Below are 42,387 nucleotides of genomic sequence, written 5' to 3'. Positions count from 1 at the left end.
TCGTTTTTTTTTTTGCTTTGATTCGAAACTTCTTATAAAATTCATTAAAATAAACTGGGGAGGGAGCACATAATGACTTCTTGATCACATAATTTCCCTATAGCAATTTATCAAAAGTGGTAAATTAGGCTATGTTTTTATTCATACTTAATATTTAGGTAACTAATCAGTATAATAGAAAAATTAACACATTTCAGGCCTTCTTTACCCCTCCCTAAAGGGTGAAAGGCTTGAAATGTCCTTGACTCCCTTAGATCCTATGTAAAACAAGAGTGTCTCAAGCCATTACTGATTAGTTATATATTTAGTTCTCGTAAGTATTCAGAAATAAAACTGGCGACTAACGCTGTAATTAAATCTTCCATGTCCAATATCTTCAGCCATGTTCATTAAGTAGCTGACAATGGTTTCTATAACCATTCCTTTTTTTGAGAAATATCTTACCTCTTGACCATTGTTGTTTTACACTGAATATTGGTTAATATTCTGTTAAAATGCCTCGTTATTTAATGTAAGGGTTTTTATATCTATTTTCCATTAAAAAGAATGAATTAGTAATTATATGGAGAAAACTCCTACTGAAATCCTTTCTGTATATCTAATTATGTAAATTTTATGCCATTAAAACAGAAATATTGTTAAGTTTACACCCGTTAATTTTATGTTAAATTATGTCAAAACTAACTTTAAAGGCGAATCTTATTCTCGTACTTATTGTCATACTGAGTTGTTTCAGTTGTAAAGAAGAAAGCAAGGAAAAAGAAGAAAATAAGGAAACCAATTTCTTATTCAATAAACTTTCTGTTGAGCGCACCAATATCTCTTTTCAAAATACCATTACCGAAGACGTCAATCATAGTATAATCAACTATATCTACTATTATAATGGAGGTGGTGTTGCTGCTGGAGATATAAATAATGACGGCCTTCCTGATTTATATTTTGTATCCAATATGGGAGAAAACAAATTATATCTCAATAAAGGGAATATGGAATTTGAAGATATAACTGCTACTGCCAATGTTTCCAGCAAATCAAGCTGGAATACAGGAGTCACAATGGTTGATATCAATAATGATGGATTTTTGGACATTTACCTGTGCTCTGTTTCTGGTCTTTTGGATTTTGAAGGACACAATGAACTTTTTATTAACAATGGTGACGGAACTTTTACGGAAATGTCAAAAGAATATGGCTTGGATTTTAAAGGATACTCCACACAAGCTTATTTTTTTGATTATGATAAGGACGGTGATCTTGACGTTTATATAGTTAATCATGCAGTTCATACAACGCTATCCCATGGACCTTCACATGTTAGAAACCAACGTGTCCCACTTGTTGGAGACGTGCTCTTAAACAATGATAACGGAAAATTTGTAGATGTAAGCGCTAAAGCAAATATTTACGGTGGTATCAACGGGTATGGACTTAGTGCAACCATAGCAGATTTCAACAATGACGGTTGGGATGATATTTATGTATGTAACGATTTTCATGAAGATGATTATTACTATATCAATAATCAAGATGGGACGTTCTCAGATCAAATAAAGAATGCGTTCTCAACAATCAGTAGATTTTCAATGGGAAGTGATGCGGCTGATATCAATGGTAATGGTTACCAGGACTTGATTACTTTAGATATGTTGCCAAAAGATGAAAGAATTATAAAAGAGACCGAAGGAGATGACGCTATGTTCAATATGCAGGAGCGTATGAGAGAATTGGGCTATAAGGATCAATATGCCCGAAACATGCTTCAAATCAACAATAATGGCGCCTATTTTACGGAGACTGCCTTATATAATAATATAGCCGATACTGACTGGAGCTGGGGACCGCTCATTGCTGATTTCAATAATGACGGCCATCAGGATCTATTTGTTTCTAATGGTATCTTAAGAAGGCCAAATAGTTTAGATTTTAGAAAATATGTTGCTAATGCCTTTAGGGGTAGAAGTCCTGAGAGTGCTTTAAATTGGCTATATAATTCAATAAATGAAATGCCAAGTGGTAGGGTTACAAATGAAATATTTGAGGGCAATTCCAATAAGTTCGAAAATAGAACAGGTGAGTGGATTGAAAATATGCCCTCTCTCTCCAATGGTGCCATATATATCGATTTGGATAATGATGGCGATTTGGATTTGGTAATAAATAACTTAAATGGTTATGCAAATGTGTATGAAAACACGACCAACAGTGCCAAAAATTATTTGTCGGTACAATTAGATTACAAAGATCAAAACAAGGAGGGTATTGGCGCAAAAGTGATTGTATTTAGCGGTGGCAAATCCCAATTAAAACAACTTTTCAAATCGAGAGGGTTTCTGTCCGCGACAGATAGCACCTTACATTTTGGATTGGGTGATGATAATAAGATCGATTCACTACAGGTGATATGGCCAAATCAAAAATTTCAGATACTAAAGGATCCTAAAATCAATCAAAGGATAATAGTTTCCTATGCTGAAGACTCAATTGAAGATTACAAGTATCAAAACAAACTGATTAACGAGGATTATTTTAAGGAAAGCAAATTGATCAGTTTCGAGCATATTGAGGATGATTATAACGATTTTGTCCAAGAAAAATTAATTCCATATAAGGTTTCAACTTTAGGCCCGGCGATAGATATTGCTGACATAGATAATAATGGGTTTGACGATATTTTTATTGGAAACTCATCTGGAAAACCTGCTAAACTATATTTGAACAATGGCATCAGTTTTAGAGAAATGAATATTGAGGCCATTGAAAATGATAGTTTATATGAGGATAATGATGCCGTATTTTTTGATGCTAATAATAACAATAGTTTGGACCTATATGTAGCTTCAGGAATCAACAGGACAAGGGATAGAGCCTATGAAGCTGACCGATTATATCTTAACATCAACGGATCGTTTGTTAAATCAGAAGGCAAAATACCTATAAATTCTTTAGTGACGTCATGTGTTGCTGCTTATGATTTTGATAATGATGGTGATATGGACTTGTTTGTTGGTAATTTGTCAGATCCAGATGATTTTGGCCTTCCAGTATCGTCCTATATTTTGGTGAATGATGGCCAGGGCACATTCCATAAACACAAGGGTTTTTCGTTGACTTCAAAAGTCACCTCGGCTGTATGGGCAGATATTGACAATGATGGTGTAAAGGATTTATTGGTTTCTACAGAATGGGATGGACCAAAAATTTACCTAAATAAAAACGGAAAACTAACTTTGGTTGAGCTCCCTGAAGGAATGAATGGACTATGGCAGTCAATCGCAAGTTATGATATTGACGGCGATGGCGATCAGGACATTCTCCTCGGGAATTGGGGGCTAAATACTAGATTCAATCCAACGGCAGAGACCCCACTTCTAATGTATTATTCTGATTTCGATCAAAATGGAAAGAACGAAACAGTCTTAGCCTATGGAAAAAACGGCAACTATTATCCAGTCAATTCTAAAGATGAACTTGCAAGTCAAATGAATGTCATTAGTAAGAGGTTTGTAACTTACAAGGATTTCGCTCTAAAAACGATAGAGGAGGTATTGACCACTGAAGCGGTAAATAAAGCAGTTAAGTATGAAGTCCATACATTCGCATCGGGATATTTAAGGAATGATAATGGTTCTTTTCATGAGTTTGTAGAGTTTCCAAAAGAGCTTCAATTAGGACCCATCAATTCGTTCAAAAATATCACGATAGATGATGCAGAGCAATTATTAGTTAGTGGAAACACGCTCAAGGTAAACACCTATCATAGTACTTATACCTCATTAAAAGGGCTGTTTCTAAAGGATTTATCTGATATGAACGCTGTGTCTGAATTTGGTATTCAGCCCTTTCATGGACAAGTCAAAGAAACGGTGACCTTAAAGATGAAAGATAAAAACCTACTCATCATCATTACAAACAATGAAGGCTTAAAAGCCTATACCTACAAAAAATAAACCATGTATTTAACGAAACAGCTAGTCATATTATGTCTTGTAATATTCTGTCTGGGATGCACTTCAGAGAAGAAAAGAATTGGAATACATCCTGATGATTATCACAGTTTAGTGGACATGGTAACGGAAATTATGGTCCATGACGTGTATTCACCACCTGTAGCGAGTAGAATTTATACCTATCCAAACATAGCATCTTATGAAGTTTTAAACCAAAATAGTAAAACTTATAAATCATTGGTTGGTCAAGTCAACGGTTTGGCCACTTTGGATGTTCCAGCAATTGATGATCATCTAAATTTAAAATTGGCAGCAATTATAGCTTATATAGATGTCGCCAAAGAACTGGTCTTCTCAAAGGACATACTTGTTTCTTACAGGGATAGTTTATATGCTAATTGGAACACTCATAATTCAAAAGATTTTTCAGCTGCAAAAGATTATGGATTGAATATATCAAAACAGATACTACAATGGATGGATCAGGATAAGTACAAGGAAACACGTTCGATGCCTAATTTTAATGTTTACGAAAAAGATCCTTCACGCTGGAAGCCAACACCTCCGGCTTATATGAATGGGATTGAACCGCATTGGGACAAAATCAGAACCTTTGTGCTAGATTCTGCATCACAGTTTAAACCATTGCCACCTCCTGAGTTTTCAATGAAACCCAAAACGGACTTTCATATTGAAGTGATGGCTGTATATAATGTGGTTAATGAGATCAGGGCATTGGGAAATACTTCTGAAGAGATCGAAATTGCACGATTTTGGGATTGTAATCCGTTTGTAACAGTCAATAAAGGACATTTTATGTTTGCGGAAAAGAAAATAACTCCTGGTGCACATTGGATGGGGATCTGTCAAATTGTAAGTAAAGATGTAAATTCTGATTTCGAAAAAACGGTATTTGCCTACACAAAGACTTCGATGGGCATAGCTGATGCATTTATAAGCTGTTGGGATGAAAAATATAGAAGTAATTTGATCAGGCCTGAAACTCTGATTAATGAATATATTGACGATAGTTGGTTCCCTTTATTGCAAACCCCACCATTTCCAGAATATTCAAGTGGTCATTCTGTAGTTTCAGGATCAGCGGCCGAAGTTTTGACCGCTATTTTCGGTGATAATGTTAGCTTTGATGACACCACTGAAGTCCCTTATGGATTACCAGTAAGGACTTTTAGCTCGTTTCGAGCTGCCGCAAAAGAAGCAGCAATAAGCAGACTCTATGGCGGCATACACTATCCTTCAGCAATTAACGAAGGCTTGTCTCAAGGCGTGCGGGTTGGCGCACTGGTGAATTCAGAAATTAAATTCTTGAAAAATCAGTAAGAAATAGGAGATGAACTACAAATTATAATCAGAAAGCGGTTTTGTAAACTTTTCCGGATCTGCCGCCAAATGATAACGAGGGTCGTCAATGGCATCAATAATGACTTCCTTAAATTTAGGACTCGCTTTATACATCAAGGTCTTACAATCTTCGCTTAAATGTTTGAGTTTAATTGTTTTGCCTTCCGCTTCGTATTTGTTCACCAAATTAAATATGGCTTCCATTGCCGAATGATCACTCACACGTGATTCTACAAAATCAATTTCCACATTTTGAGGATCGTTTTTAATATCAAACTTATTGTTGAAATTTTGAACAGAACCGAAAAATAAAGGACCCCATATCTCATATATTTTTGTACCGTCTTCTTTTATACGTTTACGAGCTCTAATCATGGTTGCGTTTTTCCATGCAAATACCAGGGCTGATAAAATAACACCGATAAACACCGCAATTGCAAGATCATAAATGACCGTTACTGCAGATACAGTGACAAGTACAAATGCATCTGCAACAGGAATTTTTCTAATAATCCTGAAACTGGACCAGGCAAATGTTTCAATGACCATCATAAACATGACGCCTACTAAAGCGGCAATTGGCACTTGTTCAATATATTGCGCTGTAAATAAAATAAAGGTCAATAGCGTTAATGCCATGGCAATTCCGGATAAACGTCCTCTACCGCCCGCATTAATATTAATAACGGTTTGACCAATCATACCACAGCCTCCAGTACCTCCAAATAAACCACTGACCATATTTCCAGCCCCTTGTGCCACACACTCTCTGTTTCCATTACCACGAGTATCCGTTAACTCATCCACCAAGTTCATGGTCATTAAAGATTCGATCAGACCTACAGAAGCAGCTAAAAATGCATAAGGTAGAATGAACTTAAGCGTTTCTAAATTAATAGGTAGATTTTGCCAAAGCTCCGTATTGGGAGTTGGGAATTCGCCTTTTAGACCATCTCCACCACCTTCTATGATATACGAGCCAACGGTGCTCACATCAAGTCCTCCAAAAATGACAACGCCACTTGTAACAATAATTGCAATTAAGGCTGATGGAATCTTAGTGGTTAATTTAGGAAGTAACCAAATGATGGCCATGGTAAGTCCGACGAGTCCAAGCATGGTATATAGCTCAGAACCTTCCATCGGAATGTTTATATATTTCTTTAATCCGTCCGCTCCTATTTCTAATTCTTTGTGAGAGAACATACGCACTTGCGCCAGGAAAATTACAATGGCCAATCCGTTGACGAATCCCATCATCACTGAATGCGGGATCAATCGCACAAATCGCCCTAATTTTAAAACGCCAGCGCCAATTTGGATGAGTCCCATCAATATGACTGCTGCCAACAAATAAAAGTAGCCCATATTTTCAACAGGGGTGTCAAATAACATCCCTCGTTCATGGCCTTCAGAAATTAGATTTACAAAAATAACGGCTACAGCACCGGCAGCACCAGAGATTAGTCCAGGTCGACCTCCAAAAACTGCGGCAATTAATCCAACTATAAATGCACCTGATAATGCTACCAAAGGATCTATTTGTGCCACAAACGCAAAAGCGACAACCTCGGGAATCATGGCTAATGACACGGTAATACCGGCAAGGATATCATTCTTAGGGTTTTGGGTGAAGTTTTTTCTTGTTTGGCTGAACATCATAATTTTTGCACTTAAAAGGGGGCAAATATAGGGTTTTAGAATGGAAGGCTAGTTTTGCTCGATATTTTTATGCATAAAAAAAGCATCAATAATTAAAATTGATGCTTATGAAATTCATTCCCAGCAGTGGGTTTTGATATCACGAGGCTTGCCTCGATCGAAAAAATAATTCCTTGTTCATGCCTCGTGGGCTCGCCAGAGGGTATTGATTTGAGCTTAGATTATTTTTGCACCCCCGGAGGATATTTCTCCATAATATTGGCTACAAATTCCTTGATGCGTTCTTCTTTTTTATCCATGCGTTGTGATATATAGCCAACGCCCATGCCTTGCCATACTAATTCTTTTTTATTGGCGTCAATCAGATCGACATAAAGTGTGCCTTCGGTAGAGGTAGATACAGAGTTATATCCTGAGTTCCAATAATACGGACTCCATCCCCAGCCATAACCGTAAGGTCCGTAGCCGTAAGCGTTGTTGTAGACATTGACTTTGTCTCGTGATTTGGTAAAAATACTGACCAGCAAATCTGGATTTTCAGATTTTGTAAAGCCTTTGGCCATTAATTCACTTTCAATCGCTCTTAAAATACGACGTTTGTCAAGATCACTTATTTCTGCCTTATCAATACCTGTTTTAAAAAAAGCAAAGGTTTTGTACTCGTTAAAATTTGCATTCTTATCATAGTCTGCTGCAACTTTTACAGAGCTACAGGAGCTTGCTACCACTAAGAGCAGAGCCATTGTTACTGTTGTTAATATTTTGTTCATAGCATTTTTATTTAAGGTTATAAAGAATTTAATAAATCAGTGTCCACTATATTTGGCAGCGTTACTTTTAAATTAGGTTCAGCTTCCATGGCACGTTTTATGGCGAAAATAGCCTCATCATTTCTTGCCCAACTGCGTCTTGAAATACCATTGTTGACATCCCAGAAAAGCATTGACTTTAGCCGTCTTTCGGCATCTTTACTACCATCAAGAACCATACCAAATCCACCGTTGATAACTTCGCCCCAACCAACACCACCACCGTTATGTATACTCACCCAGGTGGCTCCTCTAAAGCTATCACCGATCACATTTTGGATGGCCATGTCTGCGGTAAAGCGAGAGCCATCATAAATATTTGAGGTTTCCCGATATGGCGAATCTGTGCCTGAAACATCATGATGATCGCGTCCTAAGACCACATAGCCAATTTCACCTTGTGCAATGGCATCATTAAAGGCTTTGGCTATTTTTGTGCGGCCTTCAGCATCGGCGTATAAAATTCTGGCTTGAGAACCAACCACCAATTTGTTTGCTTGTGCGCCTTTTATCCATTGGATATTGTCAGCCATTTGCTGCTGAATTTCTTCAGGAGAATTGGTCTTTAATTCCTCTAAAACCTTACAGGCAATTTGATCTGTTTTTGCTAAATCTTCTGGTTTTCCTGAGGTGCAAACCCAGCGGAATGGCCCAAAGCCGTAATCAAAACACATGGGTCCCATAATATCTTGTACATAACTTGGGAATTTGAATTCGCGTCCTAAAGTCGGATTGTCGGCCATCACATCTGCACCTGCACGTGAAGCTTCCAATAGAAAGGCATTGCCATAATCGAAGAAATAAGTGCCTTTCTCAGTATGTTTATTAATTGCTTTAGCATGACGACGTAAGGTCTCCTGCACTTTTTCCTTGAAGAGCTCTGGGTTATTCGCCATCATATCATTGGCATCTTCAAAAGAAATATCAACAGGATAATAGCCTCCCGCCCAAGGGTTATGGAGTGAGGTTTGGTCACTTCCCAAATCGATATGAATGTTCTCTTGATCAAATTTTTCCCAAACATCTACTATGTTTCCTAAGTAGGCAATAGAAACTGTTTCCTGATCGGCTTTGGCTTTTTTTACTCTATTCACCAATTCATCCAAATCTGAAATCTTTTCATCAATCCAACCTTGATCCAAGCGCACTTGTGTGATTTTTGGGTTGACTTCAGCACAAACGGTAATACAACCCGCAATAGTTCCCGCTTTTGGTTGTGCTCCCGACATACCTCCTAATCCTGAAGTGACAAATAAGTTTCCTTTAGGCGATTTATTTATTTTCCGAAATCCGTTGAGAACCGTAATGGTGGTGCCGTGAACAATGCCCTGAGGTCCGATATACATATAGCTTCCCGCGGTCATTTGTCCGTATTGTGTAACGCCCAAAGCGTTGAATTTCTCCCAATCGTCAGGTTTCGAATAATTAGGGATCATCATGCCATTGGTTACGACAACTCTCGGCGCTTCTTTATGGCTTGGAAACAAACCCATAGGATGTCCGGAGTACATGGTCAGGGTTTGTTCGTCATTCATTTCGGCCAAATACTTCATGGTCAGTCGGTATTGCGCCCAATTGGAGAATACAGCCCCATTACCGCCATAAGTAATCAGCTCATGGGGATGTTGCGCCACGGCATAGTCGAGGTTATTTTGAATCATCAACATGATGGCCGCTGCTTGTTTTGATTTTGCAGGATATTCATCCAAAGGTCTAGCGTACATCTTATAATCTGGACGCAAACGGTACATATAAATTCTACCGTAGGTTTTTAATTCATTTTTAAACTCTGGAAGTAATTCCGCATGCTGGCTTGGATCAAAATACCGGAGCGCATTTTGTAAAGCCAACTTTTTTTCTTCATCAGATAGAATGTCTTTGCGTTTTGGTGCATGATTGATCGCGTCATCATAAGGTTTTGCTGGTGGTAAAACACTTGGGATGCCTTCTAATATCTGATCTTTAAAAGAAATGGAAGTACTTTGCATTAGTTTGTATTTAATTTTTTCTTGTCAAAACCATAAGGACAATGTCTGCAGCCACTTTCGCAACAATAGCCACGCTTGAGTAGATATTGAGCAGTAAAGCAGCGGTAACCTTCTGGTGTTAAATAATAATCGCCTTCTTCAAGAGGCACAATTTTTTTCATAGTATTACAAAGATAGTGTAAATTCGAGAAAATATTCATCGACCTCAGTCCAAGGTTTTTAGGCTTGAGCATATCGGGAATCTAAAGTTTTTTTAAGTGTGCAACATATAATATTAGTCTCAAAATATATCGTTCCAAAAGGTTATACAGGTATTGCCCTGTTTCCTTTTGTATTTGTAAAGCACGCCTACCTCAAACTTAATAAAGTTTTTGTCAATCATGAACGTATTCACTTAAGACAGCAAATGGAGCTGTTGATCCTTCCTTTTTTCATTTGGTACGGATTGGAGTTTTTAGTGCGCTATGTTCGCTATAAGAATTGGCATCAGGCCTATCGGAATATCTCATTTGAGCGCGAAGCCTATCAGAATGAACATCACTTAGAATATCTTAAAAAACGTTCATTTTGGAACTTTTTGAAATATCTTTGAGACCATGAATTTTAAAGTACATCTTTCAGAAAACCAAAGCTTAAACTTAGGCCCTAATTCCAAGTGTTTTGTTAGTGTCAAAAGGGAAGATCTCATCCATCCCTATATTTCTGGAAATAAATACCGGAAATTAAAATACAATTTGGCGCATGCAAATGTGGAAGCAAAAGACACCTTGTTGACTTTTGGAGGTGCATTTTCCAATCATATTGCTGCTGTTGCTGCCGTGGGAAACGAGTTCGGTTTTAAAACGATTGGCGTAATAAGAGGTGAGGAGTTGGTGGATAAAATAGATGGTAATCCCACGTTGAAATTTGCGAAAAGTTGTGGCATGCAGTTCAAATTTGTGACCCGAGAGGAATTTAGAAATAAAATTTCTGAAGAATATATTCATAACTTAAAAAGTGAATTTGGCGACTTCTATTTAATTCCAGAAGGAGGAACCAATGATTTGGCCGTTAAAGGTTGTGAAGAAATTTTGTTAGAAGAGGATTCCAAATTTGATTATATCTGTTGTTCTGTGGGCACGGGTGGAACAATTTCTGGGATCATCAATGCCTCCAAACCAAATCAGCAGATCTTAGGGTTTCCTGCCTTAAAAGGTGACTTTTTGCGAGAAGAAATTAGTAAGTTTGCCAAAAATCCAAACTGGCAACTCATCACTGATTATCATTTTGGCGGCTATGCTAAAATAAATCCTGAATTAATCGGTTTTATGAATCAGTTCAAAAGAGATTATAACATTCCGCTAGATCCTGTCTATACTGGGAAGTTGATGTTTGGCGTTATGGATTTAATGAGGAAAGGGTATTTTCCTGAGACTTCAAAAATATTGGTCATTCATACCGGTGGTTTACAGGGAGTTTCTGGAATGAATGAATTATTGAAAAAAAAGCAATGGCCTTTAATAAGTTAAGTTATCTATGAAATTTAGTCTGAGATTATTAATGATTTTGATTGTGGCGTTGACGCTTGCAAGTTGTGGAGGGAAGAAGCGCATTGTCACTAAAAAGAAAAATGCTAAAACAAAAACCGAACGTGTTGTAAGAGATCATCGTACTTCCATTCCTACGGATGATGGTGCTCCTGCCGTTACTACTCCGAAGCCGTCAGGAAATTTAAGTGTCAACGAAATTTATATTGCGACATACGGGGAGATAGCTAAAAATAACATGCGTACCCATAAAATTCCAGCGAGCATCACTTTAGCACAAGGCATTTTAGAATCAGGCTCTGGAAGAGGAAGATTGGCTGTGGAAGGCAATAATCATTTTGGAATTAAATGTCATGGGTGGACAGGAGATAAAATCCACCACGACGATGATGCTTCTCAAGAATGCTTTAGAAAATACAAACATGCCGACCAATCTTTTGAAGATCACTCTCAGTTCTTGACCTCACGCGGACGTTATTCGAAATTGTTTCAATTGGATATAGATGATTATAAGGGTTGGGCAAAAGGCTTAAGAGCGGCTGGTTATGCCACAGATAGAAAATATCCCGAGAAACTGATCGGTCTAATTGAGCGTTTTCACCTCTATCAATTTGACCAGGAAGTTTTAGGGACACAGTTAAGACCGAGAAGAACGGAAGTTGCTTCTCAAATTACCCATAAAGTTGTTAAAGGAGACACAATGTATTCCATTTCAAAACGCTATAATCTTTCCGTTAACGAATTACAAAAGCTGAACGGAATGAACAACAACAATTTACAAATAGGTCAAATTCTCATTATAAAAGATAATTAGTTCATGTTATATCAACGCAGTAGTAGTTTATTTAAAGAAGCAGAAAAAGTGATTCCGGGTGGCGTCAATTCGCCAGTAAGAGCATTCGGTGCTGTTGGTGGCACACCTATTTTCGCTAAATCAGCTAAAGGGGCCTATGTTCATGATGAAGATGGAAATAGGTATATTGATTATATCAACTCATGGGGGCCGATGATTCTTGGCCATGCATTTGACCCCGTAGTGGATGCCGTTATTGAAAAGGCGAAACAAGGTACTTCGTTTGGAATGCCAACAGCTATTGAAACAGAGATTGCGGAATTGGCGATTTCTATGGTGCCCAACATCGATAAAATAAGGTTTGTCAATTCTGGAACCGAAGCGTGTATGAGTGCGGTACGATTGGCACGTGGGTTTACGAAAAAGGATAAAATTATTAAATTCGCAGGATGCTATCATGGGCATAGTGATGCGTTTTTGATCGCCGCAGGTTCTGGCGCAATAACGTTTGGAACGCCTAATAGTCCAGGTGTGACCCAAGGTACGGCGAAAGATACGCTTTTAGCGAAGTTCAATGATATTGCGAATGTCACACAATTAGTGGAAGCGAATAAGGGTGAGATTGCCTGTATCATCATTGAACCCGTTGCAGGAAATATGGGTTGTATTCCTCCAAAGGATAATTTTTTGCAAAAGTTAAGAGCTTTATGTGATCAACATGATATCCTATTGATTTTTGATGAGGTCATGACTGGATTTAGATTGGCTGCAGGCGGGGCTCAAGAATTATATAATGTCAATGCCGATATTGTTTGCTTTGGAAAAGTAATCGGCGGTGGCTTACCTGTTGGAGCCTTTGCTGCAAGAAATGAAATCATGAATTATCTGGCACCACTTGGTCCTGTTTATCAGGCAGGGACTTTAAGTGGAAATCCATTGGCCATGGCGGCAGGGTTGGCCATGTTGCAACATTTGAATAATGATAGAACGGTTTTTAGCCGATTAGCAGAAAAAACAGAATATTTGCATCATGGAATTGCGAAAGCACTTCAAGACCATAAGGTGAAACATACTATCAATAGAATGGGGTCAATGATTTCCATCCATTTTGAGGGTCACGAGGTGCATGATTTTGAAACTGCAGCAAAAGCTAATAACGAGACCTTTAAAAAGTTCTTTCACGGCATGCTTAAAGAAGGAGTTTATATTGCGCCGAGCGCTTTTGAAACTTGGTTTTTATGTGATGCCTTGAGTTATGATGATCTGGATGCAACTATAAAAGCAGTAGAAATTGTCAGCAAGGATCTTTAAGCCTTATTAGATCAGAGTATTAAAAAAGGGAATTTCTAATTAGAAATTCCCTTTTCACTTTGTTTAATTTTAATATTAAATACTTACTGTTTTGCTTTTTGCTGAGGCATCCCCTCTTTTCTGTTTTTGGAACGCATGCCGTGTCTTTTGCCTTTATGGCTGCGTCTTTCACTCATTTTGTCCCATTTTTCATATTGCTCTGTAGATAAAATGCCTTTCATTTTTTTCTTCATTTCAATTTGCTGGTCCAATCTGGCATTTGCCATTTTGAAGCGCTCCTCTTTGGAAACAGTCTTATTTTCTTCTTTCGCTTTAGATTGTAAATACGCTTCTTTTTTGCTTTGTCTCAATTTAGCTTGTTCCAAATATAAAGCAGATACTTCTTTTTGTTGTTTGGTATCTAAATCGAGTTTTAAAGTCAATTTCTTAGACTTTAGTTGCGCTGTTTCTTCAGGGGAATAATCCATTTTGGAGGTCATGCGCTGTTTTTTCATGTCTCTTTTTTGGTCCTGTGCTGAAACTTGTAGTGTAGCAACTGCAATCAAAATCATTATTAGTTTTTTCATGTCTCTATTTTTTAAAGGTTTGTAGTGTTATGACTGACAATGAGATGAAAGGTTTAAAGTATAGAAAATCTAAAGTAGGTTTATGTAGGAGTTTAACACGTTTTTAATATTTTGATAGGTTCAAAGCCTTCGTGAACTATTATTTCTAATAAATATAAAACGTTGAACTCGAAACTTGGAACTTGGAGAAAACGGAAGAAACCTAAAGTCTTTTTTATATCTTGTATCTCAAATATCGTTTCACATGGCCTATTGGTTATCAGCCTTAGTTTTTGTAGTCATCGTTTATATTATCGTAAGCGTTGCATTATATTATCTACAAGACTATATGTTGTTCAAACCAGAAAAACTCCCCAAAGGCTTTCAATTCAATTATGATAATCAAATATTTGAAGAACACAATCTTGAAACACGGGATGGTGCTATTATCAATGCCATCCGATTTTTTCCAGAAGGCCAAAGTAAAGGCATTGTGTTGTACCTTAAAGGAAATTCCAAAAGTATAAAGGGCTGGGGCAAGTTTGCCGTCGATTTCACCCGTCTTGGATACAATGTGCTGATGGTTGACTACAGAGGCTTTGGGAAAAGCACGGGAAGACGTTCTCAGAAAGCCATTAAACGCGATTTGCAGGAGGTTTACAATAAGATTAAGGAATTGACTCCTGAAGATCGCATCATTCTTTACGGGCGCTCATTGGGGTCTGGTTTTGCTGCGAAGTTGGCCTCAATGAATCATCCTAAGATGCTAATTTTGGAATCGCCTTATTACAGTTTAACCAAAGTTACCAAGCGTTATTTGCCGTTCATGCCATTATCCTTGTTGATAAAATACCCGCTGCCAACGTACAAGTGGTTAAAATATGTACAATGCCCAATTCATATCATTCATGGTACTGATGATAAATTAATTCCTTATAAAACGGGCGTTAAGCTCTCGCATATCAATCCGAAGTTGACCCGTTTGCATACGGTAATTGGTGGAGGGCATAAAAACTTGAACAACTTTGAATCCTATCATGGCATGCTTGAGGATATTATCAACACATCGCCAAAAACCATTGATCTCAACACCACAAGCATCCATGTCAAACATTCCAAGAACAAAAAATAAACTTAAAAAAGTGCTGCTATTTTTAGTGGCTTTATATCTTATGATCGGAGCATCCTTATATTTATTGCAAGAGAAAATTCTTTTTTTGCCAACGGTTTTACCACAGGATTATCAATATGAATTTAATCATCCATTCGAGGAAGTGTTTTTAAAAACAGAGGCTGATGCAGTAATTAATGCCATTCATTTTAAAATAGAGAATCCCAAAGGGGTCATTCTATATTTTCATGGGAATGCGGGTGATTTATCCCGATGGGGGACCATTGCTGAGGTCTTTGTCAATATGGACTACGATGTATTGATTATGGATTACCGAACCTATGGGAAAAGCACGGGCAAGTTAAGTGAGGCCGCTTTTTACAAAGACGCGCAACATTGCTACGATTACTTAAAAGCAAGCTATTCTGATTCGAAAATCACGCTATACGGACGATCCTTGGGAACAGGAATTGCAACCTATCTCGCCTCTAAAAATAAAGCCAAACAATTGATTTTGGAAACGCCTTACTATAGTATGGTTGACGTGGCTAAGTCCCGTTTTCCCTTTCTTCCGGTTGAAAAGTTACTGCAATATAAATTCCCTACCAATGAATTTATTACTTCCGTCGAGTGTCCCATAGTTGTTTTTCATGGTACTGACGATGGAGTTGTGCCTTTTGAATCGGGTAAAAAACTTTTTGATATAGCACCGAAATTGCAAGCAACATTTGTAGAGATTGAAGGGGGAGGCCATAATGACCTTATTAATTTTAAAGTCTACAGAAACGGTATTGAAGAGGCTTTAAAATAAAAAATGCTTCAAGAATTTCCTGAAGCACTTTCTTATAAATTACTAATAAAGTGTTTAACTTTTAGGATTCAATATTGCATCAATCCGTTGTAGAGCGTCCGTTAAATGGATTCTGCTCATGGTGTCATTAGTTCTTGACAACCCAGATCTGATGGTGCCTTCTAAAGTTTTCAATTCGGCTCTTGCGATGGCCCTGATGTCTGATTGACTCACATCGACATTTGTTCTTGAGACAAAGCGTCTGAACTGTGCTGGAACAGGGGTCTGATCTTTAGTCATTAAGTAGTTCATACGATCAATATAGGCACGTTGAAGATTTCTTCTGTAAGCATCTATCGTTCTTCCTCTACTCAGCTCACTGAAAATACCTTTGCGTAAATCTTGCATCATGGCCAATAAGCCATAAGCATCATTTCCGTTGATGGTTTCATTCTCACTCATACGCTGCATTCTACCGAAATCGAGAATATTATCCAGTGTTCGAGTCTGAGTGGTGCGGATGCGCTCTAAGCTGCCATCAAACTCAATTCTATTGAAAATATCATTTTCCAAAAGCCATTCTGGAGTGGCGAACAATTCCTTTTGTAGAAACTGTAGGGCTTCTTTTTGTTTGGCTTTACCAACGGGCGTATAGACGGCACCTTCTTGGTCATAAGTTTTGTATATCTCATAAACTCCACCAATGTTCGCAGTAACGTGGCCCATATAACGGTTGTATTGGCCTAATACTTCGCCATACATGGTTCCTAAGTCGCTATAATCCTTTCCATCTTCGGCAGTCCATTTGATAAGGTTTGGAACGATGCGTTTTAAGTTGGCAATTCCATAAGCACTTGCTTTCATGGCATCATCCCCTAAATCTTCTGTTTGAGAACTTGGGTCAATGACTCCACCACTTTGCTGTTTTCCGAAGCGATACATTGGGTCTCCGGCATGCTTTAAAATCCAGCTATCCAAAGTTTTCTTCTCGTCTTCTGGTGTTTCTGCATCTAAAATTGGACGGTAACCCCATTCGATAGCGTATTTATCATAAATACCAATGTTTGGCATTAATGCAACACCTTCATCACCTGGTTGTGCTATATAGTTAAAACGTGCATAATCCATGATGGATGGTGCAGTTCCATATTTTTTAGTGAATTCTGGGTCGCGTAAGTCGTCAACTTTGTAAGCTGAACTACTTCCCATATTATGAGGCAAGCCTATGGTATGTCCAACTTCGTGTGAGGACACAAAACGAATCAGTCTTCCCATAATTTCATCTTTAAATCTCACGCTCTGTGCTTCAGGATTGATGGCTGCTGTCTGTACAAAGAACCAGTTGCGCAATAAGGTCATCACGTTATGATACCAGTTGATATCGCTTTCTAAAATCTCACCACTTCTTGGATCACTTACGTGAGGGCCATTGGCGTTTGGGATAGGTGATGCCAAGTAGCGCACTACAGAATAGCGAATATCCTCAGGACTCCAGTCTGGATCCTCTTCAACTGTTGGTGGATCCTTTGCGATAATTGCATTTTTAAATCCTGCGGCTTCAAAAGCTACTTGCCAATCTTCAATACCTTGTTTGATGTATTCGCGCCATTGTTCAGGAGTCGCTCTGTCTATATAGTAGACAATTTGTTTTTTAGGCTCAACCAATTCGCCACGTTTGAACTTCTCAATGTCTTCATCCTTGACCTCAAGACGCCATCTGTCTAAATAGGTGACTCTTTTGCTTTCGTGGGCATCCAAACCATAATCTATTTGCCCGCTTGTAAACCAGCCGACGCGTTGATCAAATATTCTGCGTTTCATTGGTTCTTTTGGTAAGAGCACCATAGAGTTGCTCATTTCTATTGAAATAGCACCACTGGTTGCATTGGAAGGGGGTTCACCTGCATTGTAAGTTTTTACATGCCGTGTTTCAATATTCAATGGGTAACTTTTTATACTTTCAATATAAGAGAGGTCCGAATCTAAACGTGTTACCTTATATTGCTTTCTGCTTCTGTCAGGTAAACCTAAAGGTTTTACATCTTTATTATACAAGTCAGTGACATCAATTACAGTAGTCAACGAATCTTTGCCGAAAGCTTTTATAGGAAAGCTGAATAAAACAGGTTCGAAATTTGAATTCACAACCGCTTCGTGCACAGGGAGGGTGTCATTGGCAACTACGCTGTGCGAAACCATTCGAAGTAATACTCTTTTATCCTTTTTCTGCCAACGCAATACTTGCTCACCTTGCTTGCCACCACCAAAACCTAGGCCACTGGCTGTTTTTGCAATACGGGTAACCATGAGCATTTCACGTTCAAATAAAGAATCGGGAATTTCATATAGGTATGCCTCGTCTATTTTGTGTACGGTAAACAATCCTGGATCACTTACAGCGTCTTTGGTAATGACTTTGTTATAAGGCTGGATGTCATTTTTTCCAGGTTTTTTAGCTGCATCAGAAGAGGCGCTAGCGGGAGATGGTGATTTGGATGCTTTTTTGGTAGTTGAACAAGAAACAACTAAAAAAAGGGACGCCAAAAATAGCACACTTAAGGAGATTTTTTTCAAAATGTTAGGAGTTTAGAAATTTAAAAAAGTGAAAATACGGAATACCTAACATTCATAGGGTGTTGCAAAATATTTTAATATTTATTTAACTATTGATCGTATGGTTTTTTGTAGTCAAAAAAAAGATATATAATATAGCGCCCATAAGCTATTGATTGCTATCTCTATGTGGTAACTGTTGAAGTGAAAAGAAAGCCGTCCAAGAATAAGGTTGCACATTTAAAAGTATGCCTGTCGAGTCTTTATCTTCATATTCAATAGATATTCGGAAGACCTATTAACACGTGTTGCAAGAGTATTATTTAAAATATCCAACCAGCATGGCATGATCAGAAACATTATAATGATGTTTTTGAAGAAGTAGAGGGGGTAGCGACTTAGACGAATAAATTTGGTCAATCTCAAGTAGAGGAATTCCGAAGGGCCAAGTCGCAGTAAATCCTTGTCCATAGTCTCGAAAGCTAATGTAGTCAATGTCAAAAGTTCTAAAATGAATGCTTTCATACGGCGTGTTGAAATCACCAACAATAAGATCTGCATTTCTTTCAGAAACTAACTGTAATATGGTTTCGAACGTTTTTCGTTTATCCATTGTTGGACTTTGAAAAGTGTCTGTAAGAGCAACTAATAATGAACTTTTATTTAGTTGTATCTCCACAAAATTGATGTGATAACAATATTCTTCAGCTTCATAGGTGATGTTTATGATATGGCCTTTAATACCAATCATCATATTGCCTTCAAGTATGCTAAATTCATAAACAGGAAACTCTTTTGAGAGCTGTAGAATGTCTGCTTCGGTCGCGTGTTCTGTTTCGACGAGAGCGATGATGTCAGGCTGTATTTTTTTGATGGTTTTTGAGAGGATTTCTATCGGGATTGTCACTCTGTCGGCAGCATTCCAAAATATGACTGACGTTGCATCTTGGGGAATTGTGACAGTCCTTGGGAAAATATAAGAATTGTTGAACCAAACTCCAGTTAGACCTATAGTCAGGCAGATTAAAAAGATGAAATATGCTTTTTGCCTATAAAATAAAATGGTAATAATGCTTCCAATAAAAATTAAAATAGGCAGGGGAAAAGCATAGAAAATAATTTGAAGAAATTGGAAGTGATCTTTTAAGATGAAATGTGTAAGTAATAAAAGAGCATATGCAAATAATGCACATGCTCTAAGTATTACAAAAGTTTTCATCATAATATTATATGATATCCACGAATAAACCAGCTTCAGTTTTTTCCACTTTGGCGAGTTTATTTTTTGTCAGGCCTTTTATTGTTAAATCCCATTTTTTGTTGCTCAATCCTGATTGGGCTTTTAAGGTATTTAAATCAACAGGAGCGTTAGATTTTAGAAGGGTCAGCACAGCTTTTTCTTCATCAGTCATTGCTACGGCTTTCTTTTCCGGCTTCATTTGCGGGAAGAACAATACTTCTTGTATGGATTGGTTATTGGTCAAGTACATGATCAGACGATCCATACCGATCCCCATTCCTGATGTTGGAGGCATTCCGTATTCTAAGGCCCGTAAGAAATCGTAATCAATCATCTCAGTAGCTTCATCATCCCCTTTTTGAGCCAATTCCATTTGGTGTTCAAAACGTTCGCGTTGGTCAATAGGATCGTTCAATTCAGAATATGCATTCGCTATTTCCTTACCACAGACCATCAGTTCAAAACGCTCGGTGAGTTCCGGATTGTTGCGATGTTCTTTACACAACGGACTCATTTCCTTTGGATAATCGGTAATGAATGTGGGTTGGATATAATTGCCTTCACACTTTTCACCAAAAATTTCATCGATCAATTTACCTTTACCCATCGTTTCATCCACAGCAATGCCCATATCTTGAGCCGCTTTTCTGATCTCATCTTCAGATTTTCCTGTAATGTCAAAACCAGTAAAATGCTTAATGGAATCCGTCATGGTGACACGAGCGTAAGGTGCTTTAAAGTCGATTTTGTGCTCACCAAAAGTCGCTTCGGTTGTACCGTTTACGGCAATAGCACAATGCTCTAACAGCTCCTCACAAAAGTGCATCATCCAATTGTAATCTTTGTAGGACACGTAAATTTCCATCGCTGTAAACTCCGGATTGTGCGTTCGGTCCATGCCTTCGTTTCTGAAGTTTTTTGAAAACTCATAAACGCCGTCAAAGCCACCAACAATGAGGCGTTTTAGGTAAAGCTCGTTGGCAATCCGCATGTACAACGGAATGTCCAAACTGTTGTGGTGCGTTACAAACGGACGTGCCGCTGCGCCTCCAGGAATGGGTTGCAAAACAGGAGTTTCTACCTCAAAGTAGCCAGCATCATTAAAAAATTGACGCATGGCAGTATATAACTTGGTACGTTTGATAAATACTTTTTTAACGTTCGGGTTGACTACCAAATCGGCATAACGTTGTCTATAGCGTTGCTCAGGATCTGTAAATGCATCATAGATCACACCATCTTTTTCCTTAGGTAGTGGCAAGGGTTTTAAAGATTTGCTTAGTAAAGTGAAGTTTTTAACTTTTACTGTTTTCTCGCCAACTTGAGTTGTGAATAGTTCGCCTTCAATCCCGATGAAATCCCCAAAATCCAACAGCTTTTTAAATACTTCGTTGTATAAGGATTTATCATCTCCAGGACAGATTTCATCCCGGTTAAAATACGCTTGGATTCTCCCTTCAGAGTCTTGTATCTGGGCAAAACTTGCCTTTCCTTGGACTCTTACGGACATCAATCGGCCAGCAATAACAACCTTCTTGCCTTCTTCAAATTGCTCTTTCACCTGTTTGGAGGTATGGTCCACAGGATATAAATCGGCTGGATAGGGATTAATACCCATCTCACGTAATGTGACTAATTTTTCTCTTCGAATGAGTTCTTGTTCTGAAAGTTGCATGCTGTTAAATTTTAATGTGCAAAATTACACTTTTTTTGAAAATTAAACATCTTACTTACAAGGATAGATTGGCTTTTTGGCGGATTAATGAAGGAAAGTTTTTCATTAGTGGTGAAATTATTTGTTTTTGGGTGTGTATTTCGATTTTTTAATGATTTTTGCAGTGTCTTCAGTTTTTAAGGCGACTGTTTTTTAGGGATGTTCCCGTAACATATTGGACGTTTATGCGTCTTATTAGCACACCAACTTAAACAGGAGGTCTATCAATCATCAAAAATCATTAAAATCATGAGTATTTGGAGGGTCATTCTTTCTATTTTTTGTCCACCTTTAGCGGTTCTTGACCGGGGGTGTGGCTCTATCGTTATTGTCTTTTTATTATGGCTTTGTGGATGGGTCCCTGGAGTTATTGCGGCACTGGTGATATTGAACAATCCGAAGCGATAGGGTGTTTCAGTTCGCAGCCTGCCCGTACCGATAAGGCACGTTCGGGGCGGGTCTTCAGTTGGCAGACTTCAGTCTCGGTCTCAGTCAACGAATATCGTTCGTTTTTGAGATACTTCGGGCTTGGTAAGCTTTTCCATCCTTGCTATCTGAAAAAAGTCTGATGGACCTTATAATTCAAAGTTCATATCCATACATCATCCATACACTATCCATGGAGTATCCATACACTATCCATGGAGTATCTATTGAGTGTCTTGATGCGAATTTGACACGAAATAGGTAGACACGAAGGAGACACGAACTTGATACGGAGGTGACCCATCCTTAAATAGCTATACAGGTTAAAGAATAAATCCTGATATAATTATACAATTAAATTTCTTTTAATAGACAAACACCGTAAACTATTTAAACACGAATTTTGAGAACGATCTGGTTTTCTTTGAAGAATGCCGTGACGCTCCATGAGACTCATTAAAACCATTCGTCACATCTTTTTTTTTGACGTCACTCTGTACATCTTCCATCTAAAATAGTTTAATTTTGTAACTATGAATAAAATAGTCGAAGTTCAAGATTTAGGCCATAATGATTATAAAACGACTTGGGATTACCAAGAAAGTTTATTCAAGTCTGTTATAGATGCCAAAATCAAGAATAAAAGAGAAGACGCCAACTTAGAAACACAAAACTACTTCCTATTTGTCGAGCATCCACATGTGTATACATTGGGGAAAAGTGGAGATTTCTCACATCTGTTGTTGAATGAAGAGCAGCTTACCCAAAAAGGTGCTACTTTTTATAAAATAAATAGGGGAGGAGATATAACTTATCACGGTCCAGGGCAAATTGTAGGTTATCCGATTCTGGACTTGGAGAACTTTTTTACTGATATTCATAAATACTTGCGATTACTGGAGGAAATGATCATTTTGACATTAATGGAGTACGGACTTAAAGCAGAGCGAAGTCCGGGAGAAACAGGTGTTTGGTTAGGTGTAGGGACGCCTTTTGCACGGAAGATCTGTGCCATGGGTGTCAGAGCAAGCAGATGGGTTACGATGCACGGTTTTGCATTGAACGTAAATGCCGATTTGGGCTATTTTGACAATATCATTCCGTGTGGCATTCGTGGTAAAGCTGTTACAACTTTGAATGTTGAATTAGGTGTGGATAAGGTGAACGAATCCGAATTGAAGGCTAAACTTTTAAAGCACTTTATGGATTTGTTTGAAGCCGTGCCTCATCATAAAAAGAGTGTGTTTTAAATATGGGACACCTTCAAAAAATTATTTTGTTGGTTTTAGTCGTGCCCTTAGCACTGTTTCCTGGAGGTCTGATTTCTTATATCCTAGTGTTTGAAGAACTGAAATTTGAAGCGTCGATGTGGATCCCGATTGGGATGACAGCTTTGGGGATTGGCAGTTTTATTTTTCATTTTAAAACCAAAAGCTTCTATAGATTACTCAAAAATGAGGAGAATTTACCAAAAGTAAATCCGTTGTTTTGGATTTTAGATATTGCTTTTGGATGTGCTTATATTCTATTCTCCTTTTTTATAATCCATCTCATATACAAGTTTCCAGCAGAGAAAAACACAATGGTTTTACTGGTAGTTATCATACCCATGTTCATTGCAGGTGCATGGACAGTTTTTGAAGCTATCTATCTCAATAAGTTAATCGGTATTCACAAATATGCACATCGTCATTCTGAGATTGAAGATATCAGAGGAAATATCTCGGAATAGGATCAGTCTCCAGTTGGCAGTCGGCAGTCTTCAGTCTGTCAATTGTAAATCAATCTTAAATCTTAGATCGTCAATCAAAAATCGTCAATCAAAAATCGAAAATCCCATTAGCTTTCCTCATTAAAAAACACCTTGTAATAATGCATTTTCTTAATGTCATCATAGCCGCGTTCTAAATATTCGGCTGAAGCGTCAGGTGCGTCTACATCTAATTTAATCTGGATGTTGGTGTCTAGTTTAATTTCCGTTTTAATCTTCTGTCTTTGTTTTTTCAGGACATTCTCAGAAACATCAAACTGGTTGCGGATGATTAAGGCATGATCGGTTTCAAAGCCTTTTTTATAATCGTCAAAAAGCTCTTTATACTTGTCATCATCAAAGACATCATCTTTAAAGTTCTCAACGTTGATCACTTCGTTTTCCTTGAAAAAATCAATGGTCTTAGCCAAGAACGTGCTTTTTTCCTGAAGGCCTAAACTCGGTTTTAAAACGTCTTCGGAAAAATCCCTACAGAGTTCAATGTAGTTTTTTGTGTGTTGGTTATGGTCATCTGGATACTTTATGTTGAGAAAATGCTTGATCCAGTATTGGGTGTCGTAAGAGTTATTGTCAACGCTCAGGATGATATTGCCTTCTGTGTCTGAAGTGTTTAAGATGAGACAGCCCTTGTCTACTTTTTTGGTTGGAATTCCTTTTTGGGTGATCAGGTCATAACTGTTGTTTTCCAAGTAAGTTTGGAAGAATTCTGCTCTGTTTTCAATTTTGAAGATCCCGATTGCTTTGACGAACATATCGTCATATTGAATGTCCTCAAAAACACATACCAACACATCTCCCGTTTTTATTTGTGCAGAATTACTTTGCTCGAACAAATGCGTGACCACGTGTTTTGAGATTTCTATAAAGTTGCTTTCGTCAGCAAACAACTGTGTTGCGTACGTGTTGATTTCATTGAGATTGATGTTAGAATGGTGATTAAACCGATAACTCTCTACCAAACTACCAAACGGGCGTAGCAAATAACCTAACATCAAGTCATAGCTGACTTCATCAAACTCCAATTCCTGTTCGGAAAAGGCATTTTTAGTACTATTAAACTTATTGCCAACTTTATGGAGTATCGCTTTTGAGATGGAGGATTTGGTACGTTTGATCATGACAGAATGTTTGCATTTTTGAAGTCTGCAATACTACATAAATTTGTGTGAAATCAAAGAGAAAACGCCAAAGAAAAATCCCTGGCGTTTTAGAAAACATGAGGATTTACCTGATCCTAAATTTTTATAAATTCGACGCGTCTGTTTTGCGCCTTTCCATCGGCGGAGGTGTTGTCGGCTACTGGGACGCTTGCACCTTTGCCATCCGTTTGGAGTCTGCTCGCAGGAATGTTGTAAAGATTGACCAAAGCGTTTTTAACGGACTCGGCACGTTGTTTTGAAAGGGTCATATTGGTGCCACTATTGCCATCAGCATCTGTATGGCCAACAATATTGAGTTTCATGTTTTCATCTTGCAGCAATACTTGAGAAATCTGTAATACGATCCCCAAAGATTGGGGTTTTATATTGGCTGAACCAGAGTCGAAGAGAATTCCGTTGGTAGAAATTTTCCCTTCAGACAATAGTTTTCTGCGCAAGTCTTCGCCACCATCGGCAACTCTAAGATTACTTATGAATATGCGCTCTTCGCCCTCTTTAAGACCAACCAGATTGAACTTGATATGTTTTAATACGTTCAGTTCTTCAACCATCCTCGGGATGTCTAAATATTTTGTTTCATTGACCCAAAGTCGATATCTGTTTTTGGTTACTGCAATGGCTATATGAGGTTGGTTGAGTAATTCTTCTCTGATGTCTGCGGCAACTTTACTGTCAATGCCGCCTCTCTTGCCATTGAAATGATTGGAGGAATGAATGCCATAGGAGTTATATTGGCATAATGATATAGAGCTTTGAATGTAATTATCTGAGTGCCTTTTTAGAGCGTCTGAATCAGTCAATGAAAACTGTAGATAAGAGCTGGAGCTGGTTTTATTACTAAAACCTTGGGTCACGACGTCAAACTCAATAGTATAATCTTCAGGTAGGTCTTTTAAATCGGGAATGTATATGACAGAATGACCTGGCTTGATCTCAAACCAATTACCTTCCACGTTATTTATTTTAACCACTTCGCCAGATCCATTGGTATTCCATTTAGAAGGAAAATCCCCTATGAAATCTTGTGAAAAGTCGTCATAGAACAGCACCTTGTCCCCAGGAACAAAATCGAACTTGCTGTAGACTTCTAAATTGTCTGAAACATTTTTTCTTTCAGTTGCATTATTGGTTTTGGAATTGTTGATAGGTGTTTGAGTTTGATGGTCAACGGTGTTTTCCGATTCATTTGAAGGCGTTTTTTTTGTCGACGACTTTTGGCTTGGGTCTAAAATGGAGTCCATCATTTTGCCGGTCTCTTTTTCCGTTTTTCGCTCTAATTTTCGCTCGACGGTCCGTTCGGCGCTTTTTTGTAATTTCTTCCAGATTTGGGCATTTGCCGAAGGCATCATAAAAAGCCCAATAAGAGCAGCGCCAAGGATATTTTTAAAGGGTAGAATCGTTTTCATTTCTATACAGTATTTGTTAAGCGTTAATAGCAATCTATTAATATAGTAAGAAACAGTACTTAAACGATAGGAAACTGTATGGTTGGTATGTCTTTATGTGTGGATGGTCGTCGTGTTAATTTATTTGGTAGATAATAATGCCGTTTTGATCCCCTTTTGTCACAAACTCGGGGTTTTTTCCTTTGTCAATATTGTCAAGATCGATGGTGGAATTCCCATAAACCGGAAAGTTGTTAATTCCTTTGCCTAAACTGTCAAAAAGATAGACTTTCTTCGCCTGTAAATCGGTAACGGAGACGTAGATCTTATCGTTGACATAAAATATTTTTGGTGGAGTATATTCCCCAAAGTCCAATTCAACTTTATTGGTCTTAATGTGCAGGATGTTTTCAGAAAGTGTCACTAAAGTTTTACTAGTTGCTGTGATGCTGTGTTTTTCCCCTAAATTGAGATTGCTACTGCTCATTTTGCCATTTACATCAATCTGTACGAGGTCTCCTTTAGCTGTCGTTGTCGTGAACTTGTTGTCGTATAGATAAATACCGCTATCGCTAAAGCTAACGTTGTTTTTTACGTTGACACGTGTTTTGCCCACACGACTTAATATTTCGAGTTCATTGCCTTGGACAAAAACAATATAATCCTTTCTGTCAATTCTGAAATGTTGAGGTTGCGTATTAATTGTGTTTTCTGCTTTTTTGTAGTTAAATCCTCGTACAATGTTTCCTCGTTTGTTATATAATAAAATAGCGGCTCCTTGGGTGACCATCAATCTGTAATCTCTGTTTTTATCATAGTCAAAGACCGATAGCGGTTGTGTGATCTGATCCCTAAACTTTAAAGGAAATGCGCCAACATCCTTTCCATTGCGATCTAAAACATACACACGATGCTCAGTGGCAAAAGCCAATTGAAGCCGCCCATTTTTATTGATGTCTATCTGCTCTATTCGACCTAAGACTTTGCCGTCCAATTGCTTTTTCCATTGCACTTTGCCATCTTTGGAAATAAGATATAAATTATTGCTAATATCCTGGACTACCACTTCCATTTGGCTGTTGGTGTGATTGTTGACAAATTGTGGATTGGTCAGCACATCGGCATCCAAAGTCACGCTGATGTCTTCATGAACCGTGTTTGAGGCGGATTTTTTCTTAATTTTTTGTAGTATGGCATGAACGTGCGCAAAATCAGCTTCATATACAAACTGAATTGCGGACGCGTTGAAATCATCAGTTTTGATGGTGTTTTCCGTCTCGAAATTTGAATTGAGAATTTGCTTTAGATGATTGGCATTACCATAAGCAAATAATGACGACTCATCGCTTAATTCATCCATCATGTCTTCAAAGGCATGAGACGTATAGAGCGTTGCATTGTTTTGATGACTGCTGATGACATCTTTTAAGAGGTCCAGATTATCCGAAAACACAAAAAAGTCTTCAATATTGATGAATTTTGTTGCCTCTTTATAAGTGATCAATGGTGAGAACAAACTTGAGAAAAACTCAGGTTTATCAAATGAATAAATGGAGATGTCTCTATAGGTCTCGACGCTATTTTGTGCTCCAAAAAACGTGTTCATATTGCTGGCATCAATACTGTTCAATACGACCGCTTGCTGTCCGTTTTTATAGATTACTCCAGCTTCTATGATGCTTTCAAATAGTGAGTCATCCAATATTGAATCTTGTTTTCTGAATTTAGATAGGTTTTCTTGAAAGGTCTTGAAGCTATGAAATGAAAAGCTCAAGAAACCATCACTATCTGGAGGACAGATTTTTGGCAATTGATTTTCTTGTGGAAAGGTGTTTTTGAAAATATTAATCAAGCTTTTAGAAGAGTCCTGAGCAATCGTTAAGCCGTCAAATTTGAGTTGGTCCTGTGTTAAGTCGGCATCCAAAAAAAGATGATTGGTGAGTTGGACCTGGTTGAGATGTTCATCGAAGAAGAAAGCTGGTTGGAATGACTTTTCTTTGGTATTGATCAAAATGGACAGGGATTCTCCGTTGGACGCAGTCTTGTATAGTTCCTTTAGTAAAGGGTCTGTATCTTTTTGATTAAAGGCCGCCTCGGTAAGTGCTCTGTCATTGGAAGCAAAAAAGATACTGTCCTTAACGATGCTATAAATAGTTTCATCCTCAATGGTCGTTTTGGTTAAGGACCTATTTTTTAAGGTAATGGTTTCTACTGAATAATTACGAAGCGAATCTAATTTCAAAAGATCCTTATGATATTTGGTAATCACTGAAACTTGAAGACTGTCTGTTTTGTCCTTTCCAAAAGCAATCAGCAGTTCCTCCGAGGGTTTAAGGTGCTTTAGAAAATCAAGCTTTCTGTTCATGTGATCTTTTGAAGCTTTTCCTGAAAATTGACTGAGTAAACTATTGTTTTTAAAAACACTGATTAGACCTTCAATTGACGTTGTTTTTATGACAACAGAAGCATGAGGAGGCACCAATGCCATGAGATTGGAATGCTTATGAGTGTTGTTTTTACAACTTATGATCAGTATAAATGTTAACAGTAAACAAATATTTCGCATGTTGAATTTTTTGTAAATATAAAAAGTTAGAGTGGCAAGTGTAATTGTTGCGGCAATAATCTAAAGGTTTTTCTGTGATAAGGGGTAATGCCGTATTTTTTTATCGCCTCACGATGTTCTTTAGTAGGATAGCCTTTGTTTTGTCTCCAATTGTACATGGGGAACTCTTCATGAATTTGACACATATATGCATCTCTATTGGTTTTGGCCAAAATTGAAGCTGCTGCGATATTAAGATGTTTGCTGTCGCCTTTAATAATGGTTTCGTGGGGGATATCTGCAAAAGGCTTAAACCTGTTGCCGTCAACACTTATAAATGTCGGCACTGTTATTAAGCCATCAATGGCCTTGTGCATTGCTAAAATAGAAGCGTTTAAGATGTTGATTTCGTCAATTTCTTCAGGATGGACGTGAGCAAAAGCAAACGATACGGCATCTCTTTCGATGATGGGCTTCAAAAAATCCCGTTTAGCTACTGATAGTAGTTTTGAATCATTCATAATCAAATTCTCAAATGTTTCAGGTAAGATAACTGCTGCGGCCGTAACAGGACCTGCAAGGCAACCACGTCCTGCTTCGTCTGTTCCACATTCCAAGGGATTTGAAGTAAAAGAAAGTTTGAGTTTCAAGGATTAAAAATTTCAACAAAGTTAAAATTTTAATAGAAGCAATTGATGATTGTAGGAGTTTATTGACGAAAATCTATTAATTCAATCATTAAAAGAGAAAACGTTAAAGTTTTAACTATTTTTAACAATTATTTTGTCGTTTTAAGATATTATTAGGAAGTTTGTGGAAACTAACTTAAATATGAATTCATGAAAGTAAAATTACTAGGATTAATGACGTTATGTATGGCGCTTGTAATACAAGTGTCTCATGCGCAAGAGAAGACCGTCTCAGGTACGGTGTCGTCCGTTTCCGATGGATTGCCAATTCCTGGAGCAAATGTTATAGTTAAGGGTACCACTCGTGGTGTCCAAACGGACTTTGATGGTAATTATTCCATAAGAGCCAGTGTTGGTGAGGTTTTAGCATTTTCTTATGTAGGAATGCAAAGTGCTGAATCTGTAGTAGGTGCCAGCAATACCATTGACATGGCCTTGAGTATTGACAATGCACTTGATGAAGTGGTAGTTGTAGCATTTGGAACTTCAACCAAAGAAGCCTTTACAGGTTCTGCCTCTGTGATTAAGGCGGAGGAAATGGAGTTAAGGTCTTTAACCTCTCCTATTGCCGCAATTGAAGGCGCCACTACTGGTGTGCAATTTCTTTCGGCTTCAGGCCAGCCGGGATCCTCTCCAAGTATTGTTATTAGAGGTGTAGGTACACTAAACGGAACTACTGATCCACTCTATATTGTAGATGGTATCTCCTATCAAGGAGGATTGAATACCATCAATCAAAATGATATTGAGACCATAACAGTTCTTAAAGATGCAGCATCAACTGCTTTGTACGGTTCGCGTGCTGCGAATGGTGTAGTAATCATTACCACTAAGAAAGGTAAGAAGGGTTCAGCAGTTAAAGTGGATTTCACAACTCAATTTGGAGTCATCACCAAAGCTATTGATGATTATGATCAAGTATCTCCAGGTGAATATTATGAGTTGATGTTTTCAATCTTACAAAAATTCATTGAGTGGTTCTGATGCAGCTCAAGTTGCCTCAGCGACTATTTTTAATCGTTTGGGAAGAAATCCTTTTAACGTTCCTAATGATCAAATCGTAGATGTGAATGGAAATATCAATCCTAACGCAACAGTGATTGCTAAAGACTTAGATTGGTATGATGCCTTAGAAAGAACGGGAACAAGAGAAAGTCATTCCATTAACGTTTCTGGTGGTGGTGAAAATTTTTCAACGTTTTTTTCTGCTTCTAATTTAAAAGAGAAAGGATATGTTATAGAAAGTGATTATCAAAGAACTACGAGCAGATTGAGCGGAACCTATGATCCAACACCATGGTTGACTATGGGTGGTAATGTCAATATCGCAGTTGAAGAATCACATGGATCACCTTCAAGAGGGTCTTCAATAGCGAACGTTTTTAGTTTTGCAAAAAACATGGGGTCTATTTATTCTCCATACTTGTTAGATCCAATTACAGGTCAATACATTAATGATGACGATGGAAACCGCAGATGGGACAGAGGTGAAAGTATCAGTGACTTAGGAATTCAGTCCAGACCGACAAGTGTAGGTCGTAATGCTTTAGAAGAGGCCATTTTAAATAATGAAGAAACCAAGAGAAATAATTTTGGATTTAGATATAATGCCGATTTGACCATTACAAAAGGCCTGAAATTTGGAGTGATCTATGGTAAAGATTTTCAAGATCAAATTAACCACAGTTATGAAAATGCTGAAGTTGGTGATGGTGCGCCTACAGCGAGATTTGAGGATGCACGTTATAGAAGAACTGTTGAGAATTTCACACAATTGTTAAGCTATAACAAATCGTTTGGATTGCATAGTTTTGATGTTACTTTAGGTCATGAAAGTTTTGACAGACATTTCTCTTCCAATAGAATTTTTAAAGGCACACAGACCGTTGCCGGAATTTATGAGGGCTCAAACTTCTCTGTAATTTTAGATGCTGATGGAAGTAGTACAGACTACAAGCTTGAAGGGTATTTTGCAAGGTTAAATTACGACTTTGATCATAGGTATTACTTAAGTGCTTCTGTAAGAAGAGATGGATCTTCTGTGTTTACTAACAATAAATGGGGTACATTTTATTCTGTGGGTGCGTCCTGGAGAATCAGTCAAGAAGAGTTCATGAAAGATGTGTCATGGGTTGACAATTTGAAGCTGAGAGGTTCTTATGGTGAGGTTGGAAATGACCAGTTAGGGAATTATTACATCTCGCAGCCTTTATATGCTATTTATCCTAATGCTGGTGCTCCTGGAATTTTTTGGGACTCAACAGGAAATGCAGATTTACTTTGGGAAACCTCTGAAAGTTTTGATGTGGCTTTAGAATTTGGATTGTTTGATAATCGTTTGACGGGTTCATTCGAATTCTACAAGAAAATCTCTTCTGATCTTTTATACAATGTACCTATTCCAGGTTCTGAAGGTCAAATTCAAGCTCCCGACAACGTTGGTGATTTATACAATCAGGGATTTGAGTTAGGTCTTAACGGTCGTATCGTAGACACTGATAATTTCTCTTGGGATTTAGGTATTCAAGCCTCTACCTTAAAGAATGAGATTACTGCACTTCCTGATCCATTTATAGATGGTTCTAAACGTTGGGACGTAGGACGTTCAAGATTTGAGTTCTTTATTTATGACTATGCAGGCGTTGATCCAGCTAATGGAGATGCACTTTATAATATGTATGAAGAGGTGGACGGCAAAGTTGGCGTTCCTATTATGAATCCTGATGGCACTCAAGCTACAACCAATGTATATCAAGATGCAGGAAAAGGTTATGTTGGAGCATCTTCAGTTCCAGATGTCATTGGTTCAATTTCCAATGGTTTAAAATATAAGAATATTGGTCTTAACTTTTTGTTTACCTACCAACTTGGAGGAGATATTTTAGACTATGGGTATGCCAATATGATGCACGAAGGTGCATATGGTGTGTCGTTGCATCCTGATGCACTTAATACCTGGAAGAATCCTGGAGATGTTACAGATGTGCCACGTATGCAAAATGGAAGTAGTAATTTATCACCAAGTCTTACTTCAAGATGGTTGACAGATGCTTCATTCTTATCATTAAGAAACGTGACCTTCTCTTATAACTTAAATGATGATGTTGTAAATAAAATAGGTATCGATAAATTGAGATTGTTTTTGTCTGGAGAAAATCTTTTCATTGTTAACGAAAGAAAAGGTCTAGATCCGCAGTACAATCTTTCTGGTACACCAAGTGGTGATGATTACAACCCAAATAGAGTGATATCAGTAGGACTGAATGTTGCGTTTTAAGAAAATTATTTAAAAATGAAGAAAATGATACGAAAAATATATATACTATTATTTGTAGGTGCCATGGCACTTACACTAGGCTGTGAGGAAGAATTTCTTGACACAGTTCCTACAGATTCAATTTCAGAAGAATCTGCGCTTTCAAGCCCTGATAATATGGAGTTGGTACTCAACGGGCTTCATAGAATGATGTACGGTCAAAATCAATTGACTGGTGGATCGTCTAGTAGATCTGGAGAAAGTCACTTTATTCCAATGTTTGATGCTGTTGGTGGAAATATCATCCACTCCTCTCCTGGAAACGGTTGGATGACCTCTGATTTAAAGTGGCAAAGCCATGTCAACTCAAGTGCTACAACTGGGTTTAACTTATGGTTTCAGCGTTATCATTTTGTAGCGACCTCAAGCGCTATGATAGATAAGATAGCCACTAGTGATTTTACGGTAACCCCACAATTAAACAACATCTTAGGACAGTCACACGCATATCGCGCATGGGCTTACTATAGATTGATAACTACGTTTTCAAAAGGTTACCTTATTGGTAATCCTTCTACAGATCCTGGAGTGCCCCTTCAGTTAGATCAAGGAACACCATATACTAGTGGTCCAAGAGGTACGGTACAACAAGTTTATGATCAGATGTATATTGACATCGATAAAGCTATTGCTTATCTGAAAGAAGCTAGTCCAGCGGCAAATAAATCACACATCTCTCTAAATGCAGCCTACGGAATTAAAGCACGTATTGCTTTATCTATGGGGGATTGGCAAGCAGCAGCTGAAAATGCTGTATTGGCTAGAGATGGTTATGCATTATTGGATGAAGATGGTTGGTTGTCTGGCTTTAATTCTTATGATCTTTCAGAAGTGATCTGGGGAGGAAAAGTGATTGATACAGAAACAAATTATTTCCAATCCTACTTTTATTTTATAGCTTTTTCTTTTAATGGAAGTCAAAACAGATCGAATCCTAAGTTGATCAGCAAGGAGTTGTACGATAGGCTACCAGATACTGATTATAGAACTAAAGGATGGTTGCCTTTGGCGCCTAATACTAACCCGGCGGCTTCTAATGACCAGGGCGGTAGTTTTGAATCTGATCCTAATTATAGTGACAAAGCATCCTTTGATGCAGCAAAAGCTGAAATCATTGAAAAATATGGTGCTACAAAAGGACATAATACCCATCCTTATATGAATGTTAAGTTTCAACTGAAAAATCCAGGTTCAATTGACCCTGATGATGTCATCTATATGAGAGCGTCTGAAATGGTATTGATAGAAGCTGAAGCAAAGGCGATGATGGATGATATTACTGAGGCACAAGATGCTCTTGCAATTCTCGGTGAAAAGCGCGATTCTGCATTTGATAAGAGCATTTTCACGACTAAGGAATTATTAATGGACGAGATCAAATGGCAACGTAGAGTTGAATTATGGGGTGAAGGATTTAGCTATCATGATAATGTCAGGTGGGATGAAGGATTGGATCAGTCAAATTCAGGCGCTGCCGAAGTATTGTATCAAGATGGTTTTATGCAACCAAAACCGTCTATAAATGATAAGTGGATTTTTAAAATTCCACAACAGGAAATTGATTCAAATCCGAATATGACGGAAGCTGATCAAAATTAAAGTGCACTCTTAAGTAAGCTGAAAAAGGCTTATTTAAAATATAAAAATTAAATCCCGGAGCATTTAACTGTTTCGGGATTTTCTTATTTAAAATGGTTTTCATGCTATCTATTAGGATGCAAAAGTTAAAAAAACCTATTGGCCTATCATCTTGTGTTTGTCAAGAGGAATTTTTATAAGTCTTTTAGACTTGTATGTAAATAGTAGAGTCGTTTGTTTTTTAACAAGAAAGATGGCTTTTTCATCAGAAATAGACTTGATAGTTGAATTAAATTCTCTTGTAACAGAAATTCACTTTAAATTGTTAAAATTTTAACGTAACCTTTATCGTAATTATGCATCTAATTGATCTTGGTGCTTAACGTTTTAGGTGCAGAGGCGTTTGTTTATAGCGCATTCGGCGTTAACATTTTATTATGTAGAAAACTTGTTTTTTTAATATATTATTATGATGTTTGCGCAAGACTAACTCAAATAATTGTTTTATGAAATTAAAATTAACATGGTTAATGACGCTTTTCATGGCGTTTGTGATGCAGTTTTCTTTTGCACAAGAGAAAGCTGTCTCAGGTACGGTCACGTCCATTTCGGATGGTTTGCCGTTGCCTGGTGTAAGTATTATTGTAAAAGGGACCACTCGTGGCGTCCAAACAGATTTTGATGGACATTATTCCATTAACGTTCGTGTGGGAGAAACGTTAGCGTTTTCTTTTGTAAGTATGAAAGCTACCGAAATTGTTGTCGGTGCGAGCAATACTTATAATGTAGCAATGGAAGATGATATTGCTGCTCTTGATGAGGTGATCATTGTTGGGTACGGTACTACAACAAGGCAAGCCTATGCGGGTACTGCAAAAACGGTTGAAGCGAAGGACATCGAATTTAAAAACTACTCCAACGTGTCTCAGTCACTTGCTGGTGAAGCTGCCGGTGTGAGTGTAATCAACACATCTGGTCAGCCGGGTACGACTTCTACGATTAGAATTAGAGGTTTTGGATCTGTTAACGGAAACAGATCGCCTCTATATGTAGTTGACGGTGTGCCGTTAACAACAAGTGCATTAAATGCTAATGGGGATATGGTGGATACTGGGAGTTTAAATTCCATCAATCCATCGGACATTCAAAGTACCACGATTTTAAAAGATGCTACAGCTACCGCAATTTATGGATCGCGTGGTGCAAATGGTGTGATTTTAATTACTACAAAATCAGGGTCTTCAAGAGAGACTTATGTTGAGGTAGATGTTAAAACTGGTATTAGCACGCAGTTGATTCCAAGGTATCAGGTCATTACTTCTCCTGAAGAGTCTATTGGGCTCATCTGGGAAGCTAAGGTTAATAGAGAGCGACTTATGGGCAACCCTGATCCAATTGGATGGGTTAATGATAGGTTATTCACAAATGCAATAGTTGCACCTGGATATAACATGTGGAACGTTGCTAATGGTGCAGAACTTATTGATCCAGCAACAGGTCAAGTGAGAGCTGGTGTAACAAGACGTTATACTCCAGAAAGATTTGAGGATCTTTCTTTTAGTGCAGCTTATAGAACCGAAGCCAACTTAAGAATGGGTGGTGGAACTGATAAGTCTAAGTATTTTTTCTCTACAGGTTATCTTGACGACGATGGCTATGCAATAAATACTGGGTATAAGAGATATAATACACGTTTGAATATCAATACAGATATAAAAGAATGGTTCAACGTTGGCGCTAATATTGGCTATACGTATTCAGAAAGTATCAATAACGGTCAAACGGATGGTGCTGAGAACATTTTTGAGTTCGCTGATAAGATGAACCCTATCTATCCTGTATTCTTAAGAGATAACAATTATCAATTGGTTCCAGATCCAATCTTTGGAGGTAATCAATATGACTACGGAACAAACTCTGGTTTTAGAGCAAGGCCAAACGCCAACAACTTAAACCCAGTAGCATCTGCATTGTATGATTTTAATGGATCTAACAGACATGAAATCAATGCGAGTTTTAATGGTAAAATAAAATTGACCTCGAACTTAAGCTTTGAAACTACTTTTGGTGCTCAATACTCGAATAATATTTATAAATCCATGGGTAACCAATTTTATGGTGTAGCTACTGCTAACTCAGGTGATATATTTATGAGACAAACTGAGGCACGTACAATCAACTTTTTACAGTTGCTTCGTTATAAGAAGAGTTTCGGTAACCATACTTTAGAAGTGTTGGCGGCACATGAGAGTAATGAATTCAAACAATCTCTTTCAACTCAATATAAAGGTAAAGCTGTTATCCCTGGTGGATTGGAACTTGATAACTATATTGTGAATTTGAGCCCTGCTTCAGGTTTTTCTCAGGCAAGAACATTAGAGTCTTATTTTGGTCAAGTCAATTATGATTTTGACAATAAGTATTACTTGACAGCTTCTGTACGTAGAGATGGATCTTCGAGATTCTATAATAACAAATGGGATACTTTTGGCTCTATTGGAGCTGCATGGGTAATCAGTAATGAAGAATTCCTTAGAAGCAGCGATTTGTTGACCTTCTTAAAGTTGAAAGCGTCTTATGGAATCACTGGAGATGAAAGTGGAGTAGACTACTATACAGGGATCAATACTTTTGGTGTGACCAACTTAAACGGTGAGTTCGCGATAAATCCACGTTTATTTGCCAACCCTGATTTAACTTGGGAAACTGCAAAACAGTATCAAGTTGGTGTTGAGTTTACTTTAGGTAACTTCTTAGATGTTGGTTTGGATTATTATGTTAAAGATACAGATAATTTGATCTTTGATAGAAGAATATCACCTTCTTCTGGTATTGCTCTTCTTACCGTAAATGATGGTGTGTTGAGAAATAGTGGTTTTGAATTTGATTTGACTGGACACATTTTACAAAAGGATAATGTCGCTTTATCTCTATCTCTTAATGGAGCAATCTATAATAACGAAATCACAACGATGCCTTTGGATCCAGAAACTGGAGCGCCGGCAAGTTTAAATAATGTTGGGTTATATGGTTATTCTAAAGGTCGTTCAATTTATGACTTTTATATTAGAGAATACGCTGGTGTAGATCCTGCTGATGGATATCCAACTTGGATCCAGCATTTTGATGATGTTAATGGTGATGGTGAGTTTAATACTGGTGATATCCCAATTGCAACTCTTACTAAATATTTAAATGAAAACAGTAATGCTAACGTTGCTAGTCGAACTACAAAGACCTATTCTCAGGCCACACAGAAATACATTGAGAAATCTGCTATTCCTGATGTAGCTGGTGCTTTTAGATTAAATGCGAAAATACATGACTTTAATATTTCAGCACAATTTGCATATTCAATGGGTGGTTATGGATATGATGCTCAATATGCAGAGTTAATGCATGACAATAATGGTGGAATCACTGCTCAAAACAGACATATTGATGTGCGTAACAGATGGCGCGAGCCAGGTGATATTACTGATGTGCCTTTAATTGCAGATCGAGTAATACCAAACGTGAATTCTTCGTCTTCAAGATTTATCACAAAAACTGATTACTTGGCACTAAACAACTTATTGGTTGGGTATACATTACCGTCTAAATATACAGAAAGACTTGGCGTGAGTGGTTTGAATATTTATGCTTCTGGTGATAATCTATTTTTTAAGGGCGAAAGAAAAGGATACAATCCTACTACAAGTGAAAGTGGAAATTCAGGGAGAGCATTATATGCACCGTTAACAACGTTTACACTTGGAGTTAGGGTGAAAATTTAAAAAAAATAGAAAAAGATATGAATACAAAAATTATAAAATTAGCCGGAATAGCGTGTTTGACGCTGATGTTGTCTGGCTGTGACAAAGACTATTTGGTTCAAGAACCTACACAGTTTATTAACGCTGATCAGTTAGGTGGTGCTATTGTGAAAAATCCCGATGTAGGGGCAGGCTCAATTACAGGTATCTATGCGACCATGTTTACGACTGGAACGGGTGGTACAGACTCTCAGCAAGACTTTGGTCAAAAGGGATATGATATCTATATGGATATGTTCTCTGCTGATATGGCGCTTTCATCAAGTGTCTATGGCTGGTATAGAGCGCGAGTGACAGAGCTTCAAGCGCCTGTTGATTTTACACAATTAGAGAATTACCAACCATGGCGTTATTACTATAGAGTGATTAATCAAGCTAACTTAGTTATTGAGAGTTTAGGTGGTAATGATTTTGAGCCGGAAGATGAAGAGACTCAACATGTTTTAGGTCAAGCTTTGGCCATGAGAGCACATTCTTACTTTTATTTAACACAACTTTTCATTAATGATGTTTCGGCGTCTTGGAGTTCTCCTACCTTACCTATCTATACTGCACCAGGATTTATAGGTAATGCAAAGTCAACAACAGTTGAGGTTTTTACTTTAATGGAGGACGATTTAACAAGGGCTATCGGGTATTTAGATGGATTTAATAGACCTTCAAAAACACAAGTAAACAAACCAGTAGCTCAAGCTATTTTAGCTTATGTATTGGCAGCAAGAGGAGATAGATGGCCAGAAGTTGTCACTTTGACTAATGAAGCTATGATTGCGAGTGGTGCAACTTTAATGGGTGTTGACAACTCTAGGGATGGCATTCTTGGAGGTTTTAATGATGTTAGCTCAATAGGTTGGATCTGGGGTGTTGATCTTAATGATGATATTGGACTCAGTTTGGTATCATGGTGGGGTCAAATGGATTATTACTCTTATAGTTATGCAGCTCTTGGAGATAATAAAGTAATTGATGTTGACTTGTACAATAGTATGGCTCCAACGGACGTTCGTAGAGATCAGTTTTATAATGTTCCTGGTGATAACTTTTTACAGCCATTGTTTAAATTTTATGATGCTGACAGAGTTCACTTTGGTGCATCTCAGATAGTTAAGGCAGATTATGTTTATATGCGCTATGCTGAACTTTTATTATTAAATATCGAAGCATTGGCAAGATCAGGACAAGATGGTCCTGCTCAAATTGCCCTAGCTGATTTTGTTAATGCTAGAGGTGTTGATGGAACTTATGTAGCTGGTCTATCTGGACAGGCACTATATAATGAAATTTACAAGCAAACGCGTCTTGAGCTTTGGGGTGAGGGTAAGAGCTACTTGGCAATGAAGCGTAATCAAGCGACTATTAAAAGAGGACCAAACCATCTTTCCTTTGTTGGAGTGGAAATGCCTTTTGATGATGAGCGTTTGACATTGGAAATTCCACAGCAGGAAATTCAAGATAATAACTTCATTAATGATCAAAATTAATTAGATCTGAAATTATTTGAAAAAGGCAATCTGAAAAGATTGCCTTTTTTTTATGCCCTATAATCAACTATGAATAGGAAGATTGATGACTTTATATTTTAACTAAGTGCCTGTGGACGATGTAATCATACTGTCTGGTGTAATAACTTTCATTATCTCTATAATATAGAACTTAAATAGAAGTTATATTATTATTTTTGCCATTCAACTATTGATAATGTATAAACTCTTCTTTTTGATTGCGCTGTTGCTCTGTAGCTCTTACGCTGTTTTTGGCCAGACTGGTATTTCACGAGCAGGTGGAGGTTCAAAGATGGACAGTCTTAAAACTAAATCCGAGTATAAGGTTGCTAATGTGGAAGATTATCTAATTATTGGGTTTGAAAGAGACACCACATATTTAGACACCACCTTATCCATTAAAAAAGATTACAAATTCAATTACTTGAGAAAGGATGAATTTGGTTTACTGCCTTTTTCTAATATTGGTCAAACCTATAATAGTCTTAAGCATGACTTTAAGAATAATCGTTCTTTACCCCTGTTTGGTGCACGGGCCAAACATTTCAATTATATGGAAAAAGAAGATATAAATTATTTTCACGTCCCAACGCCGCTTACGGAGCTTTTCTATAAAACTGCATTTCAACAAGGCCAGTTGGTGGACGCGTTTTTTACGATCAATATGTCAGAGCGATTCAACTTCTCAATTGCTTACAAAGGCCTCCGTTCATTAGGAAAATATCAGCATATTCTAACCAGTACGGGGAATTTTAGATTTACTACAAGTTATAATACCGAAAACGGAAAGTATCAAGCGCGGGCCCACATTGTCATGCAGGATATTCTTAACCAAGAAAATGGTGGACTGACCGATGACGATGTTGCTATTTTTGAATCTGGAGAACAAGAATTTCTTAACCGAGCCGTCTTTACCCCAAATTTTGAGGATGCAGAAAACATGCTTGAAGGCAAAAGGTTTCACTTAGACCATCAATTCAATCTTCTCAAAGCTTCAGATAGCTTAAGTAATAATTTGAGCATCGGACAAGTCATCTCATTTGAAGATAAGTACTATCAGTTTAAGCAAGCTAACCAAAATGATTTTTTTGGAGTGGCTTTTCTTAATACCAAAATAGAGGACAAAGTGACCCTGGAAGATTTTTCAAATCGATTTTTTGTCAATTATAAGAATGACCTATTAGGAGAATTGCAATTCAGCGCTGATTACAACAAATTTAATTATGGTTATGATGCCATCGCTGTCATAGACGGGGTGAGAATTCCAAACCGATTGAAAGGAAGTGTTTTTGGAATAGGAGGTGCCTATAAAAATCAAATCGGCGGTTTTAATTTGAATGGTGAGTTTGGGCTTAACTTATCAGGTGACTTTAATGGCAACTTTTTAGACCTGAATGCCTCTTACCAATTGAACCCGGATTTTCAGGTTTTAGCACGTTTAAATTCGAATTCAAAACTTCCGAATTATAATATGTTGCTTTATCAAAGTGATTATCTTAATTATAATTGGGACAATAGTGCTTCTTTTAAAAACGTACAGACGCAGAATTTGGCCTTTAAGGTGGAATCAGAGCGAATAGCTAGTGCCGAAATAGAATACACCACCATTAATAACCATGCTTACTTTACAAAGGATAGCAATAATAATGTCAAACCAACCCAAGCGGAGACTACCATTAACTATCTAAAATTAAAAGTGGCAAAGGAATTCCATTTTGGAAAATTTGCTTTGGATAACACGATAATGTATCAAAACGTAGTTGACGGTGAAGGCATATTGAATGTACCACAAATAATCACCAGGAACACCATTTACTTTTCTGATCATTTGTTTAAGAAAGCACTCTTTTTACAAACAGGAGTCACCTTCAATTATTTCACTAAGTACACTATGGATGCCTATGATCCGTTATTGGGGGAATTTTATACGCAGGATCAAACTGAGGTTGGCGATTTTCCAAGATTGGATTTCTTTATTAATGCAAAGGTTAGACAGACCCGTATTTATCTTAAGGCCGAACATTTCAATTCTGCATTTACCGGATATAATTATTTTTCGGCGCCAAATAATCCTTACAGAGATTTCAGCATCCGTTTTGGTATTGTTTGGAACTTCTTCCTTTAGTTTGAGTTAAAGCTAAACACCTCTATAGTTTTGTTTTTCCTAATTGCCAACTGCACACGCGTCTTTATTCTTTTTCTGTATGAAGATGGAATTTTCCGATAGCCTAAAGCTTGTTGTGGTGTTAGATTTCTTTACTGGGGTATGACCTTAGATTAATTTCTTTATAAGTTATGTGCTATTAGTTTTCAAATCCCGATCGAATTTAGCGCACCTTTTCTCTACAGGTCTTGTTGTTCTTTTAGCTTTATAAGAATTCATGATGTCATTTTTGGCCTTTTTGCACTTCAGACAATGGTTTTAAAATACTAATAGATGCTGTAATGCCAAAATTCAAAACCTTAACGAACATAAATGTTAAGGAAATTATTACGCCACTTATACATTATAATAGATACGCTTTACAACTAAGTTTTTAAAATGAGTCATGCTCTCCTATATATAGGAGCGCTGATTTGTTTCAATTTGGGCGTTTGTTCTGCCGAAGGGGCAGCCCACCGCGCTCTCGCCCCTCACTTTTTCCGCCCGCTGTGGCGTCCGCAAAAGAGTTCAGTCAAGGGCTCCATCGCTAACGCGGGGCCTGTCCACGGCACCTGGGCCATGAGCGGCCTCCTTTTCGGCAGCCTAATGGGTTCATTTCCAGCGGGAAGAAAAATAGTTCAAAAAAAGTCTTATTTTATTTTGCCGGTAAAGGAAAAAGGGTTGTATATTTGCACCCCGCAAA

30 protein-coding genes are annotated in these 42,387 nt (G+C 37.7%); 18 read left to right on the top strand and 12 right to left on the bottom strand.

The window, feature by feature from the left end; genetic code table 11:
• The first annotated feature begins 671 nt into the window (after window positions 1–671).
• Together J4051_RS17790 and J4051_RS17785 are read left to right on the top strand one after the other, a co-directional pair.
• Entirely contained in the window at window positions 672–3,950 is a 3,279-nt protein-coding gene (locus J4051_RS17790) for a VCBS repeat-containing protein (protein ID WP_208235230.1), read from the top strand.
• A gap of 3 nt (window positions 3,951–3,953) precedes the next feature.
• Window positions 3,954–5,291, top strand: coding sequence for a vanadium-dependent haloperoxidase (locus tag J4051_RS17785; protein WP_208235229.1), 1,338 nt, complete (start codon window positions 3,954–3,956; stop codon window positions 5,289–5,291).
• Window positions 5,292–5,306: 15 nt separating this feature from the next.
• Here J4051_RS17785 and J4051_RS17780 read toward each other — a convergent pair whose 3' ends face one another.
• From J4051_RS17780 to J4051_RS17765, 4 genes are all read right to left on the bottom strand, one after another.
• Window positions 5,307–6,974 (bottom strand): SulP family inorganic anion transporter, encoded by a 1,668-nt coding sequence (locus J4051_RS17780; RefSeq protein ID WP_236027580.1) that lies wholly within the window; start codon window positions 6,972–6,974, stop codon window positions 5,307–5,309.
• Between the two features lie 221 nt (window positions 6,975–7,195).
• Window positions 7,196–7,744: a DUF4136 domain-containing protein gene (locus J4051_RS17775; protein WP_208235228.1), complete on the bottom strand. Its 549-nt coding sequence runs from the start codon at window positions 7,742–7,744 to the stop codon at window positions 7,196–7,198.
• 17 nt (window positions 7,745–7,761) lie between these two features.
• Window positions 7,762–9,756 (bottom strand): urocanate hydratase, encoded by a 1,995-nt coding sequence (locus J4051_RS17770; protein WP_208235233.1) that lies wholly within the window; start codon window positions 9,754–9,756, stop codon window positions 7,762–7,764.
• A 14-nt stretch (window positions 9,757–9,770) separates the two neighbouring features.
• Entirely contained in the window at window positions 9,771–9,932 is a 162-nt protein-coding gene (locus J4051_RS17765; RefSeq protein WP_208235227.1) for a DUF5522 domain-containing protein, read from the bottom strand.
• A 107-nt stretch (window positions 9,933–10,039) separates the two neighbouring features.
• Here J4051_RS17765 and J4051_RS17760 point away from each other — a divergent pair, with 107 nt between their 5' ends.
• Genes J4051_RS17760 through hemL form a run of 4 tightly spaced genes read left to right on the top strand, consistent with a single transcriptional unit; the run spans window position 10,040 to window position 13,401 of the window.
• Complete coding sequence (locus tag J4051_RS17760) at window positions 10,040–10,363, top strand: hypothetical protein (protein WP_208235232.1); 324 nt, start codon at window positions 10,040–10,042, stop codon at window positions 10,361–10,363.
• 4 nt (window positions 10,364–10,367) lie between these two features.
• Entirely contained in the window at window positions 10,368–11,279 is a 912-nt protein-coding gene (locus tag J4051_RS17755; RefSeq protein ID WP_208235226.1) for a 1-aminocyclopropane-1-carboxylate deaminase/D-cysteine desulfhydrase, read from the top strand.
• 7 nt (window positions 11,280–11,286) lie between these two features.
• Entirely contained in the window at window positions 11,287–12,111 is an 825-nt protein-coding gene (locus J4051_RS17750; protein WP_208235225.1) for a glucosaminidase domain-containing protein, read from the top strand.
• A 3-nt stretch (window positions 12,112–12,114) separates the two neighbouring features.
• On the top strand, window positions 12,115–13,401 hold the full coding sequence (gene hemL / locus J4051_RS17745; protein ID WP_208235224.1) for a glutamate-1-semialdehyde 2,1-aminomutase: 1,287 nt from the start codon (window positions 12,115–12,117) through the stop codon (window positions 13,399–13,401).
• Between the two features lie 83 nt (window positions 13,402–13,484).
• Here hemL and J4051_RS17740 read toward each other — a convergent pair whose 3' ends face one another.
• On the bottom strand, window positions 13,485–13,967 hold the full coding sequence (locus J4051_RS17740) for a hypothetical protein (RefSeq protein WP_208235223.1): 483 nt from the start codon (window positions 13,965–13,967) through the stop codon (window positions 13,485–13,487).
• A gap of 244 nt (window positions 13,968–14,211) precedes the next feature.
• On the opposite strand from J4051_RS17740, the gene J4051_RS17735 reads away from it, so the two are divergent.
• Window positions 14,212–15,078, top strand: a complete 867-nt coding sequence (locus J4051_RS17735) for an alpha/beta hydrolase (RefSeq protein ID WP_208235222.1) — start codon at window positions 14,212–14,214, stop codon at window positions 15,076–15,078.
• Window positions 15,050–15,868, top strand: a complete 819-nt coding sequence (locus J4051_RS17730) for an alpha/beta hydrolase (protein WP_208235221.1) — start codon at window positions 15,050–15,052, stop codon at window positions 15,866–15,868. Before J4051_RS17735 ends, J4051_RS17730 begins: the two co-directional genes overlap by 29 nt.
• Window positions 15,869–15,922: 54 nt before the next feature.
• On the opposite strand, the gene J4051_RS17725 is transcribed toward J4051_RS17730, so the two are convergent.
• The 3 genes from J4051_RS17725 to lysS form a co-directional block, all read right to left on the bottom strand.
• Window positions 15,923–18,424 (bottom strand): zinc-dependent metalloprotease, encoded by a 2,502-nt coding sequence (locus J4051_RS17725; protein WP_208235231.1) that lies wholly within the window; start codon window positions 18,422–18,424, stop codon window positions 15,923–15,925.
• A gap of 295 nt (window positions 18,425–18,719) precedes the next feature.
• On the bottom strand, window positions 18,720–19,622 hold the full coding sequence (locus tag J4051_RS17720; protein ID WP_208235220.1) for an endonuclease/exonuclease/phosphatase family protein: 903 nt from the start codon (window positions 19,620–19,622) through the stop codon (window positions 18,720–18,722).
• A 4-nt stretch (window positions 19,623–19,626) separates the two neighbouring features.
• Window positions 19,627–21,315 carry a lysine--tRNA ligase gene (lysS, locus tag J4051_RS17715; protein WP_208235219.1) on the bottom strand — a complete coding sequence of 563 codons (1,689 nt, stop codon included), beginning with the start codon at window positions 21,313–21,315 and terminating at the stop codon, window positions 19,627–19,629.
• A gap of 288 nt (window positions 21,316–21,603) precedes the next feature.
• On the opposite strand from lysS, the gene J4051_RS17710 reads away from it, so the two are divergent.
• From J4051_RS17710 to J4051_RS17700, 3 genes are all read left to right on the top strand, one after another.
• Window positions 21,604–21,762 carry a YqaE/Pmp3 family membrane protein gene (locus J4051_RS17710; RefSeq protein WP_163517257.1) on the top strand — a complete coding sequence of 53 codons (159 nt, stop codon included), beginning with the start codon at window positions 21,604–21,606 and terminating at the stop codon, window positions 21,760–21,762.
• A gap of 551 nt (window positions 21,763–22,313) precedes the next feature.
• Window positions 22,314–23,030: a lipoyl(octanoyl) transferase LipB gene (lipB, locus tag J4051_RS17705; protein ID WP_208235218.1), complete on the top strand. Its 717-nt coding sequence runs from the start codon at window positions 22,314–22,316 to the stop codon at window positions 23,028–23,030.
• 2 nt (window positions 23,031–23,032) lie between these two features.
• Window positions 23,033–23,512, top strand: a complete 480-nt coding sequence (locus tag J4051_RS17700) for a hypothetical protein (RefSeq protein WP_208235217.1) — start codon at window positions 23,033–23,035, stop codon at window positions 23,510–23,512.
• A 107-nt stretch (window positions 23,513–23,619) separates the two neighbouring features.
• Here J4051_RS17700 and J4051_RS17695 read toward each other — a convergent pair whose 3' ends face one another.
• The 4 genes from J4051_RS17695 to J4051_RS17680 form a co-directional block, all read right to left on the bottom strand.
• The gene (locus J4051_RS17695) at window positions 23,620–24,669 is read right to left on the bottom strand and encodes a nucleoid-associated protein (protein ID WP_208235216.1); all 1,050 of its coding nucleotides are present in this window, start codon (window positions 24,667–24,669) and stop codon (window positions 23,620–23,622) included.
• 116 nt (window positions 24,670–24,785) lie between these two features.
• Window positions 24,786–26,117 carry an OmpA family protein gene (locus J4051_RS17690; RefSeq protein WP_208235215.1) on the bottom strand — a complete coding sequence of 444 codons (1,332 nt, stop codon included), beginning with the start codon at window positions 26,115–26,117 and terminating at the stop codon, window positions 24,786–24,788.
• A 115-nt stretch (window positions 26,118–26,232) separates the two neighbouring features.
• A complete protein-coding gene (locus tag J4051_RS17685; RefSeq protein WP_208235214.1) occupies window positions 26,233–28,662 on the bottom strand; it encodes a ribonuclease HII in 2,430 nt (809 codons plus the stop codon).
• A gap of 26 nt (window positions 28,663–28,688) precedes the next feature.
• A complete protein-coding gene (locus tag J4051_RS17680) occupies window positions 28,689–29,291 on the bottom strand; it encodes a ribonuclease HII (RefSeq protein ID WP_208235213.1) in 603 nt (200 codons plus the stop codon).
• 189 nt (window positions 29,292–29,480) lie between these two features.
• Here J4051_RS17680 and J4051_RS19230 point away from each other — a divergent pair, with 189 nt between their 5' ends.
• The 7 genes from J4051_RS19230 to J4051_RS17650 form a co-directional block, all read left to right on the top strand.
• Window positions 29,481–30,314 (top strand): TonB-dependent receptor plug domain-containing protein, encoded by an 834-nt coding sequence (locus tag J4051_RS19230; protein WP_317192742.1) that lies wholly within the window; start codon window positions 29,481–29,483, stop codon window positions 30,312–30,314.
• Window positions 30,301–32,607 (top strand): SusC/RagA family TonB-linked outer membrane protein, encoded by a 2,307-nt coding sequence (locus tag J4051_RS17675; RefSeq protein ID WP_317192741.1) that lies wholly within the window; start codon window positions 30,301–30,303, stop codon window positions 32,605–32,607. The genes J4051_RS19230 and J4051_RS17675 overlap by 14 nt, the downstream gene beginning before the upstream one ends.
• A gap of 24 nt (window positions 32,608–32,631) precedes the next feature.
• Window positions 32,632–34,245, top strand: coding sequence for a RagB/SusD family nutrient uptake outer membrane protein (locus J4051_RS17670; protein ID WP_208235212.1), 1,614 nt, complete (start codon window positions 32,632–32,634; stop codon window positions 34,243–34,245).
• A 485-nt stretch (window positions 34,246–34,730) separates the two neighbouring features.
• Window positions 34,731–38,000 (top strand): SusC/RagA family TonB-linked outer membrane protein, encoded by a 3,270-nt coding sequence (locus J4051_RS17665; protein WP_208235211.1) that lies wholly within the window; start codon window positions 34,731–34,733, stop codon window positions 37,998–38,000.
• Between the two features lie 17 nt (window positions 38,001–38,017).
• On the top strand, window positions 38,018–39,520 hold the full coding sequence (locus tag J4051_RS17660) for a RagB/SusD family nutrient uptake outer membrane protein (protein WP_208235210.1): 1,503 nt from the start codon (window positions 38,018–38,020) through the stop codon (window positions 39,518–39,520).
• 217 nt (window positions 39,521–39,737) lie between these two features.
• A complete protein-coding gene (locus tag J4051_RS17655; RefSeq protein WP_208235209.1) occupies window positions 39,738–41,666 on the top strand; it encodes a putative porin in 1,929 nt (642 codons plus the stop codon).
• A gap of 417 nt (window positions 41,667–42,083) precedes the next feature.
• The coding region (locus J4051_RS17650) for a hypothetical protein (protein WP_208235208.1) at window positions 42,084–42,387 on the top strand (304 nt) is incomplete at its 3' end.

The sequence above is a fragment of the Gelidibacter pelagius genome, assembly GCF_017581925.1.
In the GTDB taxonomy this organism is placed as follows: domain Bacteria; phylum Bacteroidota; class Bacteroidia; order Flavobacteriales; family Flavobacteriaceae; genus Gelidibacter; species Gelidibacter pelagius.
This window is presented reverse-complemented; position numbering and strand designations above follow the sequence as displayed.

Excerpts from the sequence above, each read along its gene's own strand:
- J4051_RS17790 (WP_208235230.1), top strand. The coding sequence starts at position 672 with ATGTCAAAACTAACTTTAAAGGCGAATCTTATTCTCGTACTTATTGTC.
- J4051_RS17785 (WP_208235229.1), top strand. The coding sequence starts at position 3,954 with ATGTATTTAACGAAACAGCTAGTCATATTATGTCTTGTAATATTCTGT.
- J4051_RS17780 (WP_236027580.1), bottom strand. The coding sequence starts at position 6,974 with ATGATGTTCAGCCAAACAAGAAAAAACTTCACCCAAAACCCTAAGAAT.
- J4051_RS17775 (WP_208235228.1), bottom strand. The coding sequence starts at position 7,744 with ATGAACAAAATATTAACAACAGTAACAATGGCTCTGCTCTTAGTGGTA.
- J4051_RS17765 (WP_208235227.1), bottom strand. The coding sequence starts at position 9,932 with ATGAAAAAAATTGTGCCTCTTGAAGAAGGCGATTATTATTTAACACCA.
- J4051_RS17755 (WP_208235226.1), top strand. The coding sequence starts at position 10,368 with ATGAATTTTAAAGTACATCTTTCAGAAAACCAAAGCTTAAACTTAGGC.
- J4051_RS17750 (WP_208235225.1), top strand. The coding sequence starts at position 11,287 with ATGAAATTTAGTCTGAGATTATTAATGATTTTGATTGTGGCGTTGACG.
- hemL (WP_208235224.1), top strand. The coding sequence starts at position 12,115 with ATGTTATATCAACGCAGTAGTAGTTTATTTAAAGAAGCAGAAAAAGTG.
- J4051_RS17740 (WP_208235223.1), bottom strand. The coding sequence starts at position 13,967 with ATGAAAAAACTAATAATGATTTTGATTGCAGTTGCTACACTACAAGTT.
- J4051_RS17735 (WP_208235222.1), top strand. The coding sequence starts at position 14,212 with ATGGCCTATTGGTTATCAGCCTTAGTTTTTGTAGTCATCGTTTATATT.
- J4051_RS17730 (WP_208235221.1), top strand. The coding sequence starts at position 15,050 with ATGTCAAACATTCCAAGAACAAAAAATAAACTTAAAAAAGTGCTGCTA.
- J4051_RS17720 (WP_208235220.1), bottom strand. The coding sequence starts at position 19,622 with ATGATGAAAACTTTTGTAATACTTAGAGCATGTGCATTATTTGCATAT.
- lysS (WP_208235219.1), bottom strand. The coding sequence starts at position 21,315 with ATGCAACTTTCAGAACAAGAACTCATTCGAAGAGAAAAATTAGTCACA.
- J4051_RS17710 (WP_163517257.1), top strand. The coding sequence starts at position 21,604 with ATGAGTATTTGGAGGGTCATTCTTTCTATTTTTTGTCCACCTTTAGCG.
- lipB (WP_208235218.1), top strand. The coding sequence starts at position 22,314 with ATGAATAAAATAGTCGAAGTTCAAGATTTAGGCCATAATGATTATAAA.
- J4051_RS17700 (WP_208235217.1), top strand. The coding sequence starts at position 23,033 with ATGGGACACCTTCAAAAAATTATTTTGTTGGTTTTAGTCGTGCCCTTA.
- J4051_RS17695 (WP_208235216.1), bottom strand. The coding sequence starts at position 24,669 with ATGATCAAACGTACCAAATCCTCCATCTCAAAAGCGATACTCCATAAA.
- J4051_RS17690 (WP_208235215.1), bottom strand. The coding sequence starts at position 26,117 with ATGAAAACGATTCTACCCTTTAAAAATATCCTTGGCGCTGCTCTTATT.
- J4051_RS17685 (WP_208235214.1), bottom strand. The coding sequence starts at position 28,662 with ATGCGAAATATTTGTTTACTGTTAACATTTATACTGATCATAAGTTGT.
- J4051_RS19230 (WP_317192742.1), top strand. The coding sequence starts at position 29,481 with ATGAAAGTAAAATTACTAGGATTAATGACGTTATGTATGGCGCTTGTA.
- J4051_RS17670 (WP_208235212.1), top strand. The coding sequence starts at position 32,632 with ATGATACGAAAAATATATATACTATTATTTGTAGGTGCCATGGCACTT.
- J4051_RS17665 (WP_208235211.1), top strand. The coding sequence starts at position 34,731 with ATGAAATTAAAATTAACATGGTTAATGACGCTTTTCATGGCGTTTGTG.
- J4051_RS17660 (WP_208235210.1), top strand. The coding sequence starts at position 38,018 with ATGAATACAAAAATTATAAAATTAGCCGGAATAGCGTGTTTGACGCTG.
- J4051_RS17655 (WP_208235209.1), top strand. The coding sequence starts at position 39,738 with ATGTATAAACTCTTCTTTTTGATTGCGCTGTTGCTCTGTAGCTCTTAC.